The following is a 55,901-nucleotide window of genomic DNA, read 5'->3' on the forward strand; positions in this document are numbered from 1 at the left end:
GCTCTCCTCGGCGAAGGCCTCCCGGAGCCGTTCGTACTGTTCGTTGCCGGTAGTCATGCGGATTATCGGGGCTGCGAGTCCGACCGAGCGGTCGACTTCGGGGCGGATCGCATCACGGATCATCTTTCTCGTTCGGTCCGATTGGCTGCCGTGCATGAGGTTGTCGGCGACGTTCCCGATAGTCACCACCTCCTTGGCGACGATTTCGGCGTACTTCTCTGCGGCAGTTGGTTGTCGTTTGATAAAAAGTCCTTGGAGGCGAAACGGACCGATCTTGTACTCCTCGATCGGTCGAAAGATGATATTCAGCGCGATCCAGTTGGTCAGATAGCCGACGGCGACACCGCAGGCTGGCAGCACCCACCACGCGTCGATGTACAGAAAGAGCGGAATCGAAAACATCCCGAGGAAGGTCCCGATGTAGAACCCGGAGTTGACGATGAAGGAGAGTTCGCGGTCCCCAACCTCCAGAAAGATCCGGTTGATCAGTTCTGGGTTACGGTCGAGGTGGGTCGCGATCATCTGGTTGATATCCAGCAGTTCGTCGATGTTCTCGCCGATCTGTTCCGTGATCTCCTCGGCGACGTGTGGAAACCGGTCCTCGACGCGGGAGTGGATAAACTCCTTCGTGGATTCGGGGGCGTTACGCCACAGTTCGGGATACTCGGACTCGATCACCTCGGCGGTCAGGTCCCGGATCTCGTCGCGGGACTCGGTCACGATGTGAGTGGCGATTCGGTCGGGGTCGAATCGCTGGTAAAACTCCGACTCGGTGCCGATTTTGGCGATGCCTTTCTCCGCGGCGATAGTCCCCATCCGCGCCGACCGGGAGGGAATGATGCCCTGCCAGCCCACTCGCCCCTCGACGACGCCCGGTATCTGCTGGATCTTACGTGGGAGTGCAGGCGCGATCGTTTTCAATCCCGGCAGTGAGAGGCCGACGAAGTTCGTCGGATAGAAGAGGAGACGGATGGCAACCCAGTTCGTCCCGTAGCCGATCAACCCGGTGATGAGCGGAATGAGAATGAGTTGCCACTGCACGTCGGGCAGACTCGGAACGCCGGAGACAATTGAGATGGCCATAATCGTCGAAATCGATTGCCGCGACGACCCCTCGGGAGGCCGACACCGCTGGTTTGCCGTCATTTCTCTTTTCCGCCGGTTTAATCTATCTGTTGGACTTTCACCGGGTATCTTCCCGGACGCACGCTCAGATGGTTTCAGATGGTGTCAGATGGTATCTCGTGTGTTCAATCGGCAACTATTAAGTCTCACCGAAACGAACAGCCAGTACCGACGACACATGTCAGAGACACCACTCGGAGCGGTCTTTCAGCTACAGCGGGAGGCCATCCGACAGACCGAGACAGTTGCGGAGGAGATGATCCGGCTCCCGACGGAAGTCGGCGATCTGTTCACGGAGGGGGCGCGAACACAGCGAGAGCTACAGGAACAGGCGTTCGAGGTCTCCCGGCAGTCGGTTCATCGCTCGCTCGATGCCGTCGAGTCGGTCGCCGGCACTGGGGAGATCGAGTCGCTGCGGGAGTCGGTCGATCAGGCCTTCGAGACGCTGCAGGACCAGCAGGAAGCGACGTTCGAGGTCGTCGAATCGGAGTCCGAGAGCGTCAGTGAGGATCTGCTCGCTCAGGTGGGCGAACAGGCCGACCTGCTGGTCGAGTTCAACGAACAGGTCGAACAGCAGTTGGCCCAACTGCTCGACGAACTCCCCGAGGACGCCGGAGTTCCCGACGGGGTTGTCAGTGAGTTCGAGACACAACTGGAGGCGATCACCGAGCAATTCACGACGCAGTTCGAGGCGACGACCGGCGAGTCGGATCCAACCGAAATCGAATCGGCCGACGACGACGGGGCGACGACGTCCGACGACGGAGAGTAAACCGAACCTGTCGGTAGTCCGACCACAGTATAGCCAGGAGTCAGACAGAGATCCGACCGAGAAACAGAGAGTAGAGACGCTTCTGCGCCCGGAGCGATTTTTTTACGAATCTGGACAAGCAGAAATTGTATTTCCTGTGATAACGAAGTTCGAAATCATTAACAATGACTATGTTGATATCCGAGATACGTAGATGGTTATACCAAGACCAGACAGTGGGATTTTGAAGCGTGTGTACGCCAACCTCCTCGGCTCCGGAGGAGCCATCTCGCTCGATATCCCTGACAAGGTGTTGAAACGACTCTACACGTACGGAAGTCTGAAAAATACCGACGACGGAATCGAGTACGAGGTCAAAAACAGGTTACAGGACGCGAAGTTCGCGGGGATTCAGAAACTGGAGATCAACGGCGAGCAGGTCGATCTGGCGGACGTCAAGATGGAGACTGCCGACGGGCAGACCTTCCGGGTCGGCGAGGTGACGAAAAACGACCCGATTCCGTTTTCGGTCGGTCGGACAGTCGTGATCACCGTCGAAGGCTTCGAACTCCCGACGGGCGATCACGAAATCTACACCGAGTTCGTCGCCGAGCCGTTTGGCGAACTCTCCTTGAACATCAGTGATACGATCCGCGACGAGGGGCAGATCGCAAGCATCCCGCGCGACGAGAAAAACAACTACAGTGAGGAGGCCATCGCCGACCGTCACGAGTGGCTCGAAGAGAAGACCGGTGTCGAACTCGAACACGTGCCCGAGTACTCCTTCGACGCAGAACGCGGAGAGGGGAACGTCGAGAACTTCATCGGTGTCGCGCAGATGCCACTGGGCGTCGCCGGGCCGCTGAAAGTCAACGGCGAGTACGCAGACGACGAGTATCCGATCCCACTCGCGACGACGGAGGGGACGCTGATCGCCTCGTATAGCCGAGGGATGAAGGCGATCAACATGTCCGGCGGCGCGAAGACGACAGTCACCGACGATCGGATGAACCGCGCCCCGGTGTTCGTCTTCGAGGACGCCCGCAACGCGCGGGATTTCCGCGACTGGGTCTTCGAGCACCAGGAGACCATCGAGGAAAAGGCAGAGGAGACCTCGAGCGTGGCGAATCTCGTCCGCATCGAGGATTACATGACCAACAACTTCGCCCACCTGCGATTCAGCTACGAGACGGGCGACGCGGCCGGTCAGAACATGGTCGGCAAGGCCACCTTCGCGGCCTGTAACTGGATTCTCCAGGAGTATCCAGGCTACGTCGAGAACTTCTATCTCGAAGGCAACTTCGGGACCGACAAGAAGGCCTCGAAGGTCAACGACATGATGACTCGCGGCAAGCGCGTCACCGCCGAGGTGACACTCGACGAGGATACCTGTATCCACCACCTCGGGGCCGAACCGGAGAGTCTGGACCACCACGGCAAAATCGCGACGCTGGGATCGTTCTTCTCGGGCGCAGACACGAACGGTGCACACCCGGCGAACGGACTCGCCTCGCTGTTTATCGCCTGTGGACAGGACGAGGCCAACGTCGCCGAATCGCACTCCGCGATGATCAACACGACGTTGTTGCAGGACAACTCCCTGCACATCTCCGTGACGATTCCGTCGCTGATCGTCGCGACCTACGGCGGCGGGACGGGGATGCCGACCCAGCAAGAGTGTCTCTCGATGCTCGATTGCGACGGTGCGGGCAACGTCAACAAGTTCGCCGAAATCGCCGCCGCGACGGTGCTCGCCGGCGAAATCTCACTCGGTGCCGCAATCTCGGCGTCGGACTGGGTGACCAGCCACGAATCGCTCGGTCGGAACCGCTGAGATCTTTCACTCGCAGTCTGCAGTTTCTCGCCGTTTCAAGAGGGAGCCCCCAGCCCCGGCCGCAGCGAGCGCGGCTCCGATCCCGAATCCGGGGCCGGACTCGTCGCTGCTGGGTGAGTCGCTCTCGTTCTCTTGGGCTGATTCGGCGCTGCGTTCGGTCGTGTCTTCGGTGGACTGGCTCTCCCCCTCTGGCTCGTCGGCCCGGTCTTCAGTCGACTCCGTCTCGTCGGTCGAATCCTCGCGCTCCGCGTCGTCGGTCGAATCGGTCTGGTCGGCTGTCTCACCCGAGTCCGTCTCGCTGTCTGTCGTTGCCGCGGTCACGTTGATTTCTGTCAACACCGTGTCGTTGACTGTCAGCTCGAACGTTCCCGTTGAGCCGAACGTCTGGGTCACGCTGAAGCTGTACTGTCTGGTTCTCATGGCGTCCTCCAGAACGGTCTGTTGTTCGCCGCCGACGGTGACCGGCAGTTTGGGGAGTCCCTCGCACTCGTCGTTTCGGAGTGCGTGAATCAAGTAGGTTACCTCGTCGCCGGGATTGATTTCTGACAGCTCGTTCGGGCCGAGGTACTGCTCGGTATCGGCGGTGAAGATGTTGCTGAACTCGATTTCGGTGACTGCCAGCGAGCAGTCCCCGGCAGCATTTTCGACCCGTGTGAGTGCAACGTCATCGACGACGGTGAGTCGCCGCGAGAAGCGGACCGGACTCGTCGCGTCGACTGCGCTGGCGCCGAGTTGGTAGGTGCCCGGCGTCGAGGGCGCGTCGAACTCGACGGTTACGGTGTCTGTGCCGGGTCCAAACGTCACCTCGCGCTCGTCTATCGTCCGGTCATCGATGGAGAATGAAACTCGTTCGGTCACTTGGGAGTCGAACTCGGTCGCGGTCGGATCGAGCGTGAGTCGGACGCGGTCGCCGGTTCTGACCTTTCCGGCGAGCAACAGTGCCCGGTTCCCGTTGGGCACCGCCATCGACTCCCACTTGAGGCTGAGTGCTGGCTGGCGGACGTAGACCGTTCGCTCGCTCGTTCGACCGTCGACCGTGATTTCGTAGTCGTACGCTCCTGGCTCGAGGCCGTCGGGAATCGTGTGTGCGAGCGTCAGTCGAGCGGTCGAATCCCGCTCTAGGTCGACCGTCCGCTCGGCGACTGTGCTGTCTCCCAGCGTCAGCGTGACTGTCTCCGTCCGGGCGAGTCCGCGGTTCACAACCGAGACGTTCAGCGTCGCCTGCGCGCCCGCGACACCACGGTAGTCCGCGTTCCGGTCGCCCGGATAGGTCAGTCCCGCGCCGCGGGTCACGTCGGCCACCGCCAGAGTGGGACCGCTCCCATCGGAGACCACCCTGCTGAGGAGATGCTGTGTCGCTTTCCGACGCTGTCCGTCGACGGTCACGTAAAGCGTGACAGTCGCGTTTGCGGGATCCTCGATCGTCCGGGAGACGACCGGACCGGTCGCATCGACGGCTCCGTCGCCGTCGAAATCCCACTCGTAGGCGCTGGGTCGGTCTGGATACCACGACCGCCCCAACTGCTCGATTACGCCGGGGGTCCGCGCGTCGAAGGTCACCTCGGTCCCTGCCGAGACGACGAAAGGCTCGTAGGTGAACCCGGGCAGTGTGGTCGGGCCCTCGCTGAGTCGCTGGCGTTGCTGGCCGCGCTGATCAAGAAACTGCTCTCGAACCGTGCTGAACTCCGTTCCGGTTACGGCCTCGAGTTCCTCGGCAACGCTCCCGCCAGCGGGGAAGTACCACGCCTGTTCGTACAGCACGTCGAAGGCCTCGCGGCCGTATTCGTGGAGCAGGAACTCGTTGAACAGCGCGAGTTCGGCGTAGTTCTCACTGGTGACATCAACATCGCGGACGGTGAAATACCAGTCCTTGTCGAAGTCGAAGGTTGCCCGCTGTGCCAGTTCCGTGCCGGGCGTACTCAGATACTCGGCCGTTCCCTCGATACCGATTGCGAGCGGCCGCTGTGTCCCGGGGGAGCCAATCCCCGCGACGTCCTGGTAGCGGTGGACCAGTTCGTGGTAGAACAGCTCCGGGTTGCCGTCAGAGATGTAGATGGTCTCCTCCGATCCCTCGTAACAACCCGCGGCGTTGTCGTCTCCGCAGGGTAACTCCGACTCGCTGGTGAGCGCGACCCGGATGCGCCCTTCCTCCGGATTCTGGCCGAACCGCTGGAACAGGACTTCGTAGTATTCGTCGGCGACCGAAGCGACCTGTTCGGCGTCGCCATCCATCCCCCCCTCATACGTAATCACGAAGTGGTCGGTCTCGATTCGCTGCTCGGTGTCCTGCGTACTCGCGGCGGCGACTGGCTCGGCAACGGCTCCGAGCAGTCCAGCGGTGCTCACCAGCAGGAGAACCACCAGGAACCGCGTTCTCATCGAGCGCAACACCTCTGTTCAATCAACTTGGCTGATCCAAAGTAATTGGTCACACGCTGTCTGAGGCGACCCGCGCGCATACGAACGACACACGACCCGCCGCTGTTAATTGTTGTGGTGAATCGCTGGTTGCAGGACAAACGCCGCCTCTGGACTTCTCACTCCGCCGTCACCGCTCCGAGCGCGCCACCGAGCGAACCGAACACGAGCGGATAGACGATTCCGGCGAGTACGATCGCCTCTACCTGTGCCGGCCGGCCGGTCGCAGAACCGATCGCCACCTCGAACAACACGAGGCCAAGCGCCGACAGCAGGAGGTATCCCGGCAGGACCGTCGCGCCGACCAAGAGGCCGTCACGAACGTCCGAGACAGCCTGCGAGCGGACCAGTCCGAGTCCTGCGGCGACGAGCAGACCGACGGGGACGAGAGAGAGCAATTGCGAGAAGCCGTCCTCCCCGCCAATCGCGTTGGCGGTCTGGTCGCCGAGGACGGGGACGTTGACGATCACGGTGTCGACAAAGTGGGCGTTGTAGAATACCCAGCCGACCATCTGGTAGGTTGCAGGCTCACCTTCGACGGCCTCGATGAACTGCTGGATAAACGAGTCCTGTATGTCGGGACTGACCACCAGAAAGAGGAGGGCGTACCCGATGATCCACGCGCCGACGCCGACGACTGCACCGAGGACCAGTGGGGGCCGATCACCGGACGATGTGGTAATTGACATGCGATTGCCGTTCGAGGGTGTCACCTATATGTCTTTTCCGAATGTCAAGTCTCAGAATCCGAGTAGGCCGACGAGGGTAGCGAGACAGAAGATAACGAGAACGAAGACGAATCCAGTTCGTTTGACCCGCCGGCCGTACTGGTCGAGTCCGTCGTTCGTAAAGAGGATCGTAACGAGCCGCGTCGGCCGTGTGAACGGACTCGGCGGCCGCGGTTCCGGAATCCGTTCGCGGAGTCGCCGGTACTCGGTGAACGACCAGATGCCGTACAGCACCAGCGCACCGAGCAACACGACCGCTGCGGCGAAGCCAGCCAGCAACACGAGCCCGATAGGATCGGTCAGGTCGGCCTGAACCGAGGAGTTCTCGGCGCCGAGCAGCAGAACCACCGTCCCGAGCAGTGAGAGGACGACCGTGAGGACAGCACCCACGATGAGGCGTTTGCTGAGACGGTTGATTCGGTTCCGCTCGACACCAAAGAGCGTCTCGTACCGCATCGGTTCGTGGTCGTTCACCGGCCGGACTCCAGTGTTCCGTCCGGGTTCGCGCGCACCGATGGCGTCGAGGATATTCAACAGGACGACGAGACAACCGAATCCGGCGAAGAGAAACGGCCCGTTCGTCGTCCGCCGTTCGAGAAAGGCCGCTTCGGGCGCGGCGGGATCGACGTAGGCCGTCACCGTCTCGTTCGTGTCGTACCGATCTAGGACCGACTCGGCTTTCGACCGCGTGTCGTAGGTCGGGCTGATGCTGCCGGGAAAGCGTTCATCGTTCGTGTATTCGGTCCCCTGATACTGGTAGATATACTCGATTTGAACGTCGTAGCTGACCCCGCGACCACCGGTCTCCTCGAGATCTGTCTCAGTGATTGTCGCTTCGACGGCGACGGCATCCTCGATGGCGGCCTGCTGTTGGACGTAATCGTAGCCGCCGTACCCGGCAAATGCAAACCCGACGAGCAGCAGAATGGCTGTCGTTCGCGTGACCGTAACCGGAATACCGCCGACGGAACCGTCCATCCGTATCGGCAGTCAGATTCCCACGATTATAACCGGCAGTGTCCGGTTTCACGCCCAGAAACTACGCGAAGCCACCAGCTATTCCCCTCGGGAACTGTATCCGCCGGTATGGAGCAGATCACACCAGTCTGGGCGGTCGGGTCGACCGGGGGGACCGCCCGGAGCGTCGGTGAACTCGACGTACTCGGAGATGTTCTCCCGGGGTGGCTAGCAGGGCTGATGAGCGTGTTGACCCAACTCGGTGATTTCTGGTTTCTGACCGTCTTACTCGGCGTATGTTTCTGGCAACTGCCTGAGAAGCGCTCGGCAGTTGTCGCGCTCTTTGGGACGGCACTCGGCGGACTCGGACTGTACCGGGCGCTGAAACACACCTTCGAGTTCCCACGCCCCGAGACGGTTCCGGTCGATCCCGGGGCGGTCCCCGGCGTCTTGCGGCCACTGTACGGGCACGCAATCGCTGCCGGCGGGTACGGATTCCCCAGCGGCCACGCGACGACCGCGACGATTCTCTACGGCGGACTGGTGCTCGTCCTCACGGTTGGGACGAGATCTCAGCGGATCGCCGGGGCAGCGGGGCTGGTCGCGGTGGTCTGTTTCAGCCGACTCGCGCTCGGCGTTCACAATCTCGTCGACGTGATCGGCGGGATCGGAACCGGACTGCTCGCGCTCGGTCTGTTGTTCGTCCTGCCGGGCCGGTACCTGCCGGAACAACGAGCCTACGTCACCCTCGCTGCCGCCGTCCCGCTCGCGGGGCTGTACCTGCTTGCCAGCGGCGGAAACGTGACGGCGGTCCAAGTCGCTCTCGTCGCGGTCGTGACGATGGGCGGCTGGTGGGCCCTCGACGGCCGAGAGTAATCAGTCGAGGAAGTCGGGTTCGACGCGTTTCTCCTCGATTTCGGAGTCGAGATGGGCGCGGAACTCTTCAATAGGGATATCCTGGGTCTGGTTCTCAAAGCGATCTCGAACCGAAACGGTGCCGTCTTCCTCCTCATCGTCACCGATGATCAGCATGTAGGGGACGCGGTCGTCGTGGGCCTGCTGGATCTTCTTGCCGACGGTCCAGGAGCGGTCCTCGATTTCGACACGGAAGTCACCGAAGTCGCGGTTTTTGAGCCGCTTGGCGAACGGAATGTTGTCGTCCGAAACTGGGAGAATCCGGACCTGCTCGGGGGCGAGCCACGTCGGGAAGTTGCCGTTGAAGTGCTCGATGATAACGCCCATGAACCGCTCGAAACTGCCGAGCAGCGCGCGGTGGACCATCACCGGTCGGTGATCCTCGTTGTCCTCGCCGACGTAGCTGAGATCCAACCGCTCGGGGATGTTGAAGTCGAGTTGCACAGTCCCAATCGTCCACTCACGGCCCAGCGCGTCCCGGGCGTTGAGCCCGATCTTCGGGCCGTAGAAGGCCGCTTCGCCGGATTCGATGTCGTAATCGAGGCCGAGTGATTCCATCGACTCCCGCAGCGCGTCGGTGGCCTGCTCCCAGATCTCGTCGCTGCCGACAGCGTCGTCGCCCTTGGTTTCGAGTTTGTACAGCACTTCCAGATCGAACAGATCGTATATCTCCTCGATAACTTCCAGAGTACTAGTGATTTCTTCGGTGATCTGGTCCCGGCGGATGAAGGCGTGGCCGTCGTCTTGGGTCAGTCCGCGCACGCGAAGCAGACCGGAGAGTTCGCCCGATTGCTCGTTGCGGTAGATGGTGCCGAACTCAGAGAACCGCACCGGCAGGTCCCGGTAGGAGTACTGGCCCTCGTCGTAGATGTGGGCGTGGTTCGCGCAGTTCATCGGCTTCAGGCCGTACTCGGTGTCGTCCTGCTCCCAGGCGAACATCTCGCCGGCCTCCTTGAAGGCGTCGTAGTGGCCGGTCGGTTTCCAGAGTTCGGCCTTGTTCAGTTCGGGCGTGAAAACCTCGTCGTAGCCGAGTTTGTCGTTTTTCCCGCGGATGTACTCCTCCAGTTCTCGCCGAATCGTCATCCCGGCGGGGTGGAAGTGCGCACAGCCAGGGGAGTGTTCCGGCACCGAAAAGAGGTCCATCTGCTGGCCGACCTTGCGGTGGTCACGCTCTTTGGCCTCCTCACGGCGCTGCAGTTCGGCTTCGAGTTCGTCTTCGGTCTCGAAGGCCGTGCCGTAGACGCGGGTGAGAGTGTCGTTTTCCTCGTCGCCGCGCCAGTAGGAGGCAGAGATTTCGAGCAGTTTGACCGCGCCGATTTCACCCGTCGATTCGACGTGCGGGCCCTGACAGAGATCCTGCCAGTCGTCTTGGACGTAGAAGGAGACAATCTCCTCGTCAGCGGCCTCGTCGTCGAGAATATCCTGTTTGTAGGAGTTATCCTCGTAGATCTCGAAGGCCTCCTCGCGGGAGCGTTCGACCCGTTCGAGGTCGTAATCGGAGTCGATGATCTCCAGCATTTCCGCTTCGATCTCGTCGAGATTCTCCTCGTCGAGTTCGACGCCGGTCACGTCGTAGTAGAAGCCATCGTCCGTCGGCGGGCCGATAGCGAGTTTCGCGTCGGGATACAGTCGCTGCAGCGCCTGCGCGAAGACGTGCGCGGCCGTGTGCCGGATCAACTGGAGATACTCCTCTGAGTCTTCGGTGACGATTTCGATCTCGCAGTCCTCTGTCAGCGGTGTCGCTTTATCGACTAACTCGCCGTCGACGACCCCGGCGCGGGTATCTTCACCGAGGCCGGGGCCGATCTCGTAGGCCACGTCCTCGACCGTCGCGCTGTGCTCCATTTCAAGCTCTGAGCCGTCCGGAAGGACGACCGTGATGTGTTCTGACATGGATCGAAAGAAGACTGCTTTCGTCACCGGCAGGTATCGGTCACAGAACTCGACCTGTCACACGGAACCCTGCCATGATACTCCGAGATATCCGAGGCGCAAGCAAAAAGATTGCGCTATTCGCCGCCGGGGAACTCCTGAAAGAGCGAGTCGAAATCGTCGTCGAATCCAGAGACGGCTGTGTCGGCCTCCGCTTCGAGTTCCTCGACGCGCTCGACCATCTCTTGGTACTGGTCGCTCTCCTGCAGTTCCGAGGGGGTCTTCTCGGCTTCCAGTGTCGCCTTCTTCGAGGTCAGCGCGAAGTACTCCTGGAGCGTTTCGTTGTACTCGTCGCGTTCGAGCATGGAGTCGACGGCCTCGTCGAGGTCCTCGCGCATGACTGGCTTCGTGAGGTAATCGTCGAACTCCATCGAGACGATATCGAAATCTGGATCGACGGCAGTCACCATGACAACTCGACAGTCGAGGTTTTGCTCCCGGATCCGTTCGAGAACTTCGTCGCCGGAGTAGTCCGGCATCTGACGGTCGAGGAAGACGATATCGACGTCGGGATCGACTTTTTCGAGGGCTTCCTCACCGCCGTAGGCGGTCCGAACCTCGTGGTCCATCTCCAGCCACGTCGTATAGAGATCCGCGATATCCTGCTCGTCGTCGACAACAAGTATTGTAGTGTGTTCGTCGGTCATAGTTGTCAGATCCGTGCTCGTCCACCCGGACCCCACACGGCGGTCCCCAACCTACCCGCCGTGTCGGAACGAAACGGGGAAGACTCCGATCCGGACGGAGTCGACTCGTCCAGCCGAAACGGACGCCCCGATTGTCTCTCTATGCGCTGCACAACTTCGGTATAGAGGAGTGGAATTAAAATAGTATCGGCTATGTCGTCCGCCGCTGGGACGTAACGACTTTTGTCGTTGCGGCCGATACTTCGATTGTGTCAATCGAGTCCCCAGACCCAACAGTCGTCAATACAGTCGTGGTGACGACGGAGGATTTTGTATCCGCACTCGAAATGAACCGGACGAGCGGAAAACGTGCCGTCGTCCGGATGACGCCGCCGTTTAGCGGACGGATGCGGGCCAGACTTCACGTCGAACTCGACGAAGAGTACGACCAGACGCCGGCACCGATCCACATCGATCCGCGAGCCCTCGTCGACGACTCCCTGCCCGCCTATCCTCGTCCCGCCGAAACCGAAGACGAACTCCGCTCGGACTCCGACCGCGAGTATACCGTCGAGCGCCACCGTGAGTACCACGCGTCGGTCGTCGCGGAGTGGCGACAGCAGATCCCCAACGCGGTCAAACCGAGTGCGACAATCGAGACACCCGCCGGACCGACGACCGTCGAAATTTCGCTGTTGGGTAAACCAGAGTAATCGGGATAGATCGTATTATAAAACGTTTCGGCCCCTTAGCACCCGTTATTAAACGTTATTATATAATCACTTCTGGTGGCAAAACAAGACGAAATAGCGCGAAGACTAGTACGGTTATTTATGCAAAGTAGTTGTATATGTGAACAGGTGCGCCACATGTCCAGCTCCTCCATCACTGATCCCCGCTCGTTGCGAAGCGCGGTTAGCGGGGTGTCTATTCCCCGCTTGCTAGCGCGACCAGTCAAACAGCTCTCCTTCTGGGCGGCAATCGTCCTGCCCTTCATGCATCTATCTCTGTTGGCGACAGGACTCGACACCCGGTCGATGACAGCCGCATTCATCGGTCTCGTTGCGCTGAACATCTGTACGCTCTGGATCGGTCACCCCTACGGTCGTGAGTAAAAATCGCGTTGACCGATAGATTTTAAGGGAGTTCGGGCAGTATATAGGATATGGCCGCATATGGCCGGCCGTCATTGCGCGATCTGTTCGACGACGCACCGACACCACACATTGCCCACCCGCCGGCGACCCACCACCGTGATTTCTACCTGGCAACCGATGGTTCGTTCAGAGAATCCGGTGGCGGACTCGGCGTCGTGATCGAGACCCGTGACGGGACACGAGTGACACGCCTTTCGGTCCCGAACGAGTCCCCCGACAACAACGTCGCCGAGTACCGGGCGTTACATCTCGGGTTAGACGTGCTCGCGACACGAACACCGCGGACAGCGCGGATCGGCCTGCTCGTCGACCACGACGAGCTGGCCGCGAACATCAACGCCTCGGTGCTGGCGACGGGTAGTCGACGGTACGAGACCCAACATCCCATCTCGGTGCCCGAGAGGGGAGACAATCATTGGCGCGGGATCCGTGCCCGTCTCTGTGGATTCGAGGAGGTGCGTGCAGCGCGAATCTCCAGCGATAGAAATCCGGCCCACCCGCTCGCGAACGCCCCGGGACAGTACGCACACGTCAACGACGAGGCCGAACGCTGTGTCCGGCCCAGTGTTTCGTCGACGAGCGAGCAGATCCCACCGCCCTCCCGATCTGACCGCGGCGCGAGCGACTAACGATCGCTCACAGGCAGAATTTTTGCGGTTACTCAAACCGGACAGCGATTAGCAACAGCCACCGTAGCGTGCCATCTCCCGAAATCCACCGGGACGCCATATTACGATCATAAGTTATGAGGATAATCTATGTGAGCCCCTTACGGAGTTTATATGAATTCCTCTAACGTCACTGAGAGAAATTTTAAATAGGATAGGATCACTACTATCAAATGAGGAGGTGAGAACACATGGCAGTTAGTCGAACTACCGAGCGCAGAAACTCAGAGACGCTCTGGGAACGAGTAATCGGCCAGCTAACGAGATACGATCTCGTGCTAACTGTCATTCCGTTGGTGTTCTCGTTAGCAGTGGTCGCAACGACAGCGTTGTCCGTGCCGTTTCTGGCGGCGCTGGCTGGTGGTGCTGTAGTAAGTAGCCTCGTGCTCGCGGATGCGTTGTTCGTCAACCCGCCGATCGACTCCGGGTCTGAACTGTAGAGTCGGCAACGCTTATTCTGAGAGCGCCTTCATCGCGTAGTAGAATCGCTGAAGCGCAGTGACGTGGCCGACAACCGCGAAGACGATCAGCAACCAGCCGACGGGTGTGAATCCCGCGACAGTCAGATCGACGAATGCGGCGACACCAGTGACGACGCCGGTCAACGCGAGTCGGTCCGCCCGGCCGAGCACGCCGCCGTAGACGCGGTCGAGATCGACCGCCTGCGCCTGCGTGCCGAGATAGGAAGTCATCAACACGCCGGTAATCGCGGCGAGTCCGAGTGCGTACTCCCCGAGGCCAGCGGCGAGACCACCGATGATGAGGATGTCGGCGTATCGGTCGAGGACGTGATCGAGCAGGTCGCCAGCTCGTGAGTCGGTACCGAGTTCGCGGGCGAGATTACCGTCGACCAGATCGAGCACGCCGTTCAGCAGGACGAACAGCGCGCCGGCCAGATAGAGCAGTTGCGTCTCGCGGGCGGCGTAGAAACTGCCGGCAGCACCGATGGCAGCACCGAGGGCGAGGACGCTGATTCCGTTCGGTGTGAGCCCGACGCGTTTCGCGCCGCTCACCAGCGGTGCCATCAGCCGGTCGGCCAGCGGCCGGAGCGCATCGAGTGTCATAGATACTCGGTGTACGAAACCGTTCCAGCGCTCGGTTCGCGCGTCCCCGCAATAACCGATTCGATCTCTGCCGTGACAGCTTCTGGGCTTCGATCTGTCGTCTCGATTTCATAGACCGACTCCAGTCCGTGCCGGTTGACCGCCTCGCCGAGGATCACATCCAGTGCCTCGCTCTCCGCGTTCTCGGTGATCGAGGCTTCGCTCTCACCCCGGTCGGCGAGTCGGTCTTCGAGTGTTTCCGGATGACACCGCAGGACGATCACACGGTCGACGGGGAGGTTGTGTGCGAGGTGTGACTCCACGAGGATGTCCATCCGGCCGTCGAGATGATCCCTGACGGCGTCCAGATCCGCGATTGCGGAGTCGCGGCCGTCGTCGTGGCCGGTCGTCAGCCCCTCCTCGGTGATCAGGTCGTTCAGATGGATGACTTCGAGTTCCGTATCGAGTAGGTCCGTCGCGGTCGTCTTGCCGGTTCCGGGCGTGCCGGTCACGGCGACACGCATCACTCGAGCACCTCGTTGATCGTCTCGACGGCGGTTCGGGTCTGAGATTCGGTCCCGCAGGTGATGCGAACACAGTCGGGGAGGCCGAAACTCGAACAGTCCCGGATGATGACCCCCTCCTGCTGTGTTGCGTCGGCGACGGCGGCGGCATCACCCACTTCCGCGAGGACGAAGTTGCCGCCGCTGGGCCACGTCGGAGCGTCGAGTTCCGCGTGCATATATTCGCGCGCCCAGCGCGATCCTTCGACGGTTCGTTCGATGTGCTCGTCGTCCTCGATGGCGGCCAGTCCGGCGATGCAGGCGAGTTTGTTCACCGCAAAGGGCGTGTTGATCCGGTCGTAGGCATCGGCCCACGCTTCCGGGACGAGTCCGTAGCCGACGCGGAGTCCAGCCAGCCCGTAGGTCTTCGAGAACGTCCGGAGGACGGCGACGTTGTCGTACTCGTCGATCAGCGACCGGGCAGAGGGCTGGTCGGTGAACTTGCCGTAGGCTTCGTCGACGAGGACCAGCGTCTCCTCGCTCACCTCGGTGGCGAGTCGTTCGATTTCCTCGGGCGGCATCTCCGAGCCAGTCGGGTTGTGCGGTGTCGTCACGTAGATGATCCGCTGGCCGTCGTAGGCGTCGAGGACGACTTCGGCGGATTGCTCGAAGCCGGACTCCTTGCTGAGGCGGTACTGATCGACCGTCGCGCCGTGGGAGCGAGCGCTCATCGGGTAGTAGGCGAAGCCGGGGTCGGGCGCGAGCACTCGGTCGGATTCGTGGAGGAACGTCCGACTCACGTAATCGAGAAAGCCGTCGCCACCGGGGGTGAGCCAGACCTGTGTCGGGTCGACGCTCCACTGCTCGGCGATGGCTCCGGTGAGATCGGTGTGGGAGGATTTCGGGTACGTATGGATCTGCTCGGCCGCCTCCTGGACGGCCTCGATAGCGGCCGGGCTGGGGCCGAATGGGTTCTCGTTCGAGGAGAGTTTTACCAGTCCGTCGGGGTCGAGGCCGAGTTCCCGGGCGACCTCTTCGACGCCGCGTCCGGCACGATAGGGGACGTGTGCCGACAGATCCCGTGTTTCCATGCCCGGTACAAACAGGCGGCCAATCTTAAGGATGGCCATCCGATGGGAACGGTTTTTTTCTCGCAGTGTCGATGAGCGAGTAGGGCGTGTGGCCTAGCGGATAGGGCGAGGGGTTCCTAACCCCTCGATCCCGGGTTCGAATCCCGGCACGCCCGCTACCACTTTTTACTCCCTCGGGTTTCCTCGGTCGCTGCGCTCCCTGCGGGAACCACTCGGTCGTAAAAACTTGGGGAAAAACGTCCTGCTGGCTCGCATAGCTCGCCAGCAGTGAAACGGCTCGCTTCGCTCGCCGTATGCTCGTGAATATGAACCCAGCACGCTCGTTCAGTTTCAATTTACTGAGCGATTCACGACTGGTAAAGCATTGAAACAGTCACTAAATAAGAAAATATGCGACCCCACCAAACAATAGTAGGAAAATTGTTATCGGGATGATCCACTCGCGAAGTAATTTGAAGGGTGCCAACAGCGTTCCACGGAGCTTGTAGATAACGCGTCTACCAAAACCGGGCCCACTGGGCGAGGAGGCGGGATCTGGGGCGGATGATTCTGCTACAGAGCCATCAACGCTCACACCAGGCGAAGACTCGTATTCTGGCTCTACGCTCCGGCCAGTCCGCTGAACATCTGAAAGTGCTTCGGGGCTATCGATCCCGCCCGATCGGTTTGCGGCCTCTTCGTCGCTGATCGGACTGAGAATCTGATGGCCACAGCTACGACATTCGACGGCATTCTGTGTGTGGACAGTGCCACATCGGTCGCATTCCCAGTTCATTGTCGTTGCGACGTTGTTACCGTGGTGCTTCTCTAACGGCCCATATCAACGTAACGCCGGTTACCATGCCACCGACGCTCACAAGAATCATCGGCAATAGTGCGCTGATAAGCGCGACACCAGCAACAATAAATACCAGTCCGAGGACCATCACAAGACCCAGCGACGCGACCCCGATAAACGGCAGACCTCCAGTGAGTACGCCAACAACGCGGCTTCCGACGAATATCGCCAGGACGAGAATGAAAATAATGCCAGTAAATCCTGCGAGCGCTGGACGGGCACCCGACTGCATCACCGCAACGATTCCAACACCGAGATAGCCATAGAGAATCGGAGCACCATTCTCCACCATGTACTGATAGCGTCCTGTTCCGCTGACGCCGCTGACAGTTAGTATCGTACCGATGACGAGCAGTAAAAACGGAAATACGTAACCAACCTCAAGCGTGGGGAGCCCTGGTGCAGTCTGCGTTAGCAACGGTGAGTTCGCTGCCCCAGGTTCGAGGACAACGCCATTCGCATCCAAGAAAACCCAGAGTGCGGCCCGCCATTCGCTAAGGTTGTCAACAGTATCGACCGGGACAGTTGCCCAGATTGCGAGTATTCCCAGAGCAAATGTCGCAGCCCCAATTACGGACCCATAGACGACCCGTCGTTTCTCAAGCCGCATACAGGTACAGTGGTTCAATCATACTTATTTTTAATTCAATCATGTTCAGAATCTATCGACGCAAAAACAGATAGGGGTGTGGTTACCCCCTGAAATCCGCTACCCGTCGAGATTCTGCACGGTATTCAGCGCATTAATTCGGCCAGCGCCGAGGTCGGGATCACTCTTGCCGTTGGCCAGTTCTGCTCCGGCCTGGATCTCTGTTTCGACCTGCTGTGGGTTCGATTCCGGCGCAAGCTCACGAACAAGCGCCGCCACGCCCGCGACTTGCGGCGCCGAGAACGACGTGCCTGCGATGTAGGTGTACCCGCCAAGTTCGAGCGGGTATGCCGTGAAGACGAGGTTTGTCGGGAACGGAAACTCGGTGCTCTCTGAGAGGGTCTTTTCGAGGGTTTCGTAGCCGCCGCCGGGCGCGGCGACGTCGATCTCGTTGGTGCCGAAATTGGAGTAAAAGACCCGCTCGTCGTTCGGGCCAGTCGCACTCACGCTGAACGTTGCTGGGATGCTGTTCGGGAGTGTGAATCCGCCGCCCTGCTGGAGATTGCCGCCGCTGTTGCCAGCGCTTGCGGTAATAACTGTCCCCTGGCGGACCGCCGACTGGTAGACCCTCTGACTCGCTGCACGGAGACCACCCTCGTTTGCCTGTGGCGGGAGAACTTCGGGGATACCGAGACTGAAGTTCGCCGCGTCTGCACCGACCGCAGCGGCATAGCTGATCCCGGTGAAGATGTCGACGAACCGGGCGCCGCCTTCATCGGGGAAAACCCGGACCGGGATTAACTCAGTGTCGGGGGCAACGCCGGTAATTCCGACTGCGCCAGTCGCTCCAACGACGCCGGCAACTGCAGTGCCGTGTCCGCGGACGGAGTCGTCAGCGCCGTCGGTCGCCTCCGCGTCGTCGGGAATAAACGTCGCTGCGAGGTCCTCGTTCACGTTGCCGAGATCCGGATGATCGAAGTCGATTCCCGTGTCAACGACGGCAACGCTGGTCTCCTCACCGGTCGCGATCTCCTGTGCCTGTCCGGCCTCGATCACGCGGTTGTCCCACTGCCGATCCGAGAACGCGGGGTCGTCGGCACTGGCCGCCTCCTGAACCGGCGTCTCGAAGTCGACTGTCACGTCCCGCGAAACCGCTTTGATCCCGCCAAGGCGTTCGATCTCTGATTCGGCATCTTCGGGCCCCGGACACCGAAAACCTGCGAGTTAGCAGTGTCCCGAAACACCTCGAATCCCGCCGCAGTAAGCCGATCACGGGCGCCTGCGCCGGTAGCGGTGACGACGTACTCCGCTCGGCCGTCGTCTGCTGTCGCGTATCCTGTTGCCGTCAGCGATACACCTGCTGCACCGATCGCCTGGAGTAGTGTTCGCCTCTCTACATCCATGTTACTTCCACCTGCAAACGTCATAATATAGGTGTAAGGAGACACACATAATAATTATCCTGAGACTGGACATACTTCAGACAAGATGTCAGCAGCGGCGAACAGTCTACAAGCCGAGAGAGCACCCGGGTGGCCAACGAGCGCAGGACAGCCGAATTGTCCGCCGGCGGAGAACAGTTAGGCCTCCGCGCCGTCGCTGCGGAGTTTGAACTTCTGGACTTTGCCGCTGGGATTTTTCGGCAGTTCGTCGACGAAGTTGTAGCTTCGTGGTCGCTTGAAATCGGCCAGTTTGTCCGACTCTTTGAGGTACTCATCGATTTCCGCCTCAGTCACGTCGCCGACGACGTAGGCGACGACCTGTTCGCCCCACTCCTCGTGGGGTTCGCCGACGACGGCCGCTTCGACGACGCCGTCGTGGGTGTACAGCACGTCCTCCACGTCGGTCGGATAGACGTTCTCGCCGCCGGTGATGATCATGTCATCTTTCCGGTCGACGACGAAGAGATAGCCGTCCTCGTCGCGATAGCCCAGGTCGCCGGTGTAGTACCACTCCTGCCCGTCGGCCTCTCGAAGCGACTCGGCGGTCGCGTCCGGGCGGTTCCAGTACTCCCGCATCGTGCAGGGCCCGGCGAAGAGAATCTCACCGATGTCACCCTGCTCGACCTCGTCGGTAGGATCGCCGTCAGGTTCGATGATCCGCAGGTCGTGATTCAGCGCCGGCAGGCCCGCCGACCCCTGCTTGTCGATTTGATCTTCGGGATACTGGAAGGAACCACAGGGACCGATTTCGGTCATGCCGTAGGCCTGTAGATAGCCGGCGTCGAAGACATCCAGACAGCCGTCGAGCACCTCTTGTGGCATCGGCGCTGCTCCGTATAGTCCGAGTCGGAGCGAGGAAACGTCGACATCGACCTGGTCGGCGGCCTGCAACAGCCCGTTCCATCCGGTCGGCGCGGCGAAAAACAGCGTCACGTCGTGTTCGTCGATGGTCTGCAGCGCACGGACCGGGTCGAAGTCGTGATGGATGACGCTCGTGGCACCGACGTGGATTCGCGGGAACAGCGCCGCGTGGAGTTCAGCACAGTGATACAGCGGGAACGCCGACAGACCCACGTCGTCGCGTCTGATTCCCCCTTCACCGATGCAGATGAGATTATGCTCAACCATATCGCGGTGCTCGTGGACAACCCCCTTCGGCCGGCCCGTCGTCCCCGAAGTGTAGATGAACGCGTAGACATCGTCTTCCTCGACGACCGTATCGGGACGGTGACTCGCACCAGCCGAGAGCGCGTCGTAGAAATTCTCGGTCCAGTCGGGGCCGCCCTCGTCGATGAAGAGATACTCGTCGACGGTCTCTAAGTCGTCGCGGGCGTTCGCGACCGCCTCCCGAGTCGCCTCCTCGAAGAGCAGCGCGCTCGATTCCGCATCGTTGAGGATGTATTCGATTTCGCCGGCCGGCAGGCGGTAGTTCAACGGGTTGAACACCGCGCCGAGTTTCGCGCAGGCGAACACCGTCAGGATGATCTCCGTCCCGTTGTGCAGCATCGTCGAGACGCGATCACCCTTCTCGATCCCCCGATCAGCCAGCGCGTTCGCGAGTTGGTTGGCCTTCGTATCGAACTCCTCGTAGGACCAGCGCTGGTCCCGTCGCGGATAGATCAGCGCGTCTTTCTCCGGATACTTGTCTGCTGTCTGTTCAAGCGTCTCTCGCAGTGTTGGATACATTGTACCCCCCGATGAGCTATTCAGCGGTCACCGACTAAATATTACCGCAGCCGAATATGTCCGGCGGTACCAAACTGCTCGGTCGGTAAGTCAGGATTCGATCCGGTTCACCTCGAACAGCGAGTCGTCCAAGCAGACTGGCACGCCCGACATGTGCCCGTCAATACTTATCCCGCCGCACGCACTCGGGCCAATTATGAGTTCGTTCGATTCTGATCACCGTCTCGAAGATATCGCTGTCCGGGACACCGGAGTATCCGCCGCAATCGACGAGCCGATGCGGGCGATGATTCTCGACATTCTGGCCGAAGAGGAGTTGCCCGCGAGTGACGTGCACGACAGGCTCGCCGACCGCGGCATCGACCGGACGGAGAACACCGTTCGTCACCATATCAACGAACTCCGCGATGCGGGACTCGTCGACGTGGTTCACTTCGAGGAGGGACGAGGCGGCACGATCAAATACTACGGCGCGAACACGACCGTCCTCTCGTACTCGCTTCCGCAATCGGCTGCGCCCGCAATCGAGGAGATGATCGACGCGGTACGGCCGGAAGTCGAAGCGGCTCTCGACACACTGACCGAGGAGTACGACGGCGCAATCGACGAGATTACCGAGGAGATGCAGCCCTGCGAGCACTGTCGAACCCAGAAGTACGAGACGTACGTGCTGTTGACCGTCCTGCGGCGGGCGTTCGTTCGCGCGTATTACGCGGATTGATGGCCGAGCATCGATACATCTAATCCCCTCTGGTCGTGACCTGCGAGTATGGAAGACGAACAGAAACGGAAGCTCGCGGCGATCATCAGCGTTCTGCTCTCGCTGACGGCAATCGGGATTTCCCTGAGCAGCGCAGGCTACATTCCGCCGTGATCAATCGGCCGCACTCGGCCGCCCGGACTCGGTGACCGTGACGTATCCGCCGCCGAGATGCTGCTTGATTCGGCCGGCGCGCTGTAGTCGCTGACAGTGCCGCCGAACCGTACTGGGATGGACGCCGAGCGCGCCCGCGATCTCCGGCCCCGTTACCGGCCCGGCCTCCGCGACGACCGTGAGGATCGCATCTTCGATTTCACCGGTCATACGTACCGATTTTGGACACGTATGCTAATGAAAGACATGCAGTCCTGCAGCGGGCATTTATTACCGAGATGTGATATTCGAGAGAACACTTAATTCGTTCATCATATATAGGATATATTTATCGAGTGAAAGACAGGCATACAATCTTATTAATATTGTAAAGTACAGTCGAAAACAGCATGTATGTCTTGTTATACCCCTTAAATTTAAATATACACCCTTATTCCTAGCAACTATGCGATATCGTGGGGAAGCAGACAGACGGACGGTACTGAAAGCGACAGGGGGGACACTTGCTGTGGGAATGATCGGACTTTCGGGCTGTCTCGGTGACGAGAGCGACGGTGACGGCGAGTCGATTACGATCACACTCACGCAGTTTCCGGATACGATCGATCCGCTCAATCACATCACGGGGGACTATTTCAACGTCCTCGATCACATCTACGAGCCGCTGTTCGAGTTCCGGCCCGGTGACGGAATCTTTCCCAGAGTCGTCGAGAACACAGAAGTCGTCGGCAACGGAACGACCGAACTGCAACTCCGGGACGACGTCGTCTTCCACAACGGTGACGACCTGACCGCCGAGGACGTGGCCTGGACGATCAACCGGACGCTGGACGACGATATCGGCGTGCCGAGTCCGATCGGAACGTTCGGGCTCGGCTCGATCGAGGGGGCAGAGGCGACCGGCGAGACGACACTCGAAGTCAACTACTCCGCTGCACCCGGACTCGCTGAATTCGAGTACGGGAACTACTCGCGAGCGATGAACAAACAGTGGTCGATCGACAACTACGACGCCGATCAGGCGGGCGAAGCCGTTTCGGGGTCCAGTGCGGACGATTTCAACGGCACTGGTCCTTACGAGGTCGTCGAGTTTACCTCCGGCGAAGAAGTCGTCCTCGAACGGTTCGACGACTACTGGGGCGAAGAACCCGCGTTCGAGCAGGTGACGTTCAACGCCAACAGTGAGTCGAGCGGTCGCGTCAGTGCAGTCGAAACCGGGGAGAGCGACCTCACGATCAACGTCCTGCCGGAAGACGTGGGGATCCTCCAGAACACCGACGGAGCCGAGGTACGCCGCGTGACGAGTTTCCGGTCGATTTTCCTGCCGATGAAAAACACCGTCGCGCCCTTCGACAGCCTCGAATTCCGGCAGGCGATGAACTACGCCGTCGACAACGCGGGCATCGTCGAGTCGGTGTTGAGCGGCTTCGGCGAGGCCCGCGGTCAGCCGGTTTCGCCGGGCATCAACGGCTTCAACCCCGATATCGAGCCCTACGAACAGGACATCGGGATGGCCGAGAGTCTGGTCGAAGAGAGCGGCTACGGGGGTGCCGAAATCGAGCTCGTCGCGCCGCAGGGCCGGTATCTCAACGACTCGGCAGTCGCCGAGACGGCCGCCGACCAGATCGACTCGCTCAGTAACGTCAACTGCAGCGTGAACATCGTCGACTTCGGTGTCGTCTCGGACGCGAACTCGGCCGGCGTCGATCCCGACCAGTTCGACATTCCCTTCTACATGATCGGCTGGGGTGTCATCACCGGCGATACCGACTACGGCGTCCAGGGCTTCTTTACGATCCCGGACAACCCGAACCGGACCTTCGACGATCAAGAACTCAGCGACGCAATTCTGGAGAGCCAGCAGATCGAAGATCCCGAGGAGCGAACACAGAAGCTACAGGAAGTCAACCAGTTGGCCCACGAGAAGTGTCCGTTCGTGTTCCTACACACCCAGGAGAGCCTCTACGGCGTCAACTCGGCAATCGAGTGGGAACCCCGCGAGGACGAAGTCGTCTACGTCTGGGAGATGGAGTAACCGTGTTCGTATCACACGGATGTGAATCGACAATCGAGCCACGAACATCGTAGCCATGTCGACAGTCAAGTTCCTGATCCGTCGGGTACTTCAGGGTATCTTCGTCGTCTGGGGAGCCATCACCATCATGTTCGGGCTCCGTGAGATCTCTCCGGGCGATCCGGCGATCCTGATACTCGGACAGGGCGCGCGCCAGGACCGCATCGAGACCGTCCGCGAACAGGAGGGGCTCGACGAGCCGATTTTCGTCCAGTACTTCGACTATCTGAGTGACTTCGTCGTCGGTGATCTGGGCTACTCCTGGCAGTCGAACCGGGAGGTCACCGCGATGGTGCTTGAACGCGTCCCCGCGACGCTGGAGTTGGCGATTGCCGGCACGCTGGTCGCCATCGTCATCGCGATTCCGCTCGGCGTCATCTCCGCGACCCGCCGGGGCGAACCGGCGGATTACGGAGCGACGATGTTCTCGCTTCTGGGAATCAGCACGCCCAACTTCTGGCTTGGACTGATGCTCATTCTCGTCTTCGGAGTCTGGTACGGCATCCCGTACCCGTCGCCGAGCGCCAGCGGGTTTCCCGTCGGGCTGAGCTTCTTCGATCTGCCGATCGGACGCCGACCGGTCGGGTTCGGGGAGGCGGTGATGACGCTGTTACGAACCGGCTCAGCGGCCGATTTACTCACCTGGCTCAGACACATCACGCTGCCGGCGATCACGCTCGGCACCTACTTCACGGCGCTGATCACCCGTCTCACGCGCAGCGGGATGCTCGACGAGATGGGCAAACCCTACGTCACCGCGACGGAGGCGAAGGGGCTGCCGGAGGTGTTGATCCGGTACAAACACGTCCTGCGGAACACGATGATCCCGATCATCACCGTGCTGGGTCTCCAGCTCGGCACCTTGCTCGGGGGGGCGGTGATCACCGAGACGGTCTTCAACTGGCCGGGGCTGGGCCAGCGGCTGATCAACGCCTTGAACGCCAGAGACTGGCCGCTGATGCAGGGTATCGTCGTCTTCATCGCCATCGGCTTCGTCACGCTCAACATTGTCGTCGATGCGATCTATCAGTATCTCGACCCACGGGTGAGCAGTGAATGATTTCCGACCGTGTCAAATCGAGTCTGAAACAGGAGTTCTCGAACAGTCTGCTCGCAAAGATCGGGGTAGTGCTGCTCGTGGCCATCTTCCTGATGGCACTGTTCGCGCCCTTTATCGCGACACACAACCCGAACGAGACCGGCTATTTCAGCGACCGCGGCAACCCCTACCCCCCGGTCGGCCACGAGTACGAAGCGACCATCTCTGAAGGCGGTGAGTTCGCCGAGGTGACCGTCGAACCGAACAGCGAGCACGTCCTCGGGACGAACAACGTCGGGCAAGATGTCTTCTCGCGGTTCGTCTACGGGGCGCGCGTCTCGGTGCTGGTCGGCCTGTTCGGAACCGCGCTCGCGATGCTCATCGGCGTCCCCTACGGCCTCATCGCCGGCTACTACGGCGGCCGCGTCGACGACGGCATGATGCGCGTCGCCGACGTGATGCTCTCGTTTCCGGCGCTCGTGCTCGCGCTGGCGCTGATCGGCGCCTTCGAGTCCTCGACGATCAGCATTCCCGATCCGTTCGTCCAGTTGGGGCTGGCCGACGGCATGCCCGAGAGCATCCCCTTACCCGGTACAGTGACCATCGTCGCGGCGCTGGTGATCTGGGTCTGGTTCGCTCGCGTCGCCCGCGGGGAGGCTCTGTCGATCCGCAATCAGGAGTACGTCAAAGCCGCCCAGAGTTTCGGCGCGAACAACCGGACGATCCTGTTGAAACACGTCCTGCCCAACAGCGTGACGCCGATCATCGTGCTGGCGACGATCCAGGTGGCGGTGATCATCCTGCTCGAAGCCTCGCTGGCCTTCCTCGGCTTCTCCGGGACGACGCTGTCGTGGGGCTTCGAGATCGAACGCGGACAGGACCTGCTCCGAACGCGGCCGTGGGTGGCAATTTTCCCCGGTATCGGTATCGTGCTGACGGTGATCGCAGTCAACCTGATCGGCGACTGGCTACGGGACGCACTCGACCCCAACGTCGAGGGAAGCGAGCGGGGTGCCTGAGATGAGCGAACAACTCCTCCGTGTCGGGAATCTCTCGACGCGATTCTTTACCGAGGAAGGGCAGATCAATGCCGTCTCGAATCTGGACCTCGATATCGAGCGCGGGGAGATCTTCGGCATCGTCGGCGAGAGCGGCAGCGGCAAGAGCGTCACCGCCCGCTCGCTGATGGATCTCATCGAATCACCGGGGGAGATCACCAGCGGCACCATCGAGTACCGCAGTCCCGACCTCGCGGCCGCCGTCGAGGACGACCACCCCGAGGCCGTCGACGGCGAGTTCGTCGATCTGCGCACGGTACCCGAGGAAGTCAGACGCGGCCTCCGCGGGAGTTCGTTCAGCATGATCTTCCAGGACCCCGAGAGCAGTTTCAACCCGAGTTTGACCGTCGGCGAACAGATCGCCGAGGCGGTCGAGGTCCAGCGGCGGGCGAGCGCCCGCCCGCGGTCGACCGCGGCCCGGACGGCAGAGTACTCCCTTGGGTCGCTGGTCGCCTCCACGGTACTGGGCTCGCGGAAGTTCATCAAAAAAGAGAGCAGAGAGCGGGCGGTCGAACTGCTCGAAGAGGTCGGCATTCCCGACCCGGCCAAGCGGGCCGAGGAGTACCCCCACGAGTACTCCGGCGGCATGTTACAGCGAGCGATGATCGCACAGGCGCTGGCTGGCGAACCGGATCTGTTGGTCGCCGACGAGCCGACGACGGCGCTGGACGTGACCATTCAGGCCCAGATCCTGGACCTGCTCGCCGAGTTGCAGGAGGACATCGATATGACGATTCTGCTGATCACCCACAATCTCGGCGTGATCGCCCGGATGTGTGATCGCGTCGGTGTGATGTACGCCGGCGAAATCGTCGAGCGAGGGACACTCGAAGACATCTTCGACAACCCGATCCATCCGTACACACAGGGGCTGCTCGGCTCGGTGCCGGACCTGGAGCGTGCTGGCGGCCGACTCCAGCCCATCGGGGGCAACGTCCCGAGCCTGCTCGATAGTGGGATGGCCGACCGGTGTTACTTCGCCGACCGCTGTCCGAAGGCCATGGAGGAGTGTCTCGACAAACCGCCGGAGTTCCCCGGCGACGGGAGCGACGACCACGAGGTGCGCTGTTATCTGGCCGACCACGAGTACGATCCGGCGACTGCACTGCCCGAGGATCACTTCACGGAGGTGGACGATGACTGAACAGCCGCTTGTCGAGGTCGACAATCTACAGAAGTACTTCTACGAGCAGGACACTATCGTCGACCGCCTGCTCAGAAACGAGCCAGTCGCCGTCAAGGCTGTCGACGGCGTCTCCTTCGACATCTACGAGGGCGAGACGCTCGGGCTCGTCGGCGAGTCCGGCTGTGGAAAGTCGACCTGCGGCGAGACGCTGCTCCGATTGCAGGAAGCGACCGACGGTAGCGTTACCTTCGACGGCACAGAGGTCTTCGAGCTTTCAGGCGGCGATCTCAAGGAGTTCCGCCGGAACGCCCAGTTCATCTTCCAGGACCCCTTCTCCAGTCTCGATCCGCGGATGCCCATCGGCGAGTCGATTCGCGAGCCGCTCCGGATTCAGAACTGGCCGGAGAGCGACCCCGACGTGACGACAGCAGCCAGCGTCGAGGCAAGTGGCATCTCGGCCGATCGCGTGACCGTGACCGTCGGCGACGATATCGACAAAGTCGTCGAGCCACGGCAGGGGGTCGCGGAGGTGACAGTCCACATCGCAGCAGAGCGCGACGAGCCCACAGCGGCGTCGGACCCAGGCGTCGACACGGCCGGAGCGTTCCGGGTGCGCGTCGCAGACGGCCTCTCCGTCGAGGCGAGCGAGGCGGACGACGAACTCGACGTAGCGGTGTCTGTCGGGCGTTCGGATGCGGAACTGCGGCAAGCGCGGGCGGCTGATCTGCTCGACCGCGTGGGGCTGTCCGCCGACCAGGTGGATCGATTCCCACACGAGTTCTCCGGCGGCCAGCGCCAGCGGATCGGCATCGCCCGCGCGCTCGCACTCAACCCCGACTTCCTGGTGCTCGACGAGCCGACGAGCGCGCTCGATGTCTCCGTCCAGGCCCAGATTCTCAACCTCCTCGGCGACCTGCAAGCGGAGTTCGATCTCACCTTCCTGTTGATCTCACACGATCTCTCGGTCATCCGGCACATTAGCGACCGGGTCGCGGTGATGTATCTCGGTGAGATCGTCGAGATCGGACCGGCCGAAGCGATCTTCGAGAGCCCGAAACACCCCTACACGCAGGCGCTACTCGAGAGCGTCCCGCGGGCCTCGACGGAGGAACAGGATCGGGAGATCGAGGCGCTGTCGGGGGACGTTCCCTCACCACGGGAGCCGCCGAGTGGCTGTCGGTTCAGAACGCGGTGTCCGAAGGTCATTCCACCCGACGGGATGGATATCGAGCAGGAGAGCTACCGCGAGATCATGGATCTCCGCCAGCAGATCGAAAGCCGGCGGTTCGACATCGAGAGCATCGACGGGGACGCCGAGACAGACGGCGTCGTGGAGACGCTCAAAGAACGAACGATTCAGACCGACCTGCCCGCCGCCCACGAGTCGACCGTCGACGACGCACTCGAAGCGGTCGCCGGTGAGGAGTGGGAACGGGCCGAAGAGATCCTCGCGCAGCGTTACGAGAGCGTCTGCGAGACGACTGCGCCGCCGCTCGTGGGCGGAGATCATTGCGGAGCCTGTCACCTGCTGTCCGACGACGAGCCCGTCGAGAGCGGCAGCGACACCTCCGGCGTGGCGACTGACGACTGAGTTGCCCCGAACCGGAACACCCTTGCCGGAATCGGTCCCACTGAGAGATATGGTGTCGGGTACTGCTGGCGAGTCGACCGACGACGAGTCCTTCGGCAGCCACCTCCGGAAACTCGACCACTGGACTTTCTTGCTCGCGCTCGGACTCGTCGTGGCGAACGTCGCCGTCAACTCCCCGTATCTCAGCGCCGCCGCGGCCCTGCTGTTGCTCGTCGCGCTGGGATACGACGCCTGGGAGTTTTACACCGAGTGAGCGGGAAAGCTTTGGTACTCCGGAACACACACAAGCGTGTGGAACTAGACGAGATGCTTCCGGATCCGGGCTTGCTCGTCACGGCCGCTGGAATCGTCGTCATCGCCGTCGTCCTCTGGGGAGCCGTCTCGCTCGTCCGGGGACAGTTGATCCAGCCGCTGGAAGCCGTGATGTTCGCGTTCGTCTTCGCGTTCGTCTACTTTGGCAGTCTCTCGTTGCTTGGCAACAGCGAGTCAAGCAGCGATTCCAGCTAACGACGGCGGACAGAATCAGAGCAGTTTGTCTGTCGGAACTGCCTGCTCGAACTCGGGGATTGCTCGGGACGGCATAGGGAGATGAACATTGCTTCGTCGAACTGTACCGTTTTGACGAGTGCCGCTCTCGACAGCTCCGAGCCATCGTATGGAACAACAAGAGACGTACCGAATCAGAGGCGCGGTGAGTACGATTCCGTTTCGAGGGTGAATTGCGACGGCGAAACGAGCGAGCCCAAACACCCAAACCGAGGGCTATCCTCTGTTCGATAGAGCCACGGAATGTCAGGAACGGACGACGAGATTTCCGAGATGATCGAGCAGATATCGACGATCGAACTCAAACTCCAGTCGATCGAGGAGGCACCGCTGGGGATCGCGATTGCCGATATGCAGGCCGACGACGAGCCGCTGATCTACGCGAACGAGGGATTCGAGGAGATCACGGGCTATCCGGAGTCGGAGATTCTCGGCCGGAACTGTCGGTTTCTGCAGGGCCCGGAGACTACCGAGGAGTCGGTCGCACGGATGCGGGCGGCGATCGAAGCGGACGATTCCGTCCGGGTCGAACTACGTAACTATCGGAAAGACGGCGAGCAGTTCTGGAATGAGGTAACGCTCGCGCCGCTGCACAGTGAGAACGGCGAGGTGACCCACTACGTCGGCTTCCAGCAAGACATCAGCACGCGAAAGGAGTACGAACGCCAACTCGAACAGCAGAAAGACGATCTCAGCGTGCTGAACGAGATGGTTCGGCACGATATCCGCAACGACCTGCAGGTCGCGCTGGCGTCGATGGAACTGCTGGAAGCCGGCGACGGCGACGACGAACAGGTGACCGCAGCCATCGAGAGCATCAATCAGGCGATCGGACTCACGAACGTCGCCCGCGACGTGGCGGACGTGATGCTCAAGATGGACGACTCCCATCACCCCGTCGAGATCCGCCCGATCCTACAGACCGAACTCGAAAACGCGCGGGAAACCGTCCCCGAAGCGACGATGACAGTCGCCGGGACGATTCCCGCGGTTCGCGTGCAAGCGAACGAGCTACTGGGCTCGGTCTTTCGGAACCTCTTCACCAACGCACTCACGCACACCGACGCGGCCGACCCAACCGTGCGAGTGTCCGTCACGGAACGCGACGGCGAGGTGACGGTCATCGTTTCCGATAACGGACCGGGCGTGCCCGAGTCCGCACGCCATCAGCTCTTCGATCGCGGCTGGACGGATCCGGAGAGTCGCGGGACGGGCATGGGGCTGTACATCGTGAGCAGACTGGTCGAAAGTTACGGCGGAACGGTCGAACTCGCGGGGGAGACAGAGGACAAAAGCGTCGGTCTCGGCGGCGCGGCGTTCGTCGTTCGGTTCCCGACGAGCGGCGACGACTAAGAACTCAGACGAAGCGGAACGTTTCGAGATTTTTCGGCGCGAAGGTGCGCATGTTGAACTCGTGATACAGCGCCGAGGAGAACTCCTGTGTCGAGGATTCGTCGCCGTGAACACAGAGCACCTTCTCGGGACGGGGGTTCATCGTGCGGACGAAGTTCTCCAGTCCCTGCCGGTCGGCGTGGCCGGAGAAGCCGTCGACCACTTCGGTGTCCATTTTCAGCGTGAGCGTCTCTCGACCGCGACCGCCATTGTCGATTGGAATCTCGTCCCAGCCGTTCTGGATGCGTCGGCCGAGGGTCCCCTGGGCCTGATAACCGACGAAGGTCAGCGTCGAGTCGGGGTCGGTGCCGAGGTGTTCGAGCCAGGACATGATCGGGCCGCCTTCGAGCATTCCCGAGGTGGAGATGATGATCGACGGGCCTTCGTCGGCGACATCCTGCCGTTCCTCCTCGCCGCCGTCGATATGGTTGAACTGATCGGAGAGGAAGGGATTGGCGTCGTCGTGGAAGATGCGCTCGCGCAGATCGTCGCGGAGATACTCGGGATAGGTGGTGTGAATCGCCGTTGCCTCCCAGATCATCCCGTCGAGGTGGACCGGCACCTCGGGAATCTCGCCTTCCCGCATCGCCTCTTCGAGGACGAGCATGATCTCCTGTGAGCGGCCGACGGCGAAGGCCGGGATGAGGACCTTTCCGTCCCCGTTGAGGGTGTTTCTGATCGTCTCTTTGAGTTTCCGCTCGGAGTCCTGCTGGTCGGTCTGGTAGTCGTTTCGGCCGCCGTAGGTCGACTCCATGACGAGCGTCTCGACGCGGGGGAAGTCGTTGACTGCGCCGTTGAACAGCCGCGTGTCGTCGTAGTGAATGTCTCCGGAGAAGGCGACGTTGTACAGGCCATCCCCGATGTGGAAGTGCGACACTGCGGAGCCGAGAATGTGGCCGGCATTGTGCAGCGTGAGTTTGATATCCGGCGAGATATCCGTCACGTCGCCGTATTCGAGCGGGATGGTGTGTTTGATCGCTTCCCGGACCATCTCCGATTCGTACGGCGGGGCGCGCCCTTCCTTGGCGGCCACGTCGAGATAATCCAGCGTGAGCAGGCCCATCAGGTCCCGTGTCGGTTCGGTGGTGTAGATGGGGCCGTCGTAGCCATACTTGAACAGGAGAGGAATGAGCGCAGAGTGATCGAGGTGAGCGTGGGTCAGCACGACTGCATCGAGGGAACTCGCACCGGAGCCCAGCGCTTCGGGGACCTGCAGATAGGGGACCTCGTCTTCAGCGCCGGGTTTGTCACCGCAGTCGATGAGGACGCGAGTCTCCGGTGTCGAGAGAATGAACGCGGCGCGACCGACTTCTCGGCAACAACCCAGCGTCGTGATACGAACCCACTGGTCGTCGGACATCTCCTCGCGGTGGATCTGTCGGCCGATCCGTTCGAGGATATCGCGACGGTCGTCCCGTTCCTGTTTCAGGAAATTCCGGACGTTTTTGACCGTAGAGGATTCGATCGGCGGCGTCCGAACGACTTCGGGCGTCCAGCCGGTTTCCTGCGTAATCTCTCGCAGCGTTTCACCGTGGCGGCCGATCACCATCCCCGGCTTTTCGGCCTCGATGACGACTTCGCCGGTGTCGACGTGGAAATCCAGATCCGTCACGCCGGCCTCGTCGGGAATGACATCGAGTACCTGATCGCGGGCGTCGTCGGGCTTCGAGAGCACCGCCGGATCCGGACGGACCGTGATCCGTTTCCGGAGTTTCGATGCCAGTTGCCGGACGAGATCGCCGTCACGGGCGAACCGTTTCGGGTCCCGCGTGTAGACGACCAGTTCGGGGCCCTCGTATCGGACTTCCGTGATCTGCACGTCGGATGGCACTTCCTGTTCGATCGTCGCTTCTATCTCTTCGAGTTGTTGCTCTACTGTGCTCATAGGTCAGAACCGTTTCGCAGGGCACACGCGTGCGCTGTCCGCACCCGTGTGGACTGTTCGCTGTCGATAATTGAACCAGACATTGTCGAATTGCAAGGTGTATCCGGACACGCGCCCGGAAAACCGCTTGGTGACTGAGATTTGACGGCGCTGCATATAAAAACCTTCGCAAAGGATCAGTTTCGGGAACTGAGCGGTTCACGGCGGCAGACGCGCACTCGGTCAGGACTCGAAATCGCTGTCGGGCTGGACCCGTGAGAGCCGCATCGCGTTGCCCGTCACGCCGAGGCTCATCCCCATGTCACCGACGACAACGGCGACGGCGACGCTCACCAGCCCCAGCGGGACACCGAGCGCGAGCAGGAACTTCACGCCGAGACTCGCCCAGATGCTCTGTCGAATGACGCCGTTGGCCGTGTGCGAGAGGGAGTACAGGTACGGGAGTTTCCCGATGTCGTCGCCCATCAGCGCGATATCGGCAGTCTCCAGTGCGGTGTCGGTACCGGCGGCACCCATCGCGACGCTAACATCGGCCGTCGCCAGCGCAGGGGCGTCGTTGATCCCGTCACCGACCATCGCGACCGTCCCGTATTCGGCCTGCAACCCTTCGATAGCCTCGACTTTGCCTTCGGGCAGGAGTTCGGCGCGGTACTCGTCGACGCCGACCTCCTCGGCGATAGCGCGAGCGGTACCCTCGTTGTCGCCGGTGAGCATCACGACGTGTTCAACGCCGAGTTCGTGGAGGCGTTCGACAGCGCGCTTGGCGGCCGGTCGCACCTCGTCGGCGATGGCGACCGCCCCCAGCAGTTCCGAGTCAGTCCCAACGAGCACGACCGTCTTGCCCTCCTGTTCCAGCGCCGCGATGGTCTCGCCGACGGCCGGGCCAGTCGACTCCGTGGCCGCGGCCGCAGAGACGCCGCCATCGGTCGCTGCCGGTCGGGAGAGGTCGAAGCCGAGATCACCGAACAGGGCCGGTTTGCCGGCGTAGTAGGTCTCGCCACCGTCGGACGAGTCCGACGAGCCTCCGGCTTCGCCGGAGACGTCAATGTCGGCGCGGATTCCTCGCCCGGTGAGACTCTCGAAGTCGGTCGGTTCGGGCAACTCCGCCACGCCAGTCTCCTCGCTTCGCGTGACGATTGCGTCGGCGATTGGATGTTCGCTTCGCTGTTCGACGGCGGCGGCGTACCACAGCAGCGTCGACTCGTCAGTCTCGCCGAACGGGACGACATCGGTTACTGCCAGTTCGCCTTTCGTGAGCGTACCCGTCTTGTCGACTGCGACGGCGTCGACTTCACCCATCGTCTCCAGGTGGTCACCGCCCTTGATCAGAACACCGTTTTTCGCAGCGCTGGTGATACCGGAGACGACCGAGACGGGCGTCGAGATGACGAAGGCACAGGGACAAGCGATCACCAAAAGCGTCAGGCCGCGGATGAACCACGTCCGCCAGCCGTCGCCGAAGAACAGCCCGTAGCCGGCCACGTCGACGGTGATCGGATCGGTGATGAGCAGCGGCGGCACCGCGGCCGTCAGAATCGCCAGCGCAACGACCAGCGGTGTGTAGTAGCCCGCGAAACGGTCGACGAACTGCTCGGTTTTGGTCTTGTTCGCCTGCGCGCCCTGGACCATCTCGATAATCCGCGAGAGCGTCGAATCGCCGGCCGTCGAGGTGACCTCGACTTCGAGATACCCCTCCTCGTTGATCGACCCAGCGTAGACCTCCTCGCCGGGCGTTTTATCGACAGGGACGCTCTCACCGGTGATCGGCGACTCGTCGACCGCGCTCTCGCCGTCGGTGACCGCCCCATCGAGAGGAATCTTCTCACCCGGGCGGATCACGACGGTTTCACCGACCGCCACGTCCTCGGCGGGAACGGTGACCTCCTCGCCGTCCCGCTTGACTGTCGCCTCGTCCGGCGAGAGTTCCATCAACTCCCGCAGGGAATCTCGGGCCCGATCCATGGCGTAGTCCTCCAGCAGTTCGGCGATGCTAAAGAGGACCGCGAGCGTCGCTGCCTCGACAAAGTAGCCAATTCCCGTCGCGGCGATGATGGCCGTCCCCATCAGCAGGTCGATATCCAGACTCAGATTCTTCGCCGAGTAGTAACCGCTGCGGATGACGGGAATCCCGCTGGCCGCGACAGCACCAAGGAACAGCACGTCGCTGATCGCCAGCGGAACGTCGAGGACGGCGGCAATATCGACGTTCTGGCCCGTCAGGAGAAACTCGAAGACGAGGCCGAGCGTGACCAGCACTGCGCCGAGCCACGTCTTCTTCGCGCGGGGGGTCGTCCAGATTTCCGACGGCGGCGCCATCTCGACCTCGTCCCCATCCGAGTCGGAGTCATCTCCGCCGACGACCTCGTAGCCGGCGGCTTCGATCCGTTCGACGATGTCACCCTCGCTGGCCCGATCGGCGTCGTAGGTGACCGTCGCCGTCCCGGTGGTCGGCTGGAGATCCATCTCGACGATACCGTCGACGCGCTGGAGACTCTTGTCGACTTTCTGGGCACAGGACGGACAGTCCATCTCCGGGACTGTGAGCCGAGCGGTGAGTTCCACTCGGGAACCGTCTCCCACGCCGTCAGCGTTCTCTGTCATTACCTGCCCGTAAGAGAGTTAGTTCGATAACCCTTTGTTGGAATATTCCAAGATTCAGAGCGAGGGGGCGTTTTCGGCCAGTTGCGTCCCGGTGACGTGGCGTTTGGCGAGTTGTTCTTCGGCCCGTCGGAGTCGGTAGGTGAGCGTCGACCGCGGGATGTCGAGGTGGTCGGCGAGATCACCAACGTCGATTTCTCGGGGCGACTCGTAGTAGCCGTGTTCGACGGCGGCCCGGAGTGCTGCCTCCTGTTCTGGGGAGAGTTCCCCCTCTGGCTCGTCGCCGCCCGTCCCGGCGGCAGTTTCGCCGGTTCGGAGCATCTCCATCTGGGCGCAGTCGCCGACGGCCCCGTCGAGGGTGTCGAAAAAGCCGGTCACGTCGCCGTCGTCGGGGTGGATGAGCCGCCAGGTGTAGTGTCGGCCCTCGTTGCGCGTCTCAAAGAGGACGCCGTCGCCGAGGTGATCGCGGGCGATATGCGGGACCGAGGCACAGGTCGGCGTGCGCTCCCACGTCGAGTAGAGGACGAGCGTGTCGTCGGTGCGGTCGAGGACGCGAGTCGTCTGTGTCGCGCCGCAGTGGTCGGTCGCCAGGCAGTCGGCGTAGTAGTCGGCGTCGAGAAAAGCGTCTCTGATGTCGTCGAGCGCCGCGGCAGAGCCGCTGACGTGATCGACCCGCCAGAGGTGATCGGCGGTCGCGTGCAGCGACAGCGAGCGAATCCGGGCGTCGGGATGCTCGGCGAGCGTGTCGGCCACGCGGTTGTAGCCGGGCTCGTATTCCAGAGCGAAGACGAGTTCGCGCATGTGTGGTTTTTGGGGATGGTAGCAATTATACTGCGTGGCTGGTTTCGGAGCGTGGTTTGGTTGAGTTCCTGTGGTTGACTACGTAGAGGAGGTCAGCGAACGATTCACAAGGTGATTGTTTCATCGTAGAACTGGCTGAATACGCTGGTAAGTAGACGTGCGGACTGGGTGGTGACATTACTCACATCATTCAGTGATGTTAGAAGAGGTATACAAGATGCAGGGCCCGTATCTTGACAGTCCGCTCGCCAGATTAGATTAAATCAGTCATCATTTGAGACTTACCTACCGGCGCAGAGTGCTAATCTATCTACATCGTGCCAGACACTGCTTACAAACTGCAAAGAACCTATTCGGCTACAAACTCAACATTTGTAACTTCAAACCGTGCTCCACCAGTAGAACCTTCGACAACTTGAATTTCCCACTCGTGCGAATCGACAATCTGTTTAACAATACTTAATCCAAAGCCAGTTCCCTGCGCTGAGGTCGAGTGTCCAGACTCAAACACAGCATCTCGCTCGTCAGACGGGATGCCGGGTCCATCGTCCTCAACATAAAATCCATCGTTGAGGTCACCGACAGTTATCCTCACGTCAGAACTACCATGCTCTACACTATTTCGAAACAGATTCTCGAATAGCTGTCTGAGGCGACTCTCTTCAGCACGAATGGTTGAGTGAGTCACTACATTGATAGCCGCACTTTCCGTTTGAACAGTCGTCCAACAGGTGTCAACCAAATCTGAGAGTTCAATCATGGTCTGTTCAGACGGGGTTTGGCCTTGTTGAGCTAAAGTCAAGAGATCAGTAATTAATGCTTCCATACGCTCATTCGCACTCTCAACGTGTGAAAGGTGTTTGCTGTCGCAGTCATCTTGGGCTAGTTCCAGCCGTGCGTTGGCGACGTTCAGTGGGTTTCGCAAATCGTGGGAGACAACATTTGCAAATTCCTCTAACCGCTCTTTTTGATTTTCAAGATGCTGCTCACGATCTTTCAGTTTACGGGTACGCTCCTCAAGTTCTTTCGTCCGAATTGTTACTCTGGACTCTTCGACTCCGATTAATAATCCACCGATAGAGCCGATCATTAGTGCGATTGATTGTGTACCGACAGACCATTCGACGGTAACACCTGGATGGAGGTCACGTAAGAGTATGAAGCCGAACATGACGCCAGTCCCTCCGACAATCCATGTGATCACCCGCAGATAGTACTGCGGAGAAATGCCGGAACGTGGGAGCCAATAACCGGCAAACATGAGGGTTGCACCCGGGATGCCTACGAAAATGAACTGAAAGAGAGCGGTGACTACTGATCCGTCACCAAAAAGGTGCAAAATGGCCTGTGAGATGCCGGTTAGGCAAATTAGCCCACCGACAAGAAAAAACAAACCAGGGAGGCGCGATAAATATTGAGAGAGTTTGCTGGTAGATTCAAAATTCGCGGTGTCAACCATCTAAAGTCTTTAATGCTCATTGCACATAATATGCAGGAAATTAATCGGAGAAATTTCAGTGGACACTTCATAGATGTATTTTAAAACTCAATTGGGACGTTATTTAGTCGAAATAGCACACTTCCTGTGCCGCATCCATCCTCTATCGGTTACACTGGACTTTTGACAGACCCCTCTCGGTTATCACTCGTCGCGGTACGTATGCCCCCTGTACTAATCGACTCCAGCCCAGCCGATAACAGCGCGTCGGTTCTACAGATACCGAAAACGTGGACAACCAATAGCGAGACAGACTGAGATGTTCGTTATTATGAATCTACACAAAACATATGTCATTGGTGAGAGCGATGAGTCATATGATCTCTCCATCGTCAGTCCTTTTCTTTTTGATTGTTGGCTGTCTCGCCGTTGGCCTCAGTGGTCTAATCGGAAACTCAGTTACTCCCACATCGAGATCAGACGCTACGGTTCTTGCAGTGCTCGTCATAATTGGTGCAATAGGCGCTTTTGGATTGGTTACTGCACCTAGTTCAGAATACGAATACAGAGTTACCACTGCAGACGATTGCGCGAATAACGACTACGTTCAGGATTATGACGACCTCTCACCACGAGAGCAGGAGGTGTTTGATGCAGCAGTTGCGGCAGATAATACAGACCCCCATACCACGAATCGCAATCCCGGGTTTACACTCGGGACTGACACAGGAGGAGACAATTGTATCCAAAAGAACGGGCAATCCTATCGGCTGTTTGTTGAGCAACTCAGTCCGAGAAGCTTGTTAGCGACGCTGATGTTTTTAGTGATGTTTATGATCGGCTCTCTCTCGGCGCTGCTTCACGGGTTTCTCCTCATCGAGAGACAGCTACCAGCCCAGACTCGCAGATAGATTTGATTACGTGGGCAAGCGGTTCACATTTTGACCACCTGGATAATTCAGGACTCCGGCTGTGAGCGGAGCAAGGCCCTTCCACTCGCCGCGAAGACTAATTGTTACGCCACACCAGAACTCCGATATGCACATCACACCGGCCGTCGTCGTCGAGGAGTACGAGTGGGTCCAGTCCCGCGAGGAACGCATCGTCCCGCTGGTCAACGACGTGCGCGACGACCTCGGGGAATTATTCGAGACGGAAGTCGATCACATCTCTCGGGAGCAGTACCGCGAGGCAGTCGAAGACGTGTTCGTCGACGGCGATCTGGCGGTCAATGTCGCCGCACTGGTCCGCCTCTTACGGGAGCTCCACGTCGATGAGGATTACCCCGGCTTCGTCGTCGACGAACTACTCGGCCGGGAGTTGGCGGGGATGATCGCCGGCACCCAGCCCCTCCGACTGCTCGGAGAAGCGACCTTCCACTACGCGGACGTGCACGTCCACGAGGGCGAGAGTGCCGGCGCCGACGATCTCGATGCGGCGCTGGCCGCGGGCTTTCAGACACGACTACCCGGCTGGGACTGGACCGAAGGCGAGAGCCCGTTCACCGTCTCGGGACAGATTTAGGGGAGCATGCTCCCTACGGAGGGGTATGAGTTCAGTACCCGAACGCGGGGATATCGACGAGCAGTACAAATGGGACCTCCAGTCGCTATTCGAGACCGACGAGCAGTGGCAGGAAGCCTACGAGGCGGTCGAATCCCGTCTCGACGAGCTTCGTGCCTTCGAAGGACAGGCCGCCGAGGACGCCGAGACGCTGCTCTCGCTGTTCGAGAATTACGAGGACGTGATGCGAACGGTGGCAAACGTCATGGCCTACGCCCGGATGCGCAAGGACGAGGACACGCGAGACGGCGAGCGCCAGGCGATGGCGACCCGCGCTCAGTCGCTGTACGCCGAGGCCGACAGCGCGACCAGTTTCATCGAACCGGAGATTCAGGCGCTGGATCGAGAGGAAATCGAGGCGATGATCGACAAGGAGTCCGAACTCGAAGAATACGAGCACTTCCTCGACGATATTCTGCGGACGAAGCCACACACTCGCTCGGCGGAGGTCGAAAATCTGCTGGCGGAACTGGGTGAGATCACCGGCGCCTCCGGCGAGGTGTACAACATGCTCGCCAACGCTGATATGGAGTTCCCCGTCGTCGAAAAGCCCGACGGCGAGGCCGTCGAGATCACCCTCAATAACTTCACGACGTTGCAGGAACACCCGAACCGGGAGTTCCGCCAAGAGGTCTACGAGCAGTTCTACGACGAGTGGGAGGACGTCCGCAACGCCGTCGGAACGGCCTACCGCAACAGTGTCAAGAAAAACGAGAAACTGGCCGAAGCGCGCAACTACGAAACTGCTCGCGAGGCCGCACTCAACGGCCCGAACATCTCCGTCGAGGTGTACGACACCCTCGTCGACACAGTTCGGGACAACCTCGGTGAACTGCACCGCCACGCCAACCTGAAACGGGAGGCCGCCGGCGGCGACGAACTCCAGATGTGGGATCTGTACATCCCGCTGGTCGACGGCGAGAGTCCCGAGATCCCATACGAGCAAGCCTGTGAGTACGTCACCGACGCGATGGCACCGCTCGGCGAGGAGTACCAGTCCCGACTTGCGGAGGGGCTGGACTCCCGGTGGGTCGACGTGTACGAGACCGCCGGCAAGCAATCAGGGGCCTACAGCGGCGGGACCTACGACTCACAGCCGTACATCCTGATGAACTACCAGGATGACGTGTCCTCGATGTACACGCTGGCGCACGAACTCGGCCACTCGATGCACTCCGAACTCGCCAGCGAGACCCAGCCGTACGTCTACGCGGATTACACCATCTTCATCGCCGAAATCGCCTCGACGGTCAACGAGACGCTGCTGACCCACCATCTACTCGATACCGTCGAGGATGAACGACTCCGCCGGCACATCCTCAATCAGTATCTCGAACGGTTCCGCTCGACGCTGTTCCGCCAGACGATGTTCGCGGAGTTCGAGCAGCGTGCTCACGAGCTTTCGGCAGAGGGCGAACCGCTCACCGCCGACCGACTGGACGACCTCTACCGGGAACTCAAGGGCGATTACTACGAGCCGGGGGTCATCGACGACCGGATCGCTCGCGAGTGGATGCGCATTCCGCACTTCTACCGGGCCTTCTACGTCTATCAGTACTCGACGGGAATCTGTGCCGCCGTCTCGCTGGTGGAAGCCATCAGAGACGAGGGCGAGCCGGCAGCCCAGCGCTACCGGGAGTTCCTCCAGAGCGGCTCACACGGCTACCCGCTCGAACTCCTCGGCGAGGCCGGCGTCGACATGACCTCCTCCGAACCGATCCAGCAGGCTATCGACGTCTACGGCGAGTATCTCGACGAGTACGAGCAGTTGCAGTAAAAAACGCAGAAGCGCAAAGCGGGATCGCCCGCCCCGAAATCAGGCGGGTTCGGGGTCGAAGATCTCTGGTTCGGCCTCGCCCTCGACGTTGATGATGCCGAGCATGCCTTTGCGGGCGACTCGACTGAGCGCGTGGTCGACCAGTTTGATCGGGCCGGGCACCGGCGTGTCGATCTCTGCGATGGCGACACTCCCCGGAACCACGGGCGCAGTCTCGACGTAGTGGTCCGGATCGGAAGCGATTGCGCCGTCGCGGTAGAACGTTTCCCAGACGTTGCCGATTCCGTGCCAGGAACTGATGAGGTTCGGCCCGCCGTTGGCGTGGAAGATGCGGACCCGCTCACCCTTCTCCACATCGACGGGTCCGTAACCGTCGCCGGTGATGGCGTAGGCTTCGCCGTTGAGACAGACGTAAGTCGGATCCTCGGATTTCATCGCGCCGAAGTCGAAGTTGTGGTGGCCTTTCTCGCCCGCCTCGGCGTCGGTGTACAGTTCGTGCTGGCCGAAGTACAACTCCCGATCAACCTCGGGCAGCCCCTCTTTGGGTTCGACGAGGATGGCACCGAACATCCCGGCGCTGATGTGGTGGTCCAGGTTCGGCACCGCACAGTGGTAGACGTGGACACCGGGGTACATCGCCTTGAACTCGAATGAGGCGGTTTCGCCGGGGTTGACCGTCGAAGCGCCAGCGCCGCCACCGGGACCGTAGACGGCGTGGAAGTCGATGTTGTGCGGCATCGAGTTGGACTCGTCGTTGGTCAGCGTAACATTGACCGTGTCACCCTGGCGGACCCGAACCATCGGACCCGGAATGCGGCCGTCGAAAGTCATGTAATCGAACGTGACGCCCGGTTCGATTTCGGCAGTCTCCTCCGTCGTCTTCATCTCCACCTCGTGGTGACGCGGCTCGGACCAGTCGACTGGGTCCGGAAGATCCGTCGGATCCGCCGCGATCCGGTCGGTATCGACCTCCTTCGCCTCCGGTAGTCCTTCTTCTTCGTTCTGGTCGGCCTGAGTCTGGGGCTGTTGTTCTGGTTCGTCGTCATCGCTGTCTGACGAGGTGAGACAGCCCGCGAGTGCGACAGCACTGGCTGCGCCTGCTGCTTTCATCAATGGTCGACGGTTGGTGTCTGGTTGTTCTGATGGCATTGGACCTTACATTTACAGAGTATTTTACCGAGGCACATATACCGGGGAACGCGTTCTAACGGCCCCAAGAGTCATTCTGAGCCGCCCAAAACGGGACCTCAATACTCGGGGGCGTTATATCAGCCACCGACCTCGATATCGGTCGAGAGATGAGCAACTGTCGGGTCTTTTCCCGTGCGAATTCCAGTCAGTCTGCGAGGTGCGCTCAGGAACACGCCGACTGAAGAATCATAACTCAGAACCAGAACTAACACAGGCCCCGCCCCACACGAGAGCACATGGCAAAAACCGTCGACGATCTCAGAAACGAACTCAGGGTTGCCTCGGGTCGCTTCGAGCGCGAGATTTCGGCCACGTTCACGAAAGAGGACCTCGCGGCACTCTGTGACGCTGTCGGTAGTGAGATCGACCTCGATCCGCTGCCACCGAAGCCGGAAATGCGAGCCGCCATTCTGTCCGAGATTGGTGATGACGACGAACCCACTGATACTGACCGACCGTTTCGGAAGGCAGAACTCGAAACGATCGCAGACGCGCTCGACGAGTAAACCCCGGCAAAAGCCGGACAGCGACACACCCAGAACGGGGGCGACTGGCCGAGCGTCAGTTACCCACGCATGAGGTTCAGCACTTCGTCGACAACCTGAGACTCGACAGCGACGATGTAGCGTTCGTCGGGTTCCAGTACGGTATCGGGCCCGGCGAGTTCTTCCCGGTCTGCGGTCGAGAGCAAAAGCGCCCCCTCTGGAAGAGCGATTTCGTCGAGTCGTCGATCCGCAACGGGTGCCGATTCGGCGACAGCGACCTCGATGATGTCGAGATCAGCGGTGGGGTAGACGAGCGTGCGGATATCCGTGCCAGTGAGCATATCTGCCGCGTGGTCGCCGCCGAGATACTGCGGCAGGAGGGTGGCGTCGACCACCTCGTCGTACTCGTGGTCGGACTGGGTCTCCGCGCGGGCGAGCGTTCGGATCGACGGAGCGAGTTGCTGGGCCTCCATGCAGATTGTCAGATTCGTTCCCGTCTCGTCGGTCAGCGCCGCGATAGCGTCGGCATTCGGTAAGTCGGCCTGCTTCAGGACTGACGGACTGGTCGCGTCGCCGTGGAAGACAGGCCCAAGATAGGCGTCGGATAGTTCTTCGACCCGCGTCTCATCGGCTTCGATGATCGCCACGTCGTGGCTCTGCTCCGCGAGATTCTCGGCTGTCTGTAAGCCGACGCGTCCCCCGCCAGCGATCACGTATCGCTTCTTCTGTGTCATGGTAAGTGAATATTCGAGCGATCTGTAGTCGCTGTGTCTCCGGAGACAGTTCCCGAGTGTTGACATATTGTTCGTGGAGCTGTATTAAACATCAGCACGGTTCCTATGCCAGAGAGATTCGACGGGGTAGTAAAACCGCAACTTCCGCAAAACCAAACCCACATGGACGACCAGCGAAAGACGGTCAGAACGAATGAGTAGCGAAACTCGATCCCCGAACGCCGAACTCGGATTGCTCGACGCGACGATGATCGGGATGGGCGCGATGATCGGGGCGGGAATCTTCGTGTTGACCGGATTAGCCGCCGAAATCGCCGGACCGGCGGCGATTCTCGTCTTCACGCTGAACGGCGTCGTCACCGCGTTCACAGGGCTCTCCTACGCGGAACTCGCCGCGTCGATTCCGAAAAGCGGCGGTGGATACGCCTTCGTCCGGGAGATTTTCGACGACCTCTCCTCGTTTCTCATGGGCTGGATGCTCTGGTTCGCGTACATGATTGCGGGGGCGCTATACGCGCTGGGCTTTGCACCGAACTTCCTCGAATTACTGCACGTCTACGGGCTGGTCCCGGCACCAGGTCAGGTCGGCGCAATCGTGATTCCGGCCGTCGGCGTGTCCGTTCCGCCGAGTTTCCTGCTGGCGTTCGTCGCGGTGCTCGCGCTGGTCGCACTCAACGCCGTCTCGACTGCCGCCAGCGGGAGCGCCGAGACGATTTTCACGATCATCAAGGTCGGAATACTGCTGGTGTTCGTCGTCTTTGGCCTCGCCTCGCCGATGTTCTCCAGCGCAGAGTTCCAGCCACTGTTCAAAGACGGAGCCGGCGCGACGGCGATTCTTCCAGCGATGGGGCTGACATTTATCGCCTTCGAGGGATACGACCTCATCACGACGGTCACCGAGGAGGTCAAAAATCCACGCGAGAACATCCCGAAAGCGATTTTCATTAGCCTCATCGCGACCGTCATCGTCTATCTGGCAGTCGTCACCGTCGCGGTCGGAACCCTCGGGGCGAATGGGCTGGCCGATGCTGGCGAGGCAGGAATCGCCACGGCGGCAACCTCGTTCATGCCGACCGGCCTGCCGATTATCCAGAACGGCGGTGCGCTCATCGTGTTCGGCGCGGTGTTCTCGACGCTGACGGCGCTGAATGCAGTCGTAATCGCCTCTTCGCGCGTGGCGTTTTCGATGGGGCGTGAAGGACAGTTACTGCCCTCCTTCGGCCAACTACACCACCGATACGGGACGCCGTTTTTCGCGATTCTCGCTAGCGCAGTCGTGATGCTCGGGTCGGTGGCGCTCCCGACACAGAGCGCGGGCAACATGTCGAGTCTGTTCTTCCTGCTCTCTTTCGTCATTGTCAACGTCGCCGTCATCAGACTCCGGCGTGAACGTCCGAATATGAACCGTCCGTACGAGATGCCGTTCTACCCGGCACCGCCGATCATCGGGATCGGACTCAATCTGCTGCTCACCGGCGTGCTCGTGGAGTATCTGATTCGGACGGACCCACTCGCGCTCGGACTCAGCGTGGCGTGGATCCTGCTCGGCGGAGTCGCCTACATCGTCCTCAACCGGACGAACGTGGCACAGAAGCCCAGCCTCTCATCGACCGAAACGAACCTCAAACCGGACACCGAAGACTGAGAATATGGCTAGTACATTCGACATTATCATCGCTGGCGGTGGGCGTGTCGGCTTTCAGACAGCCGAGATCCTCGGGGATCGCGGCCACAACGTGACGATCATCGAACGCGACGAGCGAATCGTCTCCGAACTCGCCGACGAGTGGATGGCGACTGTCATTCAGGGTGATGCAACCAACCCCGACATCATCGAACAGGCCGGCATCGAGCGGGCCGACGCAATCGCGGCGCTGACGGGTGAAACCGGGCTGAACCTCGCGGTCTGTCTGGCCGCAGCGGAACTCTCTCCGGGTATCAGGACTGTCGCGCGCATCGACCGCTCGACTGGTGAAGCGTACACACGGTTCGTCGACGCCGTACTCTTCCCCGAACGAGCGGGTGCCCGCGTGGCGGCAAACGAGATTCTCGGCAGCGATGTCCAGACGCTGGCGGACGTGACGGGTGATCTCGATATCATGGTCGTCCGCGTTGCGGAAGGGGCCCCGGCGGCCGGAAAACAACTCTCGGAAGTCCGGTTTCCGGCAGGGTCGCTGATCGTCTCCGACGCCGACGGCCACCAGATCGCCCGCCCGGACACGACGTTGACTGCTGGGAGTCGCTACGTTGTCGCATTCGAACCGGATGTCGCCAGCGAAGTGATGAACCTGATGCGCGGCTAGTGGGTTCGAGAACGTCCCACCCGAACTCGAATGGATTAGACCGAGTCGGTCGCCAGCCTCCCGAGGTGGTCGATTGTCGTCTCAGCCTCCTCGACCACTGTCGTGACTACCTCGCCGGCGGGCTGGAGATCCGAGATGGTCCCGACAGACTGCCCGGCGTACAGCGCCATCGCTTCGAGATCACCCGTCGCGCCGTCGACGGGCAGATCGTCTCCGTATCGCTGGATCTCCGTCCCCCAGGGATAGGCACCGACTGTCTCGCCTTCGCCGGGTCGGTCACCCGACTCCGGGCGGCCAGCGGTTTCCCAGGCGTTGACCGTGTCGTTCCGAAGCACGCAGTGGGGCTGGTCGGGCCAGCCGACGTCGAACAGTTCCGTCCGGACGGTATCGGTCGCGGCCGCCTCCAGCACTCGCTCGCGGTAGACGGCCGCGATGTTCGCCTCCGGCGTCGCCAGAAAGCGCGTCCCGAGCCAGACGCCGTCGGCACCGAGCGCCAGCGCCGCGGCCAGCCCCCGGCCGTCACTGATGCCGCCCGCGGCGACAATCGGAACGTCGACTTCGTCCGCGACTGCCGGGACCAGTGCCGCCGTCGTGACATCGCTCTGGAGGTGTCCCCCGGACTCGGAGCCCTGTGTACAGATCACGTCGGCACCGGCGTCGGCCGCCGACGCCGCCTCTGCTGCGCTGCCGACGGTGATGATAACCTGCGCGCCCGCGTCGTGCGCCCGTTCGATCCAGTCGTCGGGTTCGCCGAACGAGAAGGAGACGACGGGGGCACCCGCATCGAGCGCGGCGGTCAGGAGTTCGTCGGGGTCGTAGGCCTGGGCGTCGGCATCGACGACGAGATTGACCGCGAAGGGATTGGCTGTCCGGTCGCGTGTCTCGGAGACGACCTCAGCGACGGCATCCGGTGATCGCCATGTGATCGAGAGGTGACCGAGACCGCCGGCCTCGGAGACGGCCGCGGCGAGTTCGGGACAGGTCGCGCTTCCGATCGGAGCCTGAACGACCGGCTGTTCGATACCGAGCGTCTGGCAGAGGTGAGTGTTCATTCTCGATCATTCTCGAGTCGAGTACTAAATTTGTGTGTGTTAGAATCGTGGATCTCCCCCGCGGCCGTCGAAAACCGATTTGACGCCCAAATTGTAATGTGGTCGGTGGCTGAATGGTCGATCAATGGAGTACGATGGGGACGAGCAGCGCGCTCACTCGACGGCAGAACTGAAAGAAACATTTGCGACAATCGGTAACGAAACGCGTGCTGAGATCCTTCGCATCCTCGGTCAGCAGCCACATACGGAACGGTCATTCTCGGAACTGCGCGCCGAACTCGACGAACAGATCGATAGCGGCCAGTTCAACTATCACCTCCAGCAACTGCTCGGCCAGTTCGTCTCGGAGGGCGAGGACGGCTATACGCTCCGGCCGGAAGGAGTGATCCTCTATCGGTTGATCCGCACCGGGTCGTTCACTCAGGAGTTGCACCTCGACCCGTTCGATACGGGCTTCGAGTGTCACTTCTGCGGGACAGTGGTACAGGCACGGTACGAAACCGGGGTGTTAGAAATGGAATGTCCGGGTTGTGAGTCCCCCTACGGAAGAGCGAGACTTCCACCGAGTGCGATCGATCCTGCAGAGCCAGAGAGTGCACTCACGCTCATCGATCAGTATCTTCGTCAGGAAATTCTCGCCCTCTCCAACAGAGTCTGTCCGTTTTGTGTGAACGAACTCGACACGACGTTCTTGCCAGGCGACGAGGTCTGGACGGACGGCGCGTCGAATCTCGATCTGTTCGTCGAGTATCGCTGCGATCACTGCGGAAACCGACACTATCTGACAGTCGGACTGTCACTGCTGTACAACTCATCGTTGATCGCCTTTTTCGAGGACCACGGCGTCGATATCACGACGGTTCACCAGTGGGAACTCGAATTTGCGATGACCGACCGCGCAATCACGGTAGAAGACACTGACCCGTGGGAAGTGACGCTCCGCGTGACCCAGGATAACGACACCTGCGTTCTGACAGTCGACGAGGATCTGACAGTCCTCGACGCTCACCGAGAGGTCAGTTCGTAGTCGTCGCCGGAAATGTAGGGACAGGCCACCTGTCTGGTACGTCCCACTTCGTTCCGCAGAACCCGTTCGTTGAGGTTTCGGTCAGGGATGTGAACTCGATGGCGAGATTCGCTACGCTCGTCTTGCGTAGTTCAAATCTCATTCCGGTGTTCTTTCTTCGTCACTTCGTTCCGCAAAAGGATGCTCGGTCAGGGATTTGAACCCTGGTCTTCGGCTCGAAAGGCCAAAATGATTGGCCGGACTACACCAACCGAGCGTACACTTTCCTGTCCGGGGCAGTGGATAATAAACCCTGTCTTTCTAGTCGGAAACGACAGCCGTTAGCATGACTAAGATGGCTCTTTGAGTCCACCCATCGTATAATCGGACAGCGGTCGTGGAAGCCATTGTATGAGAGCACAGCACACACTCGTCGTCGCAGTCCTCGCGATCGCAGTGTCAGTCGCCGGCGTTGGAGCGTTGGCCGCCGTTAGTGACGGAACCGCGACCGCAGCGGCTCAGGACGGGGACAGTGAGACAGTGAACGACTCGGACGCACCCGACCGACGAATCCACGTCTCGGCGGTCGGGGAAGCCAAAGCGGAGCCAGACCAAGCCGTAGCCCGTGTCGCAATCACGGCTGAGGCCGACTCTGTGGGTGAGGTGCGAGACGAACTCGCCACGGGAAGCAACTCTCTCACGAGTGCGCTCGACGAACTCGGCGTCGAGTACGAGACGGCCCAGTACGATATCAGCGAACGACACCAGCGACGGACTCAACAGCCACCGGCCGAGTACGAAGGCACGCACGCCTACGAAATAACGGCCGACGATCCTACACTCGCCGGCGAAGTGGCCGATACAGCCGCCTCGGCGGGAGCAGAAATCGGATCCGTGACGCTCACGCTATCAGCAGACCGTCGCGAGGAACTCCGCAGCACGGCCATCGACAATGCGCTCCAAGACGCGAGCGACCAGTCCGAGGCAATCGCGGACGCGAGTGGGCTCGAAGTCGTCGCTCCGGTCTCGGTTGACGCCTCACAGCGGAGGTTCGTGCCGGCTCCCTTCGAGTCGGCGCAGGCCGACGGCGACGACGGCGGACCGCCGACCGAGATTGCAGCCGGGACAGTGTCAGTCACCTACGAAGTAGACGTGACTTACGAAGCCCTGCGAGACTGAATCGGCGAAATACAGTTGAGTAACAGATAATCGAACCGCGAGGTCGCCTTATTTGCCCTCGAACTGCGGATCCTCGTCGCTCTGGATCTTCGTGACGCCTTCCATCACGTCGTCGGTGGCGATGAGGTGACCGAATGCGAAGGCCTCGGTCTCTAGTCCGGCCTCGGTGTCGTCACGGCCGGCGTGCATCGCCTTCTTCGTGTATTCCATGGCCAGCGGTGGGCCAGCGGCGAGGTCAGCAGCGAGTTCGATGGCGTCGTCCTCGAAGCTGTCCTTGTCGGTGAGGCGGTTGACGAATCCCCAGTCGTGCATCGTCTCGGCCTCGTAGCGGTCGGCCGTGAAGATGACTTCCTTCGCGCGGCTCTCGCCGATGTGGTTTTTGAGTCGCTGCGTGCCACCCCAGCCCGGCAGGAGTCCGAGGTCGAACTCCGGCTGGCCGAGTTCCGAGCGCTCGGTGGCGATACGCAGATCTGCACAGGCTGCCAGTTCCATCCCGCCGCCGAGTGCGAAGCCGTCGATCGCTGCGACAGTCGGGACGGAGGCGTCTTCGAGTTTGGCCCACGTCTCCTGGCCTTTCCGGGAGAGTTCGATGGCGTCGATGGGGTTGGCCGAGCCAGCCATGCTCATCGCATCTGCGCCCGCACTGAACGCGCGGTCGCCCGCGCCCGTGACGAGAATGGCACGGATGTCGTCATCTTCCTCGAAGATGTCGACGGCTTCGGCGAACTCGTCGAGCATCTCGGGGTTGACCGTGTTGAGCTGGTGGGGTCGGTCGAGGACGATCTGTCCGACCATCTCGTGTGGGTACTCGACACGGATGGCCTCGAACTCGACGGCGTCGTCTTCCTCCTCACTGCCGTAGAAGCCTCCTTCCTCGGCGGCGTCACGAAGTCCGTCGCTGACCTCGTAGCGAGCGGCGTCGGCGCTTTCCTGCAGGCCTTCGAGCGTCTCGACGGCGTTGTCGAGCCCTTCTTCGTCACAGAGCTTGGCCGGACCTTTCGGGAACGCGGCACCGAGTGTGACGGCCTCGTCGATGTCTTCCGGCGGCGCGACCTCTTTCTGGACGAGTTTGCCCGTCTCGTTCGCGAGCACGGCATAGAGTCGGGCGAGCACGTCGTCGCGGACCTGGTCGGCCGGCACGTCTGCGCCCTCGCCATCTTCGTAGTCGTAGAAGCCCTTGCCGGTCTTCTTACCGAGGTGTTCATTCTCGACAGTCTCTTCCAGCAGTGGACACGGCTCGTAGGCGTCGCCGAGCACGTCGTGCATGTATTCGAGGACGTGGTAGGTCACGTCGTTCCCGACCTGGTCGCCGAGTTCGAAGGCGCCCATCGGCAGGCCCATGCCGTATTTCGTCGAGGAGTCGACCTCTTCGATGGTCGCGACATCCTCTTCGACGATCCAACAGGCTTCGTTCATCAGCGGGACGAGAATGGAGTTGACGATGAATCCAGGCTCATCTTTGCGCACACGGACGGGCGTCTTGCCCAGATCCGTCGCGAGGTCCTCGATGAGATCCATCGTCTCGTCGTCGGTGTGCTCGCCGCGGATAACCTCGACCAGTTCCATCCGGACCGGCGGGTTGAAAAAGTGCATTCCGCAGAACTTCTCCGGACGGTCCGTCAGTTCCGAGAGGTCCGTGATCGAGAGACTGGAGGTGTTGGAGGTGAAGACCGTGTGCTCCGGCGCGGCCTCGACGACTTCTTCGTAGACATCGGCTTTGATGTCCATATTCTCCGGGGCCGCTTCGATGACGACATCGCTGTCGGCCATCGCTTCCTCGATATCGACCAGCGGCGTGACGCTGTCTTTCGCCGCCTCGGCTTCCTCCTCGCTGATGCGCTCGTTTTCGGCGAGTTTGTCCAGCGACCACGTGATCTGCTCGTAGCCGTCCTGAACGAACTCCTCTTTGATATCGCGCATCTTGACCGAATAGCCCGCAAGTGCCGCTACCTCGGCGATGCCGTGACCCATCGTCCCAGCACCGAGAACCGTAATTGTGTTGACGTCCTCAAGTTCCATGGTTACAATTCATACACTCCCTCGCACGTGGCTTCAACGTTGTCTTTTGTCGCTGTGCAAACCGAAAATCCGTTCATTCGTGTTTTTTGCTCATGGTAACACAGAGCCAGCAAACGCGTACAGTTTTGCAGTTTTTCAGCCGGGCCGGATCAGGCGTAAAACAACTCAACACTCGTTCACAAGCGTGTAAAAACCGTTATGTGTACACAGTCGATGGAAAGAGTGTATGGAATTCGGACTTACACAGGAACAGGAGCAGATCCGTGAGGAAGTGCGCAAGTTCGCAGAAAACGAAGTGAAACCGGTCGCCTCAGAGTACGACCGCAAAGAGAAGTACCCACACGAGGTCGTCGACAAGGCCGCAGAGATGGGCCTGCTCGGTGCCCGCATCCCGATCGAATACGGCGGCGCGGGCTACTCGACGCTCGAATCGATGATCATCAGCGAGGAACTGTTCGCTGCCGACCCCGGTATCGCCCTCTGTCTCGTCTCGACTTCGTTCGGGACCGAGAACATCACCGAATTCGGGACCGAAGAACAGAAAGAGCGATTCCTCGAACCCGTCGCGCGTGGTGAGATGATCTCCGGCGCGGCGATCAGCGAACCCCACGCTGGCTCCGATGTCTCTTCGATCTCGACGACTGCCGAAAAAGACGGCGACGAGTGGGTCATCAACGGCAACAAGATGTGGATCACCAACGGAACGATTGCAGATTACGTCGTTGCGCTCTGTGAGACCGACCCCGACGCCGCCGGCCGGTACAACGGGTTCTCCCAGATCATCATCGAGACCGACCGCGACGGCTTCGACGCCGACAAAATCACCGGAAAGCTCGGTATTCGAGCCTCGGACACGGCCGAACTCATCTTCGACGACGTGCGCGTGCCCGAAGAGAATCTCGTCGGCACCCGCGGCGCTGGCTTCCTCCAGCAGATGCAGTTCTTCGACGCAACGCGAACGGGCGTCGCCGCACAGGGTGTCGGTATCGCCCGCGGCGCGGCCGAGCGCGCGCTGGAATACGCCGAGGAGCGCGAGCAGTTTGGCCAGCCAATCGGCGAGTTCCAGGCCATCCAGCACAAACTCTCGGATATGTTCACGAAAATCGAAGCCGCACGCCTGCTGACGCTGAAGTCCGCGTGGGCCGTCGAGAACGACGCCGACGCGAACCTGACGAAACTCGCCTCCATGGCCAAAGAGTACGGTTCCCGCGTGGCCGTCGATGTGGCTAACGAGGCACTGCAGATCCACGGCGGTGCCGGCTACGTCGACGACTTCGACGTCGAGCGGTTCTACCGCGACGCGAAGATCACCCAGATCTACGAGGGCACCACCGAGATCCAGAAGAACATCATCGCCCGCGAGCTGCAGGGCAAGGGCATGTCGTAACGACAGAAACCGCAACTCGATTCCTGCGGATCGGCTCCTTGTTATTCGTCAACCCGAATGTACGCGTTCTTTTTGCTCGGGATTATTTAAACAACCCAAACTATGCGGGAAGGAACTCATTCACCTGTACTGCCTACCAAAGATTGCCGGGCGACGTACATGCCAGATACCGTCCGGCATGCTGGGGACTCACGTCTGGCCGCCTTGCCACCGACAGTCCGGGTAACCCGTTCTCCCGGTCTTTTCGACTCACCGATCCTTTCCGAACAGCCGTTGGAAATCTGATTTAATTCGCCCGAGAAAGCCCGAATCAGGGCCCCCACTCGACTGCCGCGAGCCATCCGAATCCTCAGAGCCGAACGACAGTCCCTTCATCAGCGGGTCGTGTTTCGGCCCGTCGCTGGTCTCGGGGGTTAATTTGGGCGCTGTTCTGTCGCGGTCCGAGCCTGCGTTGGTGTCTGTGCTGTCGTAATTGAGAATGACGTGTGAGCAGTCCGTGCATTGAAAATAGATGTTGCCCCCGCCGTCGCTGCCGAAGCGCTGGTAGGTCGCGTGTTCGCAGTCGTCGTCACCTCCGATACCGACCCCGTCGGATGGAATCTCTTCCCGGCTGAATTCTTCGTGTGCCATACATCCTCATAGTGCTGAGTCAGTTTCAAGCTTGCGTCAGAGGGCGAGGTAGACAGGCTTCGTAAGCCGATACGCTCAAACCGAACTGGCGTGTAGCTGTTCTCGATGACCATCACCGTCGAACTGGCTGGCGAGGGCAGTCGGGAACTCGACGCCGCCGGGAAGACCTACGCCGACCTGCTGGCTCCCTTCGACGTGAGCAAACACGAGGTGTCGATGCTCGTCGACGGGCGACCGGTCCCGGAAGACCAGCCCATCGAGAGCGATGTCGAACACGTCGAAGTTGTCAGACTCATTCAGGGTGGATAGATGCAAGTCCGCGAGGCGACGCCGTCACAGCACGCCGAACTCCTGAGCATTCTCGACGCCGCAGCCTTGCAGACCGACAGCGAACAGACCCGTGCGGCAATCGAACGCGGCGATGTTTTCGTCGCGCTCCCGGATCGAGACAGCGACGGAAACAGGAGAGATGCGGGATCCCCACCGGTACTGGGGGCGCTCGTGTTGGACGGGCAGAAGATTACAGCAGTCGCCGTCCGACCAGGCCGGCGCGGGCAGGGAATCGGCCGAGCGCTCGTCGCGCGTGCACAACAGTCCAGCCAGCGACTCGTCGCCGAGTTCGATCCCGGCGTGGCCCCCTTCTGGGAGGCTGTCGGATTCGAGGCGTCCGAGCAGTCCGGGGCCGAGCGGTTGAGTGGCGTGTGGCGCGAGCGGTAGGAACCGGGCGGATTCAGTCGAGCAACGGCTGCACGATTACCTCTCCGGCGTCAAGCAACTCCGAAACACGCTGTTGAGAGTTCGATTCGGCGTAGACGCGAAGCTTCGGCTCTGTTCCCGACGGACGGATCAAAATCCAACTGTCGTCGTCAAGGCGGATCTTGAAGCCGTCGACGGTTTGAATCTCGGCGACCTCCCGGTCTGCAACCCGATCCGGAACCGTCCCGTCGAGACCGTCGATGATTGCCTCTTTTTGCTCGTCGGGGCAATCCAGACTCCGCCGGTCCTGAACGATATTGCCGTGTTGCTCAAACAGCGCATCGATGCGTTCGTCGAGAGATCGGTCGGCGTGTGCCGCTGCGAGCAACAGCGCAAGAACGACACCGTCTTTGTTGGGGAGGTGGCTGCCAATCCCGTAGCCACCGCTCTCCTCGCCGCCAGCGAGGGCGTCGTGCGCCTCCATCGCCTCGGCAACCCACTTGAACCCGACGGCCGTCTCGTGGACCTCCTGTCCGGCCTCACGGGCAATCTGGTCGACGAGGCTACTCGTCGAGACGGTTCGGACGACATCGCCGGGCGCAGGGCTGTGGTCGAGCAGATACCCGTACAGCACCGCCAGCAACACGTTCGGGTCGACGAAGCCCCGCTCCGGGGTGATGACCCCCAGCCTGTCGGCGTCGCCGTCGTTGATGAGCCCGAGCGAGACGCTGCCATCGTCGACGAGGTCGGTCAGTTCGGCGGCGTTTTCCGGGACCGGTTCCGGGGAGGCGCCGCCGAAGGTTGGATCCCGGTCACAGCGCAGACGGGTGAGATCCGCCCCCGCATCTTCGAGGATCCGATCGGTCACGCCGCGGCCGCTGCCGTGCATCGCGTCGTATCCGATCGCGAGTCCGTCCAGATCGGCTGCGACGAAAGAGTGGGCGTGTTCCGCATATGCCTCGGTGAAATCGGCCTCGGTGATCGCTCCGTCTGGATCCTGTGGTCGGGGGCCGGGTCGGGAAAGTCGTCGTTCGATCTCCTCGGTGACATCGGGGAGTGCGGGTGTCCCGTCGCTGACGACGTATTTGACGCCGTTGTACTCCGGCGGGTTGTGCGAGGCAGTCACCATGAGGCCGCCGACGTACGGGCCCGTTCGGACGGTCCAGGCGAGAACGGGCGTCGGGCAGTCTCCGTCCGTGATCGTGACGGCTCGGCCGCTCGCGGCGACGACAGCGCCGAGTTGTTCGGCTGCCGCTCGGGAGTCCTCGCGGGCGTCGTAGCCGATTGCGAGCGGGCCGTCAGCATCGTCCGCATCGAGCAGTTCGGCGACGGCAGCTCCGATTGCCCGGACTCGCTCCATCGTGAACTCCTCGCCGGCGGCTCGCCAGCCGTCAGTCCCGAATTCGATCGCGTCGCTGGGATCGTCGTCCATACAGGACTGTGCTAAGTGATCGTACATAAAACACGGGCGAACACAGCGGCGGTATCACTACCGCCGGCTGTGACTGTCTCGCACCGTATCGCTCCCGTCCGCAGGAAACGGATCGTACCAGCCAGGTGGGGTCCGCGGGATCGATACGCTCACACCTCGTGGGCGCGCTCTCTCGCCGCCTCGGCGATTCCAGCGTTCGCCGAACAACTCGGGCATGCCCGGATCCGACCGTACTCGTCCGCAAATACTCGAGCAAACCGATCTGAGACGTGCGCGCCGCAATGATCACACTGTGGCATCGTATACATGCCGGACTCGTTTGCCGGCGATATAACATAGTGGAGGTAGACAAATAGAGGTGGTACCTTACTATGTTAACCCCAACCGGGTAAGATTTTTTACCGATCGACGGATACGGGCCAGCGCGGGCTCATTCCCGGATTTTATCGAACTGTCGCGCGATGAGGCCGGCCTGCACTCCAGCGGTGAATCCGGCATCAATATTGACGACGCTCAGCGCGGTACAGGACTGAAGCATCCCGGAGAGAGCCGCACGGCCTTCGCCACCGTGGCCATATCCCGTCGAGATCGGTAGGCCGATGATCGGGACGTCGACGAGGCCGGCGAGCACGGTCGGCAAGGCACCTTCGCGGCCGGCCGCAACGATCAGGATATCCTGTTCGCGCAGCAGCGGAACCTGATCGAGTGTCCGGTCTAGCGACGCGACACCGATATCGTCGATCCGTTCGACAGTGGCACCCATCTCCCGGAGTATCGTCGCGGCCTCTCCGGCCGGCATGGCGTCCGACGTGCCTGCAGTGACGAGACCGACAGTGGCGTCGAGGTCGGGGCTCTCGAAAGACGATTCTCGGACGACGACCGTCTGTGCGCGGTCGTCGACGTTGACCGATATCTCTGGGTCCTCGGCGTACTGCTGTTCGACAGCGGCAGTCACCGTCGGATCAGCCCGGGTGACGATCGCTCGGCCAGTTCCTTCGAGGCTCGTATCCACGAGCGTCGATACTTCTGCTGCCGTCTTGCGGGTCGCGAGGATCGCTTCGGGAACGCCCGCCCGCTGGGTTCGGGCCGTGTCGAGTCGGCCCGCCTCGCTGGTAACGTAGCCGCGGAGTCGTGATTCAACTGCCTCGGGCGAGAGTTCTCCCGCCGCGAGCGCTTCGAGCAGTTCGCGCATACGCCAGCAAAACGGGTCCGCGTACTCGTCGCTGTCGGTTGGGAGCGAGTCGACGGGGGTCCTCGGCAGAAATCACCGCCGAAACGGGCCGCAGAGCCGGCGAAACCGGGGAGAAACGGGAAAGCTTATAAACTATCCTCGAAAAAGCTCGCCTGTATGGCAGACCTAATTGTCAAAGCCGCCGTGAAGGAAGAGCTCGACGACATGAACGTAGCATCGGACTTCTACAGCGCCCTCGACGACGAGGTTGAGGAACTGCTCGAAGATGCTGCGCGACGCGCAGAAGCAAACGACCGAAAGACCGTTCAGCCGCGCGACCTGTAAGGCTGATTCCCCGTTGAGGGGATCTTATTCTGTCCGGACTACAACCCCATCAGCCGTGCCGACGTGGATCTCGTCCGCGAGTCCGACGAACAGTCCGTGTTCGACGACGCCAGGAATAGCCGAGAGCCGTGCTGCAAGCGTCTCAGGGCTTTCGATGGCACCGAACTCACAGTCGAGTACGAGATTGCCGTTATCGGTGACGACCG

Annotated in this window: 54 protein-coding genes and 2 tRNA genes (1 of these 56 only partly in view); 29 read left to right on the top strand and 27 right to left on the bottom strand. The window is 60.9% G+C overall.

The features are described 5' to 3' along the window. The first annotated feature begins 1,303 nt into the window (after positions 1-1,303). Positions 1,304-1,897, top strand: a complete 594-nt coding sequence (locus V8P86_RS03135) for a hypothetical protein (RefSeq protein WP_336325783.1) — start codon at positions 1,304-1,306, stop codon at positions 1,895-1,897. 193 nt (positions 1,898-2,090) lie between these two features. After that, positions 2,091-3,710 (top strand): hydroxymethylglutaryl-CoA reductase, encoded by a 1,620-nt coding sequence (locus V8P86_RS03140; RefSeq protein WP_336325784.1) that lies wholly within the window; start codon positions 2,091-2,093, stop codon positions 3,708-3,710. Between the two features lie 6 nt (positions 3,711-3,716). Here V8P86_RS03140 and V8P86_RS03145 read toward each other — a convergent pair whose 3' ends face one another. From V8P86_RS03145 to V8P86_RS03155, 3 genes are all read right to left on the bottom strand, one after another. Beyond that, positions 3,717-6,089, bottom strand: coding sequence for a hypothetical protein (locus tag V8P86_RS03145; RefSeq protein ID WP_336325785.1), 2,373 nt, complete (start codon positions 6,087-6,089; stop codon positions 3,717-3,719). 158 nt (positions 6,090-6,247) lie between these two features. Beyond that, the gene (locus V8P86_RS03150; protein WP_336325786.1) at positions 6,248-6,817 is read right to left on the bottom strand and encodes a DUF7978 family protein; all 570 of its coding nucleotides are present in this window, start codon (positions 6,815-6,817) and stop codon (positions 6,248-6,250) included. A gap of 51 nt (positions 6,818-6,868) precedes the next feature. Then, a complete protein-coding gene (locus V8P86_RS03155) occupies positions 6,869-7,834 on the bottom strand; it encodes a DUF3592 domain-containing protein (protein ID WP_336325787.1) in 966 nt (321 codons plus the stop codon). Positions 7,835-7,942: 108 nt separating this feature from the next. Between V8P86_RS03155 and V8P86_RS03160 the strand changes: the two genes are divergently transcribed. Next, positions 7,943-8,689, top strand: a complete 747-nt coding sequence (locus V8P86_RS03160; protein WP_336325788.1) for a phosphatase PAP2 family protein — start codon at positions 7,943-7,945, stop codon at positions 8,687-8,689. On the opposite strand, the gene thrS is transcribed toward V8P86_RS03160, so the two are convergent. Both thrS and V8P86_RS03170 read right to left on the bottom strand, forming a co-directional pair. Then, positions 8,690-10,621 (bottom strand): threonine--tRNA ligase, encoded by a 1,932-nt coding sequence (gene thrS, locus V8P86_RS03165; RefSeq protein ID WP_336325789.1) that lies wholly within the window; start codon positions 10,619-10,621, stop codon positions 8,690-8,692. Between the two features lie 116 nt (positions 10,622-10,737). Further along, positions 10,738-11,307 carry a HalX domain-containing protein gene (locus V8P86_RS03170; protein ID WP_336325790.1) on the bottom strand — a complete coding sequence of 190 codons (570 nt, stop codon included), beginning with the start codon at positions 11,305-11,307 and terminating at the stop codon, positions 10,738-10,740. A 248-nt stretch (positions 11,308-11,555) separates the two neighbouring features. On the opposite strand from V8P86_RS03170, the gene V8P86_RS03175 reads away from it, so the two are divergent. The 4 genes from V8P86_RS03175 to V8P86_RS03190 all read left to right on the top strand — a co-directional run bounded on the left by V8P86_RS03175 (position 11,556) and on the right by V8P86_RS03190 (position 13,551). Then, positions 11,556-11,999 carry a DUF8009 family protein gene (locus tag V8P86_RS03175; RefSeq protein WP_336325791.1) on the top strand — a complete coding sequence of 148 codons (444 nt, stop codon included), beginning with the start codon at positions 11,556-11,558 and terminating at the stop codon, positions 11,997-11,999. A 156-nt stretch (positions 12,000-12,155) separates the two neighbouring features. Continuing rightward, a complete protein-coding gene (locus V8P86_RS03180; protein WP_503629725.1) occupies positions 12,156-12,401 on the top strand; it encodes a DUF8028 family protein in 246 nt (81 codons plus the stop codon). Between the two features lie 50 nt (positions 12,402-12,451). Continuing rightward, positions 12,452-13,072, top strand: a complete 621-nt coding sequence (locus tag V8P86_RS03185) for a ribonuclease H family protein (protein ID WP_336325793.1) — start codon at positions 12,452-12,454, stop codon at positions 13,070-13,072. Positions 13,073-13,302: 230 nt separating this feature from the next. Then, positions 13,303-13,551 carry a DUF8015 family protein gene (locus V8P86_RS03190; RefSeq protein ID WP_336325794.1) on the top strand — a complete coding sequence of 83 codons (249 nt, stop codon included), beginning with the start codon at positions 13,303-13,305 and terminating at the stop codon, positions 13,549-13,551. A gap of 12 nt (positions 13,552-13,563) precedes the next feature. On the opposite strand, the gene V8P86_RS03195 is transcribed toward V8P86_RS03190, so the two are convergent. The 3 genes from V8P86_RS03195 to hisC are packed head-to-tail and all read right to left on the bottom strand — an operon-like array spanning position 13,564 to position 15,748. Continuing rightward, on the bottom strand, positions 13,564-14,175 hold the full coding sequence (locus V8P86_RS03195) for a CDP-alcohol phosphatidyltransferase family protein (RefSeq protein WP_336325795.1): 612 nt from the start codon (positions 14,173-14,175) through the stop codon (positions 13,564-13,566). Next, positions 14,172-14,678, bottom strand: a complete 507-nt coding sequence (locus V8P86_RS03200; protein WP_336325796.1) for an adenylate kinase family protein — start codon at positions 14,676-14,678, stop codon at positions 14,172-14,174. Before V8P86_RS03200 ends, V8P86_RS03195 begins: the two co-directional genes overlap by 4 nt. Then, entirely contained in the window at positions 14,678-15,748 is a 1,071-nt protein-coding gene (gene hisC, locus V8P86_RS03205; protein ID WP_336325797.1) for a histidinol-phosphate transaminase, read from the bottom strand. The genes V8P86_RS03200 and hisC overlap by 1 nt, the downstream gene beginning before the upstream one ends. Before the next feature lie 82 nt (positions 15,749-15,830). On the opposite strand from hisC, the gene V8P86_RS03210 reads away from it, so the two are divergent. Further along, positions 15,831-15,903, top strand: a tRNA-Arg gene (locus V8P86_RS03210). Between the two features lie 636 nt (positions 15,904-16,539). On the opposite strand, the gene V8P86_RS03215 is transcribed toward V8P86_RS03210, so the two are convergent. The 4 genes from V8P86_RS03215 to V8P86_RS03230 all read right to left on the bottom strand — a co-directional run bounded on the left by V8P86_RS03215 (position 16,540) and on the right by V8P86_RS03230 (position 20,303). Then, the gene (locus tag V8P86_RS03215; protein WP_336325798.1) at positions 16,540-17,196 is read right to left on the bottom strand and encodes a hypothetical protein; all 657 of its coding nucleotides are present in this window, start codon (positions 17,194-17,196) and stop codon (positions 16,540-16,542) included. A 99-nt stretch (positions 17,197-17,295) separates the two neighbouring features. Next, entirely contained in the window at positions 17,296-18,315 is a 1,020-nt protein-coding gene (locus V8P86_RS03220; RefSeq protein WP_336325799.1) for a S8 family serine peptidase, read from the bottom strand. Further along, positions 18,312-18,578: a hypothetical protein gene (locus tag V8P86_RS03225; RefSeq protein ID WP_336325800.1), complete on the bottom strand. Its 267-nt coding sequence runs from the start codon at positions 18,576-18,578 to the stop codon at positions 18,312-18,314. The genes V8P86_RS03220 and V8P86_RS03225 overlap by 4 nt, the downstream gene beginning before the upstream one ends. A gap of 177 nt (positions 18,579-18,755) precedes the next feature. After that, a complete protein-coding gene (locus tag V8P86_RS03230) occupies positions 18,756-20,303 on the bottom strand; it encodes a long-chain-fatty-acid--CoA ligase (RefSeq protein WP_336325801.1) in 1,548 nt (515 codons plus the stop codon). Between the two features lie 196 nt (positions 20,304-20,499). Here V8P86_RS03230 and V8P86_RS03235 point away from each other — a divergent pair, with 196 nt between their 5' ends. Next, positions 20,500-21,024, top strand: coding sequence for an ArsR/SmtB family transcription factor (locus tag V8P86_RS03235; RefSeq protein ID WP_336325802.1), 525 nt, complete (start codon positions 20,500-20,502; stop codon positions 21,022-21,024). Positions 21,025-21,177: 153 nt separating this feature from the next. Here the strand turns inward: V8P86_RS03235 and V8P86_RS03240 are convergent, their stop codons facing one another. After that, positions 21,178-21,387: an HTH domain-containing protein gene (locus V8P86_RS03240; RefSeq protein WP_336325803.1), complete on the bottom strand. Its 210-nt coding sequence runs from the start codon at positions 21,385-21,387 to the stop codon at positions 21,178-21,180. 304 nt (positions 21,388-21,691) lie between these two features. Between V8P86_RS03240 and V8P86_RS03245 the strand changes: the two genes are divergently transcribed. The 8 genes from V8P86_RS03245 (at position 21,692) to V8P86_RS03280 (ending at position 29,964) form a co-directional block, all read left to right on the top strand. Beyond that, complete coding sequence (locus V8P86_RS03245) at positions 21,692-23,212, top strand: ABC transporter substrate-binding protein (protein ID WP_442909363.1); 1,521 nt, start codon at positions 21,692-21,694, stop codon at positions 23,210-23,212. 55 nt (positions 23,213-23,267) lie between these two features. Continuing rightward, positions 23,268-24,311 carry an ABC transporter permease gene (locus V8P86_RS03250; RefSeq protein WP_336325805.1) on the top strand — a complete coding sequence of 348 codons (1,044 nt, stop codon included), beginning with the start codon at positions 23,268-23,270 and terminating at the stop codon, positions 24,309-24,311. After that, on the top strand, positions 24,308-25,309 hold the full coding sequence (locus V8P86_RS03255) for an ABC transporter permease (RefSeq protein WP_336325806.1): 1,002 nt from the start codon (positions 24,308-24,310) through the stop codon (positions 25,307-25,309). Before V8P86_RS03250 ends, V8P86_RS03255 begins: the two co-directional genes overlap by 4 nt. Position 25,310: 1 nt before the next feature. After that, entirely contained in the window at positions 25,311-26,492 is a 1,182-nt protein-coding gene (locus V8P86_RS03260) for an ABC transporter ATP-binding protein (protein ID WP_336325807.1), read from the top strand. Further along, positions 26,485-28,065 carry an ABC transporter ATP-binding protein gene (locus V8P86_RS03265; protein WP_336325808.1) on the top strand — a complete coding sequence of 527 codons (1,581 nt, stop codon included), beginning with the start codon at positions 26,485-26,487 and terminating at the stop codon, positions 28,063-28,065. The genes V8P86_RS03260 and V8P86_RS03265 overlap by 8 nt, the downstream gene beginning before the upstream one ends. Positions 28,066-28,114: 49 nt before the next feature. Continuing rightward, positions 28,115-28,318: a hypothetical protein gene (locus V8P86_RS03270; protein WP_336325809.1), complete on the top strand. Its 204-nt coding sequence runs from the start codon at positions 28,115-28,117 to the stop codon at positions 28,316-28,318. Positions 28,319-28,356: 38 nt separating this feature from the next. Beyond that, positions 28,357-28,572, top strand: a complete 216-nt coding sequence (locus tag V8P86_RS03275) for a hypothetical protein (protein ID WP_336325810.1) — start codon at positions 28,357-28,359, stop codon at positions 28,570-28,572. Between the two features lie 282 nt (positions 28,573-28,854). Further along, positions 28,855-29,964, top strand: a complete 1,110-nt coding sequence (locus V8P86_RS03280) for a PAS domain-containing protein (protein WP_336325811.1) — start codon at positions 28,855-28,857, stop codon at positions 29,962-29,964. Between the two features lie 4 nt (positions 29,965-29,968). Here V8P86_RS03280 and V8P86_RS03285 read toward each other — a convergent pair whose 3' ends face one another. From V8P86_RS03285 to V8P86_RS03300, 4 genes are all read right to left on the bottom strand, one after another. Beyond that, positions 29,969-31,888, bottom strand: a complete 1,920-nt coding sequence (locus tag V8P86_RS03285) for a beta-CASP ribonuclease aCPSF1 (RefSeq protein ID WP_336325812.1) — start codon at positions 31,886-31,888, stop codon at positions 29,969-29,971. Positions 31,889-32,110: 222 nt separating this feature from the next. Next, on the bottom strand, positions 32,111-34,489 hold the full coding sequence (locus tag V8P86_RS03290) for a heavy metal translocating P-type ATPase (RefSeq protein WP_336325813.1): 2,379 nt from the start codon (positions 34,487-34,489) through the stop codon (positions 32,111-32,113). A 54-nt stretch (positions 34,490-34,543) separates the two neighbouring features. Then, positions 34,544-35,287 (bottom strand): helix-turn-helix domain-containing protein, encoded by a 744-nt coding sequence (locus V8P86_RS03295; protein ID WP_336325814.1) that lies wholly within the window; start codon positions 35,285-35,287, stop codon positions 34,544-34,546. 349 nt (positions 35,288-35,636) lie between these two features. After that, positions 35,637-36,746, bottom strand: coding sequence for an ATP-binding protein (locus V8P86_RS03300; RefSeq protein WP_336325815.1), 1,110 nt, complete (start codon positions 36,744-36,746; stop codon positions 35,637-35,639). Positions 36,747-37,102: 356 nt separating this feature from the next. On the opposite strand from V8P86_RS03300, the gene V8P86_RS03305 reads away from it, so the two are divergent. The 3 genes from V8P86_RS03305 to pepF all read left to right on the top strand — a co-directional run bounded on the left by V8P86_RS03305 (position 37,103) and on the right by pepF (position 40,065). Continuing rightward, on the top strand, positions 37,103-37,636 hold the full coding sequence (locus tag V8P86_RS03305) for a DUF7979 domain-containing protein (protein WP_336325816.1): 534 nt from the start codon (positions 37,103-37,105) through the stop codon (positions 37,634-37,636). A 127-nt stretch (positions 37,637-37,763) separates the two neighbouring features. Next, positions 37,764-38,249 carry a DUF7984 family protein gene (locus V8P86_RS03310; protein WP_336325817.1) on the top strand — a complete coding sequence of 162 codons (486 nt, stop codon included), beginning with the start codon at positions 37,764-37,766 and terminating at the stop codon, positions 38,247-38,249. Positions 38,250-38,274: 25 nt separating this feature from the next. Then, entirely contained in the window at positions 38,275-40,065 is a 1,791-nt protein-coding gene (gene pepF / locus V8P86_RS03315) for an oligoendopeptidase F (protein ID WP_336325818.1), read from the top strand. Positions 40,066-40,104: 39 nt separating this feature from the next. On the opposite strand, the gene nirK is transcribed toward pepF, so the two are convergent. Beyond that, complete coding sequence (gene nirK, locus V8P86_RS03320; protein WP_336325819.1) at positions 40,105-41,175, bottom strand: copper-containing nitrite reductase; 1,071 nt, start codon at positions 41,173-41,175, stop codon at positions 40,105-40,107. A gap of 317 nt (positions 41,176-41,492) precedes the next feature. On the opposite strand from nirK, the gene V8P86_RS03325 reads away from it, so the two are divergent. Then, positions 41,493-41,762 carry a hypothetical protein gene (locus V8P86_RS03325; protein ID WP_336325820.1) on the top strand — a complete coding sequence of 90 codons (270 nt, stop codon included), beginning with the start codon at positions 41,493-41,495 and terminating at the stop codon, positions 41,760-41,762. 59 nt (positions 41,763-41,821) lie between these two features. On the opposite strand, the gene V8P86_RS03330 is transcribed toward V8P86_RS03325, so the two are convergent. After that, on the bottom strand, positions 41,822-42,475 hold the full coding sequence (locus V8P86_RS03330; RefSeq protein WP_336325821.1) for a potassium channel family protein: 654 nt from the start codon (positions 42,473-42,475) through the stop codon (positions 41,822-41,824). 193 nt (positions 42,476-42,668) lie between these two features. Here V8P86_RS03330 and V8P86_RS03335 point away from each other — a divergent pair, with 193 nt between their 5' ends. Both V8P86_RS03335 and V8P86_RS03340 read left to right on the top strand, forming a co-directional pair. Then, the gene (locus tag V8P86_RS03335) at positions 42,669-44,120 is read left to right on the top strand and encodes an APC family permease (RefSeq protein ID WP_336325822.1); all 1,452 of its coding nucleotides are present in this window, start codon (positions 42,669-42,671) and stop codon (positions 44,118-44,120) included. A gap of 4 nt (positions 44,121-44,124) precedes the next feature. Continuing rightward, on the top strand, positions 44,125-44,778 hold the full coding sequence (locus V8P86_RS03340) for a potassium channel family protein (RefSeq protein ID WP_336325823.1): 654 nt from the start codon (positions 44,125-44,127) through the stop codon (positions 44,776-44,778). 35 nt (positions 44,779-44,813) lie between these two features. Here the strand turns inward: V8P86_RS03340 and V8P86_RS03345 are convergent, their stop codons facing one another. Next, complete coding sequence (locus tag V8P86_RS03345) at positions 44,814-45,830, bottom strand: NAD(P)H-dependent flavin oxidoreductase (protein ID WP_336325824.1); 1,017 nt, start codon at positions 45,828-45,830, stop codon at positions 44,814-44,816. A 124-nt stretch (positions 45,831-45,954) separates the two neighbouring features. Between V8P86_RS03345 and V8P86_RS03350 the strand changes: the two genes are divergently transcribed. Then, complete coding sequence (locus V8P86_RS03350; RefSeq protein ID WP_336325825.1) at positions 45,955-46,857, top strand: DUF7351 domain-containing protein; 903 nt, start codon at positions 45,955-45,957, stop codon at positions 46,855-46,857. Between the two features lie 181 nt (positions 46,858-47,038). On the opposite strand, the gene V8P86_RS03355 is transcribed toward V8P86_RS03350, so the two are convergent. Next, a tRNA-Glu gene (locus V8P86_RS03355) sits at positions 47,039-47,113 on the bottom strand. A 134-nt stretch (positions 47,114-47,247) separates the two neighbouring features. Between V8P86_RS03355 and V8P86_RS03360 the strand changes: the two genes are divergently transcribed. After that, entirely contained in the window at positions 47,248-48,015 is a 768-nt protein-coding gene (locus V8P86_RS03360; RefSeq protein WP_336325826.1) for an SIMPL domain-containing protein, read from the top strand. A 48-nt stretch (positions 48,016-48,063) separates the two neighbouring features. On the opposite strand, the gene V8P86_RS03365 is transcribed toward V8P86_RS03360, so the two are convergent. Beyond that, positions 48,064-50,034: a 3-hydroxyacyl-CoA dehydrogenase/enoyl-CoA hydratase family protein gene (locus tag V8P86_RS03365; protein ID WP_336325827.1), complete on the bottom strand. Its 1,971-nt coding sequence runs from the start codon at positions 50,032-50,034 to the stop codon at positions 48,064-48,066. A gap of 226 nt (positions 50,035-50,260) precedes the next feature. Between V8P86_RS03365 and V8P86_RS03370 the strand changes: the two genes are divergently transcribed. Continuing rightward, positions 50,261-51,421 (top strand): acyl-CoA dehydrogenase family protein, encoded by a 1,161-nt coding sequence (locus tag V8P86_RS03370; protein WP_336325828.1) that lies wholly within the window; start codon positions 50,261-50,263, stop codon positions 51,419-51,421. A gap of 249 nt (positions 51,422-51,670) precedes the next feature. Here the strand turns inward: V8P86_RS03370 and V8P86_RS03375 are convergent, their stop codons facing one another. Continuing rightward, positions 51,671-52,051, bottom strand: coding sequence for a hypothetical protein (locus V8P86_RS03375; RefSeq protein WP_336325829.1), 381 nt, complete (start codon positions 52,049-52,051; stop codon positions 51,671-51,673). 105 nt (positions 52,052-52,156) lie between these two features. On the opposite strand from V8P86_RS03375, the gene samp2 reads away from it, so the two are divergent. Next, on the top strand, positions 52,157-52,360 hold the full coding sequence (gene samp2, locus V8P86_RS03380; RefSeq protein ID WP_336325830.1) for a ubiquitin-like small modifier protein SAMP2: 204 nt from the start codon (positions 52,157-52,159) through the stop codon (positions 52,358-52,360). Beyond that, the gene (locus V8P86_RS03385; RefSeq protein WP_336325831.1) at positions 52,361-52,768 is read left to right on the top strand and encodes a GNAT family N-acetyltransferase; all 408 of its coding nucleotides are present in this window, start codon (positions 52,361-52,363) and stop codon (positions 52,766-52,768) included. A gap of 13 nt (positions 52,769-52,781) precedes the next feature. Here the strand turns inward: V8P86_RS03385 and V8P86_RS03390 are convergent, their stop codons facing one another. From V8P86_RS03390 to larB, 3 genes are all read right to left on the bottom strand, one after another. Continuing rightward, positions 52,782-54,179, bottom strand: coding sequence for a phosphohexomutase domain-containing protein (locus V8P86_RS03390; RefSeq protein WP_336325832.1), 1,398 nt, complete (start codon positions 54,177-54,179; stop codon positions 52,782-52,784). A gap of 149 nt (positions 54,180-54,328) precedes the next feature. Further along, positions 54,329-54,478: a DUF7563 family protein gene (locus V8P86_RS18880; protein ID WP_442909346.1), complete on the bottom strand. Its 150-nt coding sequence runs from the start codon at positions 54,476-54,478 to the stop codon at positions 54,329-54,331. A gap of 131 nt (positions 54,479-54,609) precedes the next feature. Beyond that, positions 54,610-55,371, bottom strand: a complete 762-nt coding sequence (gene larB / locus V8P86_RS03395; RefSeq protein WP_336325833.1) for a nickel pincer cofactor biosynthesis protein LarB — start codon at positions 55,369-55,371, stop codon at positions 54,610-54,612. A 156-nt stretch (positions 55,372-55,527) separates the two neighbouring features. Between larB and V8P86_RS03400 the strand changes: the two genes are divergently transcribed. Then, positions 55,528-55,695 carry a DUF1931 domain-containing protein gene (locus V8P86_RS03400; protein WP_159763068.1) on the top strand — a complete coding sequence of 56 codons (168 nt, stop codon included), beginning with the start codon at positions 55,528-55,530 and terminating at the stop codon, positions 55,693-55,695. A 24-nt stretch (positions 55,696-55,719) separates the two neighbouring features. Here the strand turns inward: V8P86_RS03400 and rpiA are convergent, their stop codons facing one another. Next, positions 55,720-55,901: the 3' portion of a ribose-5-phosphate isomerase RpiA gene (rpiA, locus tag V8P86_RS03405; RefSeq protein WP_336325834.1), read on the bottom strand. The gene runs 499 nt beyond the window's last position; 182 of the gene's 681 nt are visible here — the last part of the coding sequence; its start codon lies off the right edge, out of view; it ends in the stop codon at positions 55,720-55,722.

Origin of the sequence: Halovenus anhuiensis (assembly GCF_037080055.1) — an archaeon.
Classification (GTDB): domain Archaea; phylum Halobacteriota; class Halobacteria; order Halobacteriales; family Haloarculaceae; genus Halovenus.

What these genes read in the sequence shown, in the direction of transcription:
- V8P86_RS03135 (WP_336325783.1), top strand. Translation starts at nt 1,304, where the DNA reads ATGTCAGAGACACCACTCGGAGCGGTCTTTCAGCTACAGCGGGAGGCC.
- V8P86_RS03140 (WP_336325784.1), top strand. Translation starts at nt 2,091, where the DNA reads ATGGTTATACCAAGACCAGACAGTGGGATTTTGAAGCGTGTGTACGCC.
- V8P86_RS03145 (WP_336325785.1), bottom strand. Translation starts at nt 6,089, where the DNA reads ATGAGAACGCGGTTCCTGGTGGTTCTCCTGCTGGTGAGCACCGCTGGA.
- V8P86_RS03150 (WP_336325786.1), bottom strand. Translation starts at nt 6,817, where the DNA reads ATGTCAATTACCACATCGTCCGGTGATCGGCCCCCACTGGTCCTCGGT.
- V8P86_RS03155 (WP_336325787.1), bottom strand. Translation starts at nt 7,834, where the DNA reads ATGGACGGTTCCGTCGGCGGTATTCCGGTTACGGTCACGCGAACGACA.
- V8P86_RS03160 (WP_336325788.1), top strand. Translation starts at nt 7,943, where the DNA reads ATGGAGCAGATCACACCAGTCTGGGCGGTCGGGTCGACCGGGGGGACC.
- thrS (WP_336325789.1), bottom strand. Translation starts at nt 10,621, where the DNA reads ATGTCAGAACACATCACGGTCGTCCTTCCGGACGGCTCAGAGCTTGAA.
- V8P86_RS03170 (WP_336325790.1), bottom strand. Translation starts at nt 11,307, where the DNA reads ATGACCGACGAACACACTACAATACTTGTTGTCGACGACGAGCAGGAT.
- V8P86_RS03180 (WP_503629725.1), top strand. Translation starts at nt 12,156, where the DNA reads ATGTCCAGCTCCTCCATCACTGATCCCCGCTCGTTGCGAAGCGCGGTT.
- V8P86_RS03185 (WP_336325793.1), top strand. Translation starts at nt 12,452, where the DNA reads ATGGCCGCATATGGCCGGCCGTCATTGCGCGATCTGTTCGACGACGCA.
- V8P86_RS03190 (WP_336325794.1), top strand. Translation starts at nt 13,303, where the DNA reads ATGGCAGTTAGTCGAACTACCGAGCGCAGAAACTCAGAGACGCTCTGG.
- V8P86_RS03195 (WP_336325795.1), bottom strand. Translation starts at nt 14,175, where the DNA reads ATGACACTCGATGCGCTCCGGCCGCTGGCCGACCGGCTGATGGCACCG.
- V8P86_RS03200 (WP_336325796.1), bottom strand. Translation starts at nt 14,678, where the DNA reads ATGCGTGTCGCCGTGACCGGCACGCCCGGAACCGGCAAGACGACCGCG.
- hisC (WP_336325797.1), bottom strand. Translation starts at nt 15,748, where the DNA reads ATGGAAACACGGGATCTGTCGGCACACGTCCCCTATCGTGCCGGACGC.
- V8P86_RS03215 (WP_336325798.1), bottom strand. Translation starts at nt 17,196, where the DNA reads ATGCGGCTTGAGAAACGACGGGTCGTCTATGGGTCCGTAATTGGGGCT.
- V8P86_RS03225 (WP_336325800.1), bottom strand. Translation starts at nt 18,578, where the DNA reads ATGGATGTAGAGAGGCGAACACTACTCCAGGCGATCGGTGCAGCAGGT.
- V8P86_RS03230 (WP_336325801.1), bottom strand. Translation starts at nt 20,303, where the DNA reads ATGTATCCAACACTGCGAGAGACGCTTGAACAGACAGCAGACAAGTAT.
- V8P86_RS03235 (WP_336325802.1), top strand. Translation starts at nt 20,500, where the DNA reads ATGAGTTCGTTCGATTCTGATCACCGTCTCGAAGATATCGCTGTCCGG.
- V8P86_RS03240 (WP_336325803.1), bottom strand. Translation starts at nt 21,387, where the DNA reads ATGACCGGTGAAATCGAAGATGCGATCCTCACGGTCGTCGCGGAGGCC.
- V8P86_RS03245 (WP_442909363.1), top strand. Translation starts at nt 21,692, where the DNA reads ATGATCGGACTTTCGGGCTGTCTCGGTGACGAGAGCGACGGTGACGGC.
- V8P86_RS03250 (WP_336325805.1), top strand. Translation starts at nt 23,268, where the DNA reads ATGTCGACAGTCAAGTTCCTGATCCGTCGGGTACTTCAGGGTATCTTC.
- V8P86_RS03255 (WP_336325806.1), top strand. Translation starts at nt 24,308, where the DNA reads ATGATTTCCGACCGTGTCAAATCGAGTCTGAAACAGGAGTTCTCGAAC.
- V8P86_RS03260 (WP_336325807.1), top strand. Translation starts at nt 25,311, where the DNA reads ATGAGCGAACAACTCCTCCGTGTCGGGAATCTCTCGACGCGATTCTTT.
- V8P86_RS03265 (WP_336325808.1), top strand. Translation starts at nt 26,485, where the DNA reads ATGACTGAACAGCCGCTTGTCGAGGTCGACAATCTACAGAAGTACTTC.
- V8P86_RS03270 (WP_336325809.1), top strand. Translation starts at nt 28,115, where the DNA reads ATGGTGTCGGGTACTGCTGGCGAGTCGACCGACGACGAGTCCTTCGGC.
- V8P86_RS03280 (WP_336325811.1), top strand. Translation starts at nt 28,855, where the DNA reads ATGTCAGGAACGGACGACGAGATTTCCGAGATGATCGAGCAGATATCG.
- V8P86_RS03285 (WP_336325812.1), bottom strand. Translation starts at nt 31,888, where the DNA reads ATGAGCACAGTAGAGCAACAACTCGAAGAGATAGAAGCGACGATCGAA.
- V8P86_RS03290 (WP_336325813.1), bottom strand. Translation starts at nt 34,489, where the DNA reads ATGACAGAGAACGCTGACGGCGTGGGAGACGGTTCCCGAGTGGAACTC.
- V8P86_RS03295 (WP_336325814.1), bottom strand. Translation starts at nt 35,287, where the DNA reads ATGCGCGAACTCGTCTTCGCTCTGGAATACGAGCCCGGCTACAACCGC.
- V8P86_RS03300 (WP_336325815.1), bottom strand. Translation starts at nt 36,746, where the DNA reads ATGGTTGACACCGCGAATTTTGAATCTACCAGCAAACTCTCTCAATAT.
- V8P86_RS03305 (WP_336325816.1), top strand. Translation starts at nt 37,103, where the DNA reads ATGATCTCTCCATCGTCAGTCCTTTTCTTTTTGATTGTTGGCTGTCTC.
- V8P86_RS03310 (WP_336325817.1), top strand. Translation starts at nt 37,764, where the DNA reads ATGCACATCACACCGGCCGTCGTCGTCGAGGAGTACGAGTGGGTCCAG.
- pepF (WP_336325818.1), top strand. Translation starts at nt 38,275, where the DNA reads ATGAGTTCAGTACCCGAACGCGGGGATATCGACGAGCAGTACAAATGG.
- nirK (WP_336325819.1), bottom strand. Translation starts at nt 41,175, where the DNA reads ATGAAAGCAGCAGGCGCAGCCAGTGCTGTCGCACTCGCGGGCTGTCTC.
- V8P86_RS03325 (WP_336325820.1), top strand. Translation starts at nt 41,493, where the DNA reads ATGGCAAAAACCGTCGACGATCTCAGAAACGAACTCAGGGTTGCCTCG.
- V8P86_RS03330 (WP_336325821.1), bottom strand. Translation starts at nt 42,475, where the DNA reads ATGACACAGAAGAAGCGATACGTGATCGCTGGCGGGGGACGCGTCGGC.
- V8P86_RS03335 (WP_336325822.1), top strand. Translation starts at nt 42,669, where the DNA reads ATGAGTAGCGAAACTCGATCCCCGAACGCCGAACTCGGATTGCTCGAC.
- V8P86_RS03340 (WP_336325823.1), top strand. Translation starts at nt 44,125, where the DNA reads ATGGCTAGTACATTCGACATTATCATCGCTGGCGGTGGGCGTGTCGGC.
- V8P86_RS03345 (WP_336325824.1), bottom strand. Translation starts at nt 45,830, where the DNA reads ATGAACACTCACCTCTGCCAGACGCTCGGTATCGAACAGCCGGTCGTT.
- V8P86_RS03350 (WP_336325825.1), top strand. Translation starts at nt 45,955, where the DNA reads ATGGAGTACGATGGGGACGAGCAGCGCGCTCACTCGACGGCAGAACTG.
- V8P86_RS03360 (WP_336325826.1), top strand. Translation starts at nt 47,248, where the DNA reads ATGAGAGCACAGCACACACTCGTCGTCGCAGTCCTCGCGATCGCAGTG.
- V8P86_RS03365 (WP_336325827.1), bottom strand. Translation starts at nt 50,034, where the DNA reads ATGGAACTTGAGGACGTCAACACAATTACGGTTCTCGGTGCTGGGACG.
- V8P86_RS03370 (WP_336325828.1), top strand. Translation starts at nt 50,261, where the DNA reads ATGGAATTCGGACTTACACAGGAACAGGAGCAGATCCGTGAGGAAGTG.
- V8P86_RS03375 (WP_336325829.1), bottom strand. Translation starts at nt 52,051, where the DNA reads ATGGCACACGAAGAATTCAGCCGGGAAGAGATTCCATCCGACGGGGTC.
- samp2 (WP_336325830.1), top strand. Translation starts at nt 52,157, where the DNA reads ATGACCATCACCGTCGAACTGGCTGGCGAGGGCAGTCGGGAACTCGAC.
- V8P86_RS03385 (WP_336325831.1), top strand. Translation starts at nt 52,361, where the DNA reads ATGCAAGTCCGCGAGGCGACGCCGTCACAGCACGCCGAACTCCTGAGC.
- V8P86_RS03390 (WP_336325832.1), bottom strand. Translation starts at nt 54,179, where the DNA reads ATGGACGACGATCCCAGCGACGCGATCGAATTCGGGACTGACGGCTGG.
- V8P86_RS18880 (WP_442909346.1), bottom strand. Translation starts at nt 54,478, where the DNA reads ATGCCACAGTGTGATCATTGCGGCGCGCACGTCTCAGATCGGTTTGCT.
- larB (WP_336325833.1), bottom strand. Translation starts at nt 55,371, where the DNA reads ATGCGCGAACTGCTCGAAGCGCTCGCGGCGGGAGAACTCTCGCCCGAG.
- V8P86_RS03400 (WP_159763068.1), top strand. Translation starts at nt 55,528, where the DNA reads ATGGCAGACCTAATTGTCAAAGCCGCCGTGAAGGAAGAGCTCGACGAC.